Genomic DNA, 54,788 nt, shown 5'->3' on the forward strand with positions numbered 1-54,788 from the left:
CCACCGCCGTCAGCGTGCTGCACCGCGCCGTTGCCTGGTTCGCCGAGCGCAACGTCACCATCGAGCGGGTGCTCTCCGATAACGGCTCGGCCTACTGTTCCCACGCCTGGAAAAACGCCTGCACCGAGCTCGGTATCACCCACAAACGGACCCGCCCCTACCGGCCACAGACCAACGGCAAAATCGAACGGTTCCACCGCACACTGGCTGACGGCTGGGCCTACGCAAAGTTCTACATCTCAGAAAGCCAACGCCGCGACGCGCTGCCAGGCTGGATCCACTTCTACAATCACCACAGGCACCACTCCGCAATCGGAGCCCCACCCATCAGCAGACTCAACAACCTGCCTGAACATCACACCTAGCCGGGAATTCCCCTTAAGGTTCCACGAGGATCCCGTCGGGGTCGCAATAGATCATGTTCCCCGGCTCGATGTGCACGCCGTCGATCACCACGGGAACGTCCACCTCGCCGCGGCCCGTCTTGGTGCTTTTCTTCGGGTTGCTGCCCAGCGCCTTGATGCCGAACGGCAGTTTCGCCAGCGCCAGCCGGTCCCGGATGGCCCCGTTGATGACGACGCCGGCCCAGCCGTTCGCCACCGCGCTTTCGGCGATCATGTCCCCCATGAGCGCCGTGCGCAGCGAGCCGTTGCCGTCTACCACCAGCACCGCGCCGTCGCCCGGCGTACCGAGCACGGTCTTCACCAGGGCGTTGTCCTCGTAGCACTTCACCGTGCGGACAGGGCCGCTGAAACTGCTGTGGCCGCCCAGGTCCTGGAACTGCAATGCGATGGAAGCGAGCTCATCGCCGCGCTCGTCATAGAGGTCGGCGGTGCTCAGGATTTCGTTCATGCTGCAACACTAACCCCGTTGTCCGGGTGGATGGCCCGCGCCGCCGGGGTTCCCTGGCCGAGGGACGGGGTCCGGGTGGCGGTAGGGAGTTACGCTGAGTTCACACGTTCACAATCCAGGGGGAGCCGCCATGAGTCCGAGTGATCTGACCGGATTGCCCGGTTCGCTGCCCGAGCGTCCGGTACCGGATTCCGCCGCTCCGGCGGGAGGCACGACGACGGCGCTCGCCGAGCCGGTGGACCGCGTCCGGGCGCTGTGGATCACCGGTGTGGTGCTGGTCAACCTGGGCATCAATGCCGCGTTCTTCGGACCGATCCAAGTGCTGCTCGGCCAGCAGGCGATCCATTTCGACGAAGGCCAGAAGGAAGCCATCCTCGCGCTGGTCACCGGCTGCGGTGCCGCGGTTTCCCTCGTGGCGAACCCGCTGTTCGGTGCCTTCAGTGACCGCACGGCCTCCCGCTTCGGGCGCCGTGTTCCCTGGGTCTTGGTCGGTGCAGTGCTGGGTGCCGCAGCGCTGGTTGGCCTTGCGGGTGCCCCGAATGTGGCGGTCATGGCGATCCTCTGGTGCCTGGTCCAGGCCGGGTGCAACGGCGCCTACGCCGCCGTCACCGCGGCCATCCCGGACCGTGTCCCGGTGCCGCAGCGTGGCACGGTGGGCGGCCTCGCCGCGATGGGGCAGACGGTCGGCATCCTGCTCGGCGCGGTGATCGCCTCGGTGGTCGCGGGGAACTTTGCCGCCGGATACCTGGTGTGCGCCGCGGCGCTGCTCGCCGGCGTCGTGCTTTATCTGTTCAAGAGCGACGACACCCCGCTGGCCCCCGCCGCCCGCCCGCCGTTCAGCCTGGCCGCGTTCGCGAAGGGCTTCTGGGTGTCGCCGGTGAAGTATCCGGACTTCGCGTGGGCGTGGCTGACCCGGCTGCTGGTCAACATCGGCAACCACATGGTCACCCTCTACCTGCTGTTCTTCCTCAAGGACGCGGTGCACCTCGAGGAGACGCAGGGCATCGCGCCCGAGTTCGGCGTGCTGATCCTCACCGGCCTGTACGCGGTGATGGTGATCATCACCAGTGTGGTCGGCGGGGCCCTCAGCGACCGCATGGGCAAGCGGAAGCCGCTGGTGATCGTGTCCTCGGCGGTGATCGCGGTGGCCAGCCTGATCCTTGGCTTCGCTCCCACCTGGGCCGGGGCCATCACCGGAGCGGTGGTGCTGGGTATCGGCTTCGGCGCGTACCTGGCCGTGGACTTCGCGCTCATCACCCAGGTCCTGCCCACCGCGCTGGACCGCGGCCGGGACCTTGGTGTGATCAACGTGGCCAACTCCCTGCCGCAGGTGATCGCGCCGCTGATCGCCTTCCCGTTCGTCACCTACCTGGGCGGCTATGTGTCCCTGTATGTGGCGGCGGCGGTGATCGGGCTGCTCGGGGCCGTGTTCGTGGTGAAGATCAGGGGCGTGGCGTAGGTTTGTGGGGCGGATCGGGCGCGGGCCCGGTCAGAACACGGCGGTGAACTGGTTCCAATTGCCGCCGACGACTCTGTGGCCTTTGTACCAGGCGGAGCCGTTTCCGTAACAAATGACGAATTCCCCGCTGGGCTTGATGCCGAAGAAGTCCGGGATCCAGTCGCCGTTGAAGTCGCCGGCCGAGCCAATGCGGGAGTAGATGTTCCAGCCGGCTCCCAGGCTCCAGTAGCCGGAAGAAAAGAGGAATCCACCATGGCCGTTCCCCGGAAGTATTCTCAGGTTGCCCCAAATGTCACGAGCCATGAGGTTGTTCACGTTTGAACCCGTGGACTTTCCAGCTCCGACGATCAGGTTGATATCGTTCCAGTCGTCGTGCCTGATGAGGCTCCGGGTGAGCCACCCTCCCCGGCCGTTCCCCGGGTACAGCCAGACGTTGTTGGAGTAGTCGCGGGCCATGATGTCGTTGTTGCCATCGCCGTTCCAGTCCCCCGGCGCGATGATGGCACGGAACGTCTGCCATCCACCGCCGACCTGCACCTTGGTGGGAATGCCGCCGCGCCCGTTCCCCGGATAGAGGAACAGCCGGCCCTCGCGGTCCCGGGCCATGACGTCGTTCTTGCCGTCCCCATTCCAGTCCCCGGGGGAGAGCAGGGCGTTGTAGATGTTCCATCCGCCGCCGATTCGTTGCCTGGGCAGCCAGGAACCCCTGCCGTTCGTGGGGTAGAGATAGAGGTTGCCTGCCTTGTCGCGGGCGAAAACATCCATGGTCCCGTCAGCGTTCATCCCCCGGCCGGGCGCTTTCTTGGCAACCCGCGGGCGCAACCAAATAGGGAGCATGTCAGATGAATTGCCGTCGTTAGTGGCCGTAGCGGCGACGGCTATGGATGCTCCCTGATCTGCAGCAGTGAGGACGTAGTCGCAGCGCGTCACGCCCGGGATAACCGCACCATTGCGCCGCCATCCGCACGTGATCTTGGTAGTTCCGCCTTGGGGTGTTACCCAGTACTGAAATCCTTCAACCCGGATCCGGCCGCCAACTGATACATCGCCTTCGATGCGTCCGTTGAGAAGTTCGACGCTCCGAGGTATCGGGCCTACAGACGGGGATACTGCTGAACTCGGAAGGAATCCCGGCGTGAGTGCTGTGACCCGCACCGAGATCCTGGTGCCGCCATCGATTTCGCCGTAGGCGTTATACCACTGTCCGGTTTGGCCCGGGATGGGCACCCCGTTCCGAAGCCATTGGTACTTGTAGCCGGACGGTACGTTGGTCCAGGCGCCGTTTCCGGCCTGCAGGTCGGACCTGGGAGACTCAAATTTCCCAATGATTCCGGGGAGTGCCGTAGCGGATTGGGTACTCAGCTGAACCGCAGGGTTGTTGACCGAGAACGTGCCTTTGCTGAAATCGATGAGGGGAACGGGGGACGGAGGTAGGGCGGCGGAGCGATGGGTGACGCCGTCCCTGCCGTAGACGAGCCTCGCCCTGTCGCCAAAATAGGCGATGTCGATGCTTTCAAGAATGTATTTGCCGTTGGGGTCAGCCGCCGTGATTGGAACGCTGGCTACGGCCGAAAACGGTCCTTTGGGGACTGAGCCTTTCCAAGTGAAATCCACGGACCTTGCCAGAGACGGGTCGACAAAGCTGAAACGGACCTGGCTCGCTGCCTGGGAGAGGGAGAAGTTCAACCGAACAGTTTGGCCGGGCGTCGCCGCTGCCGTGGCCATGGATAAGGAAGTGACGGCTGGTTCCTCGAGTACCAGGTTTGGATTGTCGACCTGAAAGTCCAGACGGCTCATGTCGCCGAGCGACCTAAAGCTCGGTTGGCGCAAATATGTGGTGTACCTGTAGTCCGCTGTGCTCACGGTTACCCACTCGGCCACGACGCTGCCGCTTGGCCAACTGTCTGGCTCAATAGGCAACTGGATGGTGCCGTCGATACTCGCGTTTCTGCTTTCCCAGTACCCAGAGCGGGTTCCGGTCTTGTCCTCTACATAGATCTCGACGCTCGTCACCGGCTCCGAAGCCTTGAACGCGAATGTCGCGTTGGTTCCCGCGGTGATGACCGCCGGCGAAGTCCGTTCCAAGGAAAGCAGTTGAGGCTTGGCCTCTACCGCCGCAACCGGCCCCGCCGGCACCAGGATCACGGCCGCAAGAACCGCCGAAACGAAGACGACCAGAACGCGGAAAAGCCGTCGAAAAAGTGCAGCGCTAAACGCCATGATTCCCCCAATAAGCGTGGGCCGGACGCGGCCCGATTCCCCGAGGATACTGCCGGGTACGGCCGCTGCCAACATCCGGGTCCGGAGCAGGCGCCAACCGGGGAATCCCGGCCTCCTCCCAGACAACTCCCACTTTCCTGCCGTAACATCTACTAGTCACGTAGGACGCCGCCCGGCCCGCCACACAGATCACCGGATATGCCCGAAGAAAACTACCTGGAACCGTATTCGCTGGACCTTGCAGCGGGGTTGCCGCGGATGGCCGCCGCCCCCACCACGCCAAGGCAGCAGCTGCGCTATACCCGGATCCTGAAGGCCGCCGCGGGATTCGCGCAGCGGCAGTACGACACCGTGAGCCTCTCCGACGTCGCTTTGCGGGCCCACGTCCCGCTGGGCACCCTCTTCCGGTACTTCCCGTCGCCCGCACACTTGATGCTCGCCGTCTACCGCCAGCAGCTGCGTGAACTCGGCAGCGGGCATGCCAAGCCCGTGCGGCTCGGGCGCGAAAAGCGCATCGACCAGATCCCACGCGACAGCCAGCCTCCGCTCGGTGTCCGGAACGCACTGACCGGCGTGCTCATGGAGATCTTCCACTTGAGGGTGATGCAGCCCGCCGTCGAACACTGCCTGACCCGCAGCTCGCACAGCTGGGATGGTGACATCCCCGAACTCCTGCGCGAGATCGACGCGCTGACCGAGTCGGTGGTCGTGTCGGTGATCAACGACGCCGGGCGGGCACGGATCCTGCTGCATACGGTCAGTGGTCTGGTCCAGTTGGTCCGCTGCCGCCGGCTCTCGCTGTTCGACGCCGAAAAGGACCTCAAGAACGCCTGCGCCCTGCTCGCCGAAAGCCCAACATCGCTGTAACCGGTCTAGACCAGTAAGGCCAAAAAGCTGCCGTTTTGCGTGATCTGAATCACAACATTTGGCGGGTAAACGTTTTATCACGGCGCATAGTCTCGCTGTCGGTCATCAGCACCCCTGCGGCTTGCCTACCATTGCAGAACCGAAGCGGCCAGCGGCCCACCTGCAGGAGATGTGCAGCCCGGTCCAGCCACCCTTGGCCCGAACCAACGCTCCTCGAACGCCCATATTTGTGCCGGATCCGCGCCCAGCGGGTCCCCGGCTAGCCTGAGGAGACAACGACGTGTCTATCGAAACCATTGACGCCGGCAAAGAAGCGGCGCTCGTCCTGAGCGAAGAAGAGATTTTCACTGCGCACGAGGGCGGCAAGCTCTCGGTGTCCAGCACCGTTCCCCTGAACGACAAGCGCGATCTGTCCATCGCGTACACCCCGGGTGTCGCCCAGGTCAGCCGGGCCATCCACGCCAAGCCGGAACTCGCCCGCACCCACACCTGGGCCGAGCGCCTTGTGGTGGTCGTCAGCGACGGCACCGCCGTCCTGGGCCTTGGCAACATCGGCCCGAGCGCTTCCCTGCCCGTCATGGAGGGCAAGTCCGCCCTGTTCAAGTCCTTCGGCGACCTCGACTCCATCCCATTGGTCCTCAACACCACGGACGTGGACGAGATCATCGAAACGCTCGTCCGGCTCCGCCCGAGCTTCGGCGCCGTGAACCTCGAAGACATCTCGGCCCCGCGCTGCTTCGAACTCGAAGAGCGCCTTATCGAGGCACTCGACTGCCCGGTGATGCACGACGACCAGCACGGCACCGCCGTCGTCGTCCTCGCTGCCCTGACGAACGCCGCCAAGGTGACCAAGCGCGAACTCAGCGGCCTCAAGGTGGTCGTCTCCGGCGCCGGGGCCGCAGGCATCGCCGTCGCCGAAATCCTGCTGACCGCCGGCGTCGAGGACGTCATCCTGCTCGACTCCAAGGGCGCCATCAACACCGGCCGCGCGGACATCGCCGCGGACCCCGCCAGCAAGAAGGCCCAGATGGCCCAGCGGACCAACCCGCGCGGCATCAGCGGCGGACCGGGCGAGGCCCTGCAGGGCGCCGACGTGTTCGTCGGCGTTTCCTCCTCCAAGCTGGACGAGGAGCACCTCAAGCTCATGGCCGAGGACGCCATCGTCTTCGCGCTGTCCAACCCGGACCCGGAGGTCCTGCCGGAGGTCGCGCAGAAGTACGCCGCCGTCGTGGCCACGGGCCGCAGCGACTTCCCGAACCAGATCAACAACGTCCTGGCCTTCCCGGGCATTTTCCGTGGAGCCCTCGACGCCGGCGCCCGCCGCATCACGCCGGCCATGAAGCTGGCCGCGGCCCGCGCCATCGCCGAACTGGCCGAGGAAGAGCTCTCCGCCGACTACATCGTGCCGAGCCCGCTGGATGCCCGCGTGGCCCCGGCAGTGACGGCTGCGGTCGCCGCGGCTGCCGAGTAAGCCAACGACGGCGGCGCTCCCGTGCTGGGGAGCGCCGCCGTCGTTATCTCGCTTCCGCATGCGTCGCGGCCCGATGGGCTTCCTGCGCCCGCGTAGGCTCAAGGCATGACCCCTGAAACCATCGTGACGATCCTCTGCGGGCTCGCCATCGCCGTCGGTGTCGCCGGCACCGTCATTCCTGTCCTGCCCGGAAGTATCCTGATCGGCGCAAGCCTTCTGGCCTGGGCGCTGTGGGGCGGCGCAGGAGCCACGGGCTGGGTGGTCTTCGGCATCGGCTTGACCCTCGTGGCCGCGGGCATGGCCGCCAGCGCCGTCCTCGCGGGCAGGAAACTGAAACAGCACAGCATCCCCAACCGCTCCGTGCTCATCGGGATTGTCCTCGGCCTTGCCGGCATGTTCGTGATTCCCGTAGTGGGCCTCGTCGTCGGTTTCGCGGTCGGGCTCCTGCTGAGCGAGCTGCTGCGCACGCGCGAGTTCAGGACGGCGGTGGCCTCCAGCCTAGCTGCGTTGAAGGCCATCGGCCTGGGCATCCTGGTGGAGTTCGGCCTGGCCTGCCTCGCGGCCAGCACCTGGGCGGTCGGCGTGTGGGTGGCCGCGCTGAGCTAGCTTGCCGCTGCCCGCTCCGCGATGCATGCGGACGCTAGCTGTCCGCATGCCCGTGGCCGGTGCCGCATCGAGTGCGGCATAGTCGGGCGCATGATTGGAAAATTCCACGCACTTGTCATCGACTGTGAAGATATCGAGCCCATGGCGCTCTTCTATCAGGAACTGCTGGGAATGCAGAGGGTGGAAGGCGACGCCGACTGGATCACGATCGGCGACGCCCCCGACCGTCCCGCGGTGGCCTTCCAACGGGTCGACAAACTGACGCCGCCGCAATGGCCGTCCGCCGAACATCCGCAGCAAATGCACGTGGACGTCAAGGTCGGCAACCTGGATGAGGCCGAGGAGAGGGTCCTTGCCATCGGCGCCACCAAGCAGGGATACGGGACGGAGACGTTCCGCGTTTACCTCGACCCTGCGGGCCACCCGTTCTGCCTGGTGACTTCGTAGCCCTCGGAGCTGGGCCCTTGCCGGTCAGCGCGCAGGACCCATCGACAGCGTCAGCCGCCATACATCACCATGGTGCTGGGAAATGTCCAAAGCGGTCCGGAAACCTTCGACGACGCCCTCTGCGTGGCAGCCTATGTAGTTGCTGTTTGTGTACACGAACCGGCAGGTCTTCTCAGCAACCACCAGCTTGTCCCGCCAGCCGCTTTCGAGGATGACTCGATCGAAGTCGTTGCGCGTCATTGCCATTCCTTCGGGAGCGGACCATTGCCGGTGAACATATGGGCAGGGAGCCGTATATGCCACGCACGGCATGAACGCTGTAGCCCGGACGATTCTTCCTCCCCGATGGTTTTCAGCCTTTCCAGGTTCAAAGGAGTCCGGGACAGCGACTTGCTTTGCCGCGTCCAAGATCTCGTTGGTTCTGGCGGTCTCGATCATTCCGTTGGCGAGCACCCAGGCCGTGATCAAGAGAGTTGAGGAGATCCCCGTGGCCAGGGCAGCGGTGCGGCTCCGATTACGCGCGAGGACCACGGTGACAACACCAAGGATTACACCCAAGGCGACCGCGGAAAGGACGGCAAGGGGGCTGACTGAAAAGCCCGAATAGTCCATGAGGCGTTCCTTCCTTCGCTCCGGGACGTGCGGGTTCACTAAGAATGACAGCCCTGCCGCGTAGCCCAAAGGATGAATCCGCTGCCTTTTGGGTGGAGATCGGCGCCGCTTGCCCCGGATCGGCGGGTTCGGGCCGATCCGCGTGGATATCGTGGCTGGCATGGAACAGACACTGAAAGTTGTGCGGCATTGGGGCGCCCCCGCGGCGGCCGTCATCTTCTTCACGCTGTGGAGTGGGCGGCATTGGGGGCTCTACGGGGAGTTTTTGGCCGAACAGGGGAGGTTGCCGATCATTTCTCTGATTTCGGTGGCCATCGCTCTTTCCGCGCGGTGGGGCCCGGCATCGCTTGCGACTACGGCATTGTTGCTGGCTTTGCAGTTCTTGCATGTCTTGGAGCCGATGCGGGCAACGCCTTGGCAGGTGTACATCGGCGCATTCGTAGCGCTGGCCTTTATAGCGTGGACCGCACCGAACCGGACAAGGCTTATGGCGGCTGGCCTCTATACAGCGTTTGCGGGTGTCATGGCGTTCATCGTGCTGTCGCGTTCATACGGCATGGGTGGAGTGTGGATGTGGGTCTTCGGGATGCCGCAGGAGACGATGATCAACTACTGGTGGCAATGTTTTGCCGTCCTGCTCCTTATCGCCGCCGGCTGCGCCGCCGTCGGGATTGCGCTGCGGCTGTACCAGGAACGCGGCACCCTCTTTCTGGCCCGCAACGAGGCACAGGCGAGCCTGAAGGAGGCCGAAATTGAACTGGTGATCGAGCAGGAGCGCACCCGTATCGCCCGGGACCTGCACGACGTCCTGGCCCATTCCCTTGCCGTCATCGCGGCCCAGGCCGACGGCACCCGCTACCTCAGCAAGGACCAGCCGAAGCCCGTCCTCGACGCCTTGGAGAACATCGCGGTCTCCGCACGGCACGCGCTGGTGGACGCCCAGCGCGTCATCGAAGGAGTCCGCGACGACGGCATGGTCACCCCGCAGCCCCGGCTCAGTGACCTCGCGCCCTTGGTGGAGAGGATGCGCCAGGGCAGCCTCCGGGTACAGCAAAGCGAAACGGGGCATCCCTTGGAACTCGGTGCGGGTCAGCAGCTCGCGGTCTTCCGCATCGTTCAGGAATGCCTCACCAACGCCCTCAAGCACGGCGGCCGCGGCACGGCGGCGCGCCTGCACTTGGACTGGAGCGGGCCCGGGCTCACCATCCACGCCGCTTCGAACCTGCCGTCGTCCGCTGTGAATGGGGGAGCGGACACTCCGGCCCGCGCAGGGCGCGGCATCCCGGGGATGCGGGAGCGCGCCCACCTTGCCGGCGGCTGGCTCACCGCCGGACCGGACGGGGAGCAGTTCCGGGTCACAGTCTTCATCCCCTATGGACCGCGTGCGCTGGCCGCGGCGCCGACGCCGGAACCCTCCGGTGCCGATGCCGGCGCGGACAACGGAGCCCCGCGGGCGCTAGCCGCAGCGCCGGAAAAGGAAAGCGCCGTCCATGGTTGAGAGGCCCATCACCGTTGCGTTGGTGGATGACCAGCCGCTTTTCCGCGCGGGGATCAGCATGCTCGTCCAGAGCCAGGCGGACATGGCGCTTGCCTGGGAGGCCGACGACGGCGGGCCGGCGGTAGAGCGTGCCGCCGAACAGCGCCCTGACGTCATGCTCATGGACCTCAGGATGCCGGTGATGGGCGGGGTGGAAGCCACCCGGCGGATCACGGAGGCGTCCGCAGCCGCCGGCGTGGACAGGCCGAAGATCATTGCCCTGACCACCTTCAACCGCGACCAGGCCGTCGTCGAAGCGGTCCAGGCCGGGGCAAGCGGGTACCTGCTCAAGAGCGCCGAGCCCGAATTCCTGCTGGCGGCCATCCGCACTGTCTACTCCGGGTACTCCGTGATTGCCCCTGGTTCGGTGCACGAGCTGTTCCAGCACGCTGCCCGCACGGTTCCGGCATCCGGGCCGGACCTGGGCGTCCTGGATGGGTTGTCGGCGCGGGAGCGCGAGGTCTTCCTGCTTGCGGCAAAGGGCTTGTCCAACGCGGACATGGCGCAGGGCCTCTTCGTTTCGGAAGCCACAGTGAAGACCCATCTGCGCAGCCTGTTGGTCAAGCTGGGCCTGCGGACCCGGCTGCAGCTGGTCGCCTTCGCCTACGAACACCGCCTGCTCGGCTGAGGCCCGGCCAGCGGTCCAAAGGCAAAGCGGCGGCCGTCCCGCGTAGGGGACGGCCGCCGTCGTCGTATTCGGTTGTGGTTTTGAAACGGAAGGCGCGCTACATGGCGCGGCCCTTCATCTCCTCTCTGGCGTCACGGCCCAGCCACAGGCCCAAAGCAACCATCACGACACCGAGTGCCAAGTGCAGCCAGTTGTCCGCGGTGTTGAACGGCACGAAGTTGGCCGCCGACATCGAGTCCCCACCGATCACGAGACCGTAGATCCACAGGACCAAGTAGACAATGCCGCCGCCTACCAGGAACCCGCGTGCCATCCGGGAGGTCCTGGCCATGTACAGGCCAGCGGCGCCGAAGAGCAAGTGGACGATGTTGTGCAGAATGGAGACTTGGAAGATTCCAAGAAGCATGGCGCCCGACTCATGCCCAGCAAAGGTCATGGCGCCGTAGTTGCTCGTGATGCCCGGGATGAATCCGAGGACACCAACGACCAGGAAAACCCAGCCCAAACCCAGCGCCGTGTTGTGCAGCGAGAGCCCCATTACATGGTGGTGCTGTGCGGGATGTGAAGCGGTGGTCATAACTCCTCCCAACCACATGTTGTTCCGGCCGGCCAAATGGCCGGCCGTTTTGCGGCAAGGAGCTGTCGGAACCCTGCCGACGTGCTTAGTTTACTCCCGATAACCCGGAATATAGAGGGGGAGGCCAGCCGCGCGGGCAGGCGCGGCGGACCAACCCACACACCCGATCCCCGCGATGGATAGCATGGACAGATGACTTCCGGGCACCTTGTTCCCCCGGACGGAGGCGCGTACTTCGATACCCGGGACCTCACGCCGTTCCGCCGCGCGCGCGTCCGAAACCCCGCGAGCGGCCTGGCCGACGGCGTGGGCGGTGCTGTGTCCGGCGTACTGCGCAGGCGCAGCACGCAGCGCTTGTCCGTGGCGGGGGACGTGCCTCCGCTCAAGCGTTTCGCCGGCCGCACCGCGAAGGCCATGCACGCGGCGGTCTTCACCGGCACCGAGCCCGAACGCCTCCTCCTGCTGGCCCGCGCTAACCCCGGTTGGGCCGGGCTCTGCCAGGTCCTGGCGGGCCTGCTCGCCTACAAGCACGGCAGCTACCTGCGCGCGGCCGAGCTCCTGCGGTTGGGCATTTCCACCAGGATCGACGACGCCGCCAGCCAGTTCTCCGCTGCGTACCTGGGCCGGGTGGTCAGCACCGTCGAGGTCGCCGAACGCGTCGAGGTGCAGGTGCTGTTCAGCGAGGAATCGGTATTCCTGGCGCTCTCGCATTGCCTCCGGGAGGCTGGCCAAACTGCCGCCGCGCTGGACGCGCTGGCCGGACAGCCGCCGTCGTTGCCTACCGCCCTGGCCCGCTGCACGGCGGCGTCGGCGCTCGGCTGGCACCGCGACGTGGTCGGCTGGACCGCCGGCCTGCACAACACGGACGACCTCTCCGCGGCCCTGCTGCTGCTCCGGGCGCGGTCCCTGCGCGCCCTGGGTGAATCCGGTGCCGCGCAGTCGGCGCTGTCCGAGGTGCTGCGGCGGCGGAAGACCAGCCTCTCCCTGCGCAACGACGCCCTCACCGACCGTGCGCTGCTGGCGCTCGATGCCGGCCGGCGGGCCTTGCTGCCCGGCTCGCGGCGCGGCGGGAACGCCATCACCGGGGGGCCTGCCGGCAGCGGCGCCATCAACCGGGACGGCCTCATCCGCAAGGACGCCGAGATGCGCCGGCTCTGGGAGCAGGACTGGAAGGACCTGGGCGGGGACTGACCCGTCGCGCGGACCCCTTGTGCGCGGGAACGGCCAGGTCTATCCTTGTAATCAACTAGTTGGTTGATCAACTAGATGGTTGAGTAAGAGGTAGGAAGTGCCACACCAGGACCCGCTCGACGCGGCTCTGCTTGACAGGGCCTTCATGGCGCTCGCGGATCCGGTCCGGCGGAACATCGTGGCCAGGCTGTCGCACGGCGACGCCACGGTCAACGAGCTCGCCGAACCGTTCGCCATCACCAAGCAGGCAGTGTCCAAACACATCCAGGTCCTGGAACAGGCCGGCCTGGTCACCCGCTCGCGCGACGCCCAGCGGCGCCCCGTCCATCTGGACGCGGCAGCGCTGGAGCGGCTCACGGCGTGGATCGACCAGTACCGGCTCCAAGCGGAAGGGCGTTACCGGAGGCTGGACGCCCTGCTGGAAAGCCAGGCCTCCGAGCGGATTCCAAAGTCCGCGCCGACTCCTAGGAGTGGAGAACAATGAGCAATCCGACCAACATCACTGCCGATCCCGGCGTTCCGTTCGTTGACACGGTCCGGGAATTCGACGCCCCGGTGGAGGCTGTCTACCGCGCCCACGTGGATCCCGAACTGATGGTCCAGTGGCTGGGCCCCAGGGAGGACAAGGTGGAGAACATCCAGTACGACACCCGGGTGGGTGGGCGCTGGAGCTTCGATGGAGCCAGCAGCGACGGCTACGAATTCACCTTCAGCGGCATCTTCCACACCGTGGAGCCCGCCAAGTGCCTCATCATGACCTTCGAATTTTCCGGCGCCCCCGGGGAGGTCGGGATCGGCACCACCAGGTTCGAGGACCTGGGCGGCGGCCGCAGCCGGATCTCCATCCATGACGTCTACCCCACGGTCGAAGCCCGCGACATGGCCGTAGGCAGCGGCATGAACTACGGCGTGATCGAAGGCTACGAACGGCTCGATGAGCTCTTCGCGAGCCAGGCGGCCACGCCCGGCGCCTGAGCGGCCGGGCCTATAGAATCCGGGCCGCCAGCGGAACAAGCTGCTCGGCCAGCAGCGCGACGCCGAGGCCCACCATGATGACGCCGCTCGCCAGCGTCACCACCCGGGCCGCGGCGGGCCGCGAATGCAGCAGCTTGCGGGACGCCAGCGCGACGGCGGTGTACACGAGGCCCGCCAGCAGCACGAAGGTCAGGCCCAGCAGCCCCGACTGCACCGGAACCGGCAGTGCGGCGTCCGGGCTGACGAACTGCGGCACCAGCGCCAGGAAGAACAGCAGGCCCTTGGGGTTGATGCCGCTGGTGCCCATGCCCAGCAGGAAGCTGCGGAGTTGGTTGGCGGACTGCCCGACGGCGTCATCCGCGCTGAAGCGCGCACCCCGCCAGGAGCGGAGCGTGCTGATGCCCAGCCACAGCAGGTACGCCGCGCCGGCCACCGTCAACCAGCCGAGGAGCCCCGGAACGCCGGCCAGCAGGGCTGCCAGGCCGAGCGCCATCAGGAGGGTGTGGACCACATAGCCGCTGCACAGCCCGGCCACCGCGGGGATGAAGCTGCGTTGCCGCAGCCCCGCCGAAATCGAGTACGCCCAGTCCACGCCCGGAGTGCAGGCCAGGGTGACCGCGACGATCGTGAAGGCAAGGAAGAGCTGGGGGTTCATGGTGGCTCCTGGGTTGTTCCGCCGGATTGATCCGGTAGGAAAACCTTAGGGAAAAACGGCCCATAAGTGTTCGCGTTTTTATCCGGCTAACCTGCCATTTGAGTAAGATATTTGCGTGATCGACGGAATCGACAGAACAATTTTGCGCCACCTTAAAGATGACGGCCGGATGACTGCCACGGCTCTCGCCTCGAAGGTGGGATTGACGGTGGCTCCGTGCCACCGCAGGCTGCGCGAGCTGGAGACCTCCGGGGTCATCCGCGGTTACCGGGCGGACATCGATCCGGCCGCGATCGGCCTCGGCTTCGAGGCGATCGTGTTCGTCACCCTGGCGAAGGTGGAGCGCAGCATCATGTCCGATTTCGAGGAACGCGTGGCGGCCCTGCCCAACATCGTCGAAGCCCAGCGGCTGTTCGGCTCGCCGGACTATCTGCTCCGCGTGATCGCGGCGGACCTGCCGGCGTACCAGCGGTTCTACGACGAACAGCTCACGGTGCTTCCCGCCGTCGAGCGCTTGACCTCAACGCTGGTGATGAAGAACCTCAAGAGCAACGCGGGTCCGCCGGTCTAAGTTGACCGGCCCCGGCTATTCGACGGGCCGGACGTGCACGATGATGACCTGCACGTCCTTGCCGCCGTCATAGCGAAGGTCGTAGTTCACCTCGAGTCCCATGCTGGTGCCGCTGGCCAGGGAGAAATCGCTCTTCATTCCGGGGTCGGCGCTCGCCGAGCTGATCCAGCCTTCGGCGGAATCGGCGTCGATCCCGTACTTCCGGACGCCGTCGCGGATCAGGGCGAAGAGCTCCTCCGGGGAGTCCGCCGTGAGGAAGTAGGTGACCTCGCTGAAGTCGGGCTGGATATTGGTGGTGTTGAAACGGATCCGGTCCGTCTGCCCGCCGATTTCCCCGGACGGTCCCACGATGGTGAGGTCGATCTTGCCTTCGTCCCGGGTGTTGATTTCCGGCCCGTAGCTGCTGTCCGAGACGCCGACGGCGGACTTCAGCAGCTTGCCGCTGCTCAGGTCCAGCCGGGCGCGGAGTTCGCTGCGGATCCTTTCGACGCCGGCGGTGTCCAGGGTGGAGAAGTCGGAGGTGTTCACGGTGCTCCCTTGCGAGGTTTGTGGCGTCTGGGCAGGTGTGGCGGATCCGGGGAGTTGGCAGGCGGCGAGGGTGAGGCAGGCGGCTGCGGTCAGGGCTGCTGCGGCGAGGCGCACTGTTGTGTTCACTGGTGCACCTCCACGTCGAAGCCGGAAAGGAAGCGCCCTGTGATGTCCGGGATGTTGTTCAGGGGGCGGTGCTCCTCGACGCGGCCGTTGAAGTCCGAGGCGATGATGTCCCGCGCCCGCTCCGGGTCTGTGGCGAGCAGGTCCTGATAGGCCGGCAGGGTGTCCTGGCTGATGAGCGCCCAGCGGGAATCGGCGTCGGCGATGTTCCCGTCCGGGAAACCGGTGGTGAAATCGGTGCGGAACTGAAGCGGGTTGTCCCAGCCTGTGACCGGCACTTTCTCCGGGCCGGGGCTTTCCACGCTGTAGGTGTAGGGGAACACCTCCGGGAAGCTCCTGGCGCCGGGGATGGAGGGCTCACCGGCCAGGGTGACCATGTACGTGACCGCCTCGCCGCCGGGGTGGTTCTTCATGTTGACGTAGTCGTCGGCGATGATCTCGTTCTGTTCGCGGTACAGGAGGGTAGTGTTGCCCTTCTGGATTTCGGCGGGGTCGCCGGAATCGATCTGCGCCCAGGCCTGGGCGGTGCCCGAATCGATCGCACCCGAATCCCGCAGCCGGTTGATCTCCTCGATGCCGCCGTTCATGTAGGCCTCGTGCTGGCGGGCCTGGTCGAGGAAGATCTCCTTGTTCATGTCCAGCATGGAGGTTTCGTAGAACTTGATCTCCTGGTCCGTCATCCCGGCGAGCTGCTCAAGCTGGTCCAGGACGGGCAGGGGAACGTCGGACACCGGATTGTTGGTGATTTGCTGCGCGAGATCCCGCATCAACGCCATGTCCTTGAACCCGCCGGCGAAGGACGGCCCGATCATGTTGGCCATCCCGGCCCACTGCAGGTCCGGATTCTCGAGGTAGGCCCGGCCGTAGTAGTCGTAGACCTTCTTGATGGTCTCCCAGTTGTACTCGGTGCCTTTGGAGGTGTCCCAGGTGGCCGGGTCAATGCCCATTTCGCGCATGGCCTGCTGGTTCCAGTAGTCGCTCAGGAAGTCGGCGTACTCCGGGGAGCGTTTGTCGATCAGGCCCGAATCGGCGGCGGCATCCATGGCCGCCTTCGCAGCCTCGGGATTCTCCAGCGCCCACTGCTTGAATTCGTCGCTGGCGAGGTAGGCCTTCCGTTCGGCCGGCGTCATGCCCTCGAGCTTGTTCGTCAGCTCGTCGGCCTGGCCGCCCGGCCCTCCCGGCCCGCCGCCTTGGTTGCCTGAACCACTGCTGCCGGTGCTTGCCTTGTCCTGTTCGTCCGCGTTCTTCAGCAGCGCCTTGCTCGCCGCCTCCATCTGGCCCGCGGCCTTCTTGAGCGCGGGAAGATGCGCGGAACTCCAGTCGCTGCGGAAGCGCTCGCCGTCCGTCCCGTGCCAGCCGGTGCCGGACAAAGTGCCACTCAGTTGCTGGCCCAGCACCGAGAGCTTGTGCGCACTGCCGGCCATGGTCTTGGCCAGCTGGCGCAGCTGCGAAACATCGGCGCCGTAGAAAGTTCCGGACATGATCCCCCCGAGTTAATGCTGCAAATTCCGCCAGCCGTTCCGGCTCTGCCGATCCTACGTGGCCGTGCACGTCCCGGCGATGGGGAGGACTGCCCGCTGGGGAGGAATCTCGACGCCGGAGCGCAGCCGGGATCAGCCCCGGAGCAGCCCGGTGGTGCGGTAGGGAATCACTTCACGCAGGAACATGCTGGTGGAGGTGCGCACGATGCCCGGGCAGAGCCGGATTTCCTCGGACACACGATAGAGATCGTCCGGGCTGGTGGCCACTACGCGGATGATGAGGTCGGTGTCGCCGGCTGGGGCATGGCACTCCAGGACCTCGGGAATGTCCCGCAGCGCCGCGATGGCTTCGTTCAGCCGGTGCTGGTCCAGCTCCGCGCTCACCGCCGCCGCCACCCCGCGGCCAAGCGCGGCGGGCAGCACCCGGCTGCTGTTGGGCCGCAGCGCGCCGGACTCGGACATCCGCTCCAGCCGCGACTGCACGGTGCCCCGGGCCAGGCCCAGGCGCTGGGCGAGCACCATGACCGGAAGCCGGGGATCGTCGTCGAGCGCGGCAAGGATCCGCTTGTCCGTGGCGTCCAATTTCTGCAAAGTGACCATCACCTGTCTGAGCCCTGCTGCCCGATTGGTCAGATTGACCAGTCGGCATTCGATCCGTTGCGCCAACTGTAGTCTCTCTGCTCGAATAGTGGCAGCAAAGGGAAGCGGCCACCGCCGCGGACCCACCCGGCAACGGCAACCCCGGCACACCACCCGGAACCCGCACCACCGTCCCGCAAGGACGCCGCCGCTGATTGACTCTTGTTCACACCAACGTCAGTCTCCACAAAGCCGGTCCGCCGGCACCACCATAAGAGCCCCTGAGCCACCGACCCTGCCGGTAGCTGAGGGGCTCTTGTGCTGCCGTGGCGAGTCCCGACGTCGAGCTTCTGTCGGTGCTGCAGATTACGCTGGGTCCATGACAGCAGCCGGCCGCTTCGCTCCCAGTCCTTCCGGTGAACTGCACGTCGGCAACCTCCGCACCGCTATCCTGGCGTGGCTGTTCGCGCGGTCCACCGGCCGGCGCTTCCTGCTGCGCGTCGAGGATTTGGACCGTGCCCGGGCGGGGGCCGAGGAAGTGCAATTGCGGGACCTCGAAGCCATCGGCATCGACTGGGACGGCGCAGTGGTGCGCCAGACGGAGCGCGCGCAGTTGTACGCGGAAGCCATCCGCCGCCTGGACGACGCCGGGCTCACCTATGAATGCTTCTGTACGCGCCGCGAAATCCAGGACGCCCCTTCTGCCCCGCACGCCCCGCAGGGTGCCTACCCTGGGACCTGCCGGCGGCTCACCCCCGAGGAGCGCGCGCTCCGGCGGGCCAGCCGTCCCGCCGCCACCCGGCTCCGCGCCGCCGTCAGTGAGTGGACGGTCGAGGACGAACTGCACGGCCGCTACTTGGGCACTGTGGACGATTTCGTCCTCCGACGCAACGACGGCGTCACCGCCTACAACCTGGCCGTGGTGGTGGACGACGCCGAACAGGGCATCGACCAAGTGGTCCGCGGTGACGACCTCCTGTCCTCCGCGCCCCGGCAGGCGTACCTCGCCTCGCTGCTCGGACTGCAGGTGCCGCAATACGCCCATGTTCCCCTGGTGGTGAACCACGACGGCGCCCGGCTGGCCAAGCGGGACGGTGCAGTCACGCTGGCGGACCTCGGCGCCGTCGGGATTTCCGCGGAAGAGGTGCGGGGGCTGATCATGGCCTCCCTCGGCCTGCCCGGTGACCTCAAGGAGGCGCTCGCAGTATTCGACCCCGCCGCGCTGCCACGGGAACCATGGGTCTGGGACACCGCGCTCGCCATGCCCGGCGTAGCGGGCGGGAATAGGCTGAACTGATGCAAGCACTGACAGTCGCCCCGGGATTCGAAGCCGTCGCGGAGGTTTTTGGCCGCTACCTCGACGAGGACGCGGAGTATTCAGCCCAGCTGGCCGCCTACCACCGCGGCGTGAAAGTCTTGGACCTCAGCGGCGGTCCGCACATCCGGCCCGGCTCCATGACCGGCGTGTTCTCCTGCTCCAAGGGCATGGCGGGCCTGGTCATCGCCTTGCTGGTGCAGGACGGTGTCCTCGATCTCGATGCCGAGGTGGTCAAGTACTGGCCCGAATTCGGTGCCCAGGGGAAATCCGGCATCACCGTGGTGCAGTTGCTTTCGCACCAGGCCGGGCTGCTGGGCGCCGAAGGCGGGCTCTCCCTCGAGGAATGCAACCACTCCGAACGGGCGGCGGCCAGGCTCGCCGCCCTCCCGCCGATCTGGAAACCGGGAGCGGCCTTCGGCTACCACGCCCTGACGATCGGCGTGTTCATGGAGGAACTCTGCCGCAGGATCACCGGGAGTACGCTGCAGGAAATCTTCGAGCAGCGGATCCGCGCGGTGGCGGACGCGGATTTCTTCCTCGGACTGCCTGACGCCGAGGAGCCGCGCTACGCCACGCTCCGCTGGATGGCCGATCCCCGCAGGCCGTGGATGGACCCGGCCAGCCACGCCGGCCTCGCCGCCAACGCCGGGACCGCGGAGATCCTGGACCTGCCCAATATCCGGGAGGTCCGCGCCGCCGGACTGAGCTCCGTGGCCGGCGTGGCCAGCGCGGAAGGCATGGCCCGGGTCTATGCAGCCGCTCTGACCGGGTTGGAAGCGGATGCCGGACTGGTGCCGGTCGGCGCCGCCGGCGGCGCGGGACCTCCCGCCGTCGCGCCCCTGCTCAGCGAGGAAACCATCCGGGCCGTCTCGGCCGAGCAGGTGTTCGGGATCGACCGGGTGTTCGGCGACACCGGCTGCTTCGCCACCGTCTTCATGAAGCCCCACGCCAGGATGCCGTTCGGCAGCTACCGGGCCTTCGGGCACGACGGCGCCGGCGGAGCCCTCGGGTACGCGGACCCGGTGTACGGGCTGGGCTTCGGCTACGTGCCGCAGCAGGCCGAGCCCGGCGGCATCGGCTGCAGGAACTTCGAGCTGAGCGCCGCGGTGCGGCAGGCGGTGTCGGAGCTGGGCTGACGCCCCTTGGCCACCGCCCGGTTCAGCCCTCCAGCAGGCGGCGCCGGTGCCGGAGTTCCTTGATCCAGTCCCTGGTCTGCATCGCGGCGAACGGCGAGGCGCCGCCGTCGAGGTCTTCAGCCAGCGGCCCGGAGGCTTTCAGCGCGAGGTCCAGCACCCTCAGTGCCGCGCGCTCCGGCAGGCCCAGGCGCTGGGCCCATGCCAGGAAATGCTTGCGCGAGATCCCACTCTTTTTGCCGCCGATGCCCAGGGCCAGAGTCTTGTCGCCGTAGACCACTGTGGAGGGGATGTCGTAGACGGGCGCGATGGTGTATTCACCGCGCACTGTCTGGACCATGGAGACGTTCTTGGCGTGCAGGTCGCCGTTGCCGGTGAGCCAGGCGAAAGCCAGCTGGAGGGCGAGGTTCCGCAGCGCGGGCAGCGGTGCGGCGCAGTGGGCGGCCAGTGCCGCGCACACCTCGCTATACGGAACGCTGTATTTGTCCGCCGGATACAGGCCGAGCACCTGGGCGCCGTCCTCGACGGCGAGCCGCACCGTTCCGCCGTCGCTCGTGGTGACCCGGTCGAAACGTTCCACGAGCAGCCCTGCCCGCCCCGCGACGTCGTGCACCAGCTGCACGCCGGCCGTCGGAATCCGCAGCCGCCGCGCGTAGCGGAACATCAGGAACTCGTTCTCCACCACGAAGGGGAACTCCGGGGCATTGAGCTTGAGGATGAACCGCTTGCCGGACTGGGCCACCGGAAGCGAAATCATGCCCGCCGACAACTTGTCCTGCACACCCGCCAGCGCCACCGGATCGATCAGTCCGGAGTCGCCCAGCAGGGCGTCGAAGTCCAGCGGCAGTTTCGGGTCCATCACGACGGCGGAGCCGCCTTCGGTGGGCGGCTCGCCGTGCGGGAGGGTCTGGACATCGCCCACGGCGTCGCCGCCGGCGGCCATGAGGAGCGCGAGTTCGTCGTCCGCGCTGGCTTTGACCGCGCGCCGGAGGGAGTTCAGGCGGCGGCCCTCGGGCAGCAGGCCGGTGAAGTAGGGCGGCACGGCGCCGCTGGGGGTGAAAACCGGCTCGGCGCTCAAAGGCAGGGTGGTCGCAACAGGCGGGCCGCCGGCGTCGAGATACTTCGGAAGGTAACTGAACAGCGTGCCGCCGGCATGCCGTTCGATGCGCCCGGCGAGGACGCCTTGCTTGTAGACGTCGGCGATCCGGTGGAAGGTCATTGCTGCCTGGCCTCTGGCGGCGGAGCGGTGGAAGTGGGGCCGGCGGTGGACACGTCCAGTTCCAGGCCAAGGGTACCCAGCACGGCCAGAAGCTGTTCAAGTTGAACGGTGGTCTTGCCCTGCTCGACGAAGCGGACGAAGCGTTCGGAGACTCCGGCGAGGTCGGCGACGTCGGCCTGGCTGAGGGACAGTGCGGCACGGCGGGAACGGACAGCGCTTCCCAGCGCCGTGCTGAAATCGCCGGGATCCATGGATGCTCCCTTCGCGGTTCCGGCACGTACGTGCCGATAGTGCCATCTTCGCCCCGGCATGCGGGGCGTGGCAAGGGGTTTTCCTGTGGAATCGGCACGTACGTGCCGGTGTCAGTCCTGCGCGGTGTCAATCCTCCGCGGAGGCCGTGGCCTCCGGCTTGGTCCGCTTGGGTTTGGCGCCTTGCTTCAGGAGGCCGCCGCTGGCCCAATGCCTCAGTTCCGCGACTTCCGACTCGTCGAACTCAAGGAGCGCCAGGCGGCAGACTTCCTCAACGTTCCGGGTCCACGCCTCCGCGAGGCTCATGGCAGTGGCTTCCTCCGTCAAAGCGTTTGCGTAGGTCAGGCCTTGGATGACGAAGTTCACCGCTGCCCGGGAGACGGCGTGGCCTGCGGCAACGCAGTGGTCACGGACCGCTCTGGTGAGTTCATTCCTGTTGGGCGGGTGCTGGCGCAGGACCGTCTCCATGGAGACGAACACCTGCCTGAACTGCGCCCTGGAAAGGGCGGGTACGTCGGTCACCCTAGTGACGTGCTCTTCGACGGCGGAACGTGCTTCTGCCTCCTGGGGAAGGTCCGCCTCGGAGAACCGCCGGGCGTCCCAGACCCAGCCGGGCGGCGGCGTCGGCGAATACTCGATCCCGTTCCCGAGCTGGGCGATCCACGCCCCGAACTTGCCGTGGCCGCCCCAGTCGGTCTTCAGCGAGGGTTCCGCCGTCAGGGCCCGGTGCGCTGCGACGGCTCCGGTGATTGGCCCCGCCGAGGAACGGACTAGGCTGGTGACCTCCTTGGCGGCGGCGCCCTTCCTCGGGGCCGGTGCGGGAACGCGGCCCTCGGCGCGGGGCAGGACACCGGCGCCGGCGTCAGCAGTTGATCCGGTGAGGATGGCGGCGAAATCGTTGGCCTCCACCACGTGGTCTGCCATTTCCCGGTAGGCAAAGGCCACAGGTCCGGCGGCGATCACGGTGGTGATGCGGTCGGCCGCACGGAACCGCGCGATCAATGACGTGAAGTCGGCATCGGCGGACGCGATCACGAACTCGTCGATGCCTACCGGCCCGGAAAGGACGTCCATGGCGTCCAGGACGAGGTTGATGTCGGTGCTGCTCTTGCCCCGTTGCGTCAGGGAAGGGCAGTCAATGACCCGGAAACCGGCCCTCGTCCAGTACACCCGGTACTTCGAGTAGATGACCGGATTCAGGTAGCAGTTGCGGATCAGGAACCGCCGGGAGGCATCGCGGCCGACTCCGTCCGCCAGGGCCGAGGTCCATTGTTTGGGGTCTTCGGCGAAGACCTTGGCGGCCGCCGGATCTACCGCTTGAAGGCCGGAATAGACGTTGTCGAAGTCAACGAACATCGCTGCGCGGATGCCCGGGCGCTGGATCTGGCTCGAAGGCACGATCATCCGCCCAGTTTTGCATTCCGGCGGTCAGGGGGCCAGAGGTTGGGAGGCAGGCGCCTGGGTCACCGGGTCGCCGGAGAGCTGCGGGGTCGCCGGAATTTTCCAGCGACCCGGCAGCGTTCCAGCGATTTCGCAGATGCGGGGTCAGCGCGCCGCTTCGGTGCCCAGCTTCTCGAGGGCCTTGGCCCGGCGCCGGTGGCCTGCCAGTTCGTCCTCGAGGATGGCCACGGCAGGGGCCAGCAGGATCACCAGCAGGCAGAAGGTCACCGGAACCCCGGCCGCGGCGAGGGCAACGGCGCCGGCAGCGGCAACCACCACCAGAGCCATGAGCAGGAGGTTGGTGCGGTTCAGGCCGAGCAGGCTGCCGTAGATCCAGGTGAGCGTGACTTTGAAGACCGCCACGGGGATGGCCACGCTCGCCACGGCGGCGGCCGCGCTGATGTGGGCTTCGTGGTCGATGTAGTAGGCCAGTACGTGCAGGCCGGCTCCGGTGGCGGCGATGGCAGCGAAGATGATCATGTGTCCGTAGCCGAAGGTGAAGGCCCGGTGGCGGCGGATGTGGAGGGCCCGGCCCGCCGGCAGGATGAAGTACACCCACCAGAGGGTGAAGGCGAGGCCGGTGCCGCCGAGGCCAACAAGGGCTGCATCCATGGTCCAGCCGTGGAGGGCGACAATCGAGCGAAGTGTCTCGATGGCACCGATCAGGCATTCGCCGAGGGCGATGATCGCCAGCAGCCCGTAGCGTTCGGCGATATGGTGCGCGTGCCACGGGGTCTTGGCTCTGCGCTCGGCGATCACCGGCACCAGCATCTCGGCCACGATCAGCGGCGCGTAAATCATCAATGTGGTGGGGAGGTCCGTCTTCACGAAGATCGCGGCCACCCAGCCCAGCTGGACCACGGCAAGGAGGCCGGCATACGTCAGGCAAATCTTGCGCCGCTGCGGATCCTGCCGGGCGGCCCGGAGCCACTGGACGATCAGGGCCACGCGCATCACCACGTAGCCGAGCACCAGGACCTCGTTGGTGACGTAGTCGCCCTCCAGCACCGAATGGAACATCGGCTCGATGCCCATGGCCAGGATGAGCACACCCACCATCTGCACCATGGTGACGATCCGGAAGATCCAGTCGTCGGTGTCGTAGGCGCTGGCGAACCAGGAGAAATTGATCCAGGCCCACAGCACGCCGAACATCGCGATGGCGAAGCCGATGATGCCCTCGACGGCGTGGTTCTCCGCCACGGCGTGCGCGAACTGGCCGCCGGCCACGCTGAAGGCGATGACGAAGGTCAGGTCAAAGAACAGTTCCAAAGGAGTGGCGGCGCGGTGTTGTTCATGCGGATCGCGGCCGCCCATCCGGGAGAGTGCATGGCGGAGGGGGTTGGACATGTCCAAAACAGTACCGACTGCAGCAACGCGGGGTCATTTACGGCCCATTCCGGGGCGGGACATGGGCCGTAACTGACCCCGCGTTGGGGCTTGGGCGTTGGGGTTAGACGCGGCCCAGTGCGTCGATGTCCTCAAGGAATTCCTCCTGGACTTCCTTGCTGACGGTGGTCTTGGTGTCCGCGATCGCGTCCAGGTAGTCCTGCGTGGTGGGTCCCTTCCGCCCGTTCGACGACGGCGCGTTCGACGACGGCCCGCTCGACGCCGGCCCGCTCGACGACGGCGCTGGGCTTGCCGACGACGCCGACCCGCCGCTGGCTGACCCGGCGCCGCTGGTGCCGCTCGCACCGGAGGCCGCGCCGCCGTCGTCGTACACTGCTTTCTCCAAGGCCCGCTGGGAGGCGCTGCGGGCAGCGAATTCGATGTCCGCGGGGGAGAAGCCCTCTGTGCGGTCCACCAGCAGGGCCACATCCACCGTGTCCACCACAGCGGCCGGGATGAAGCGCTGCCACATGGCCTCGCGGGCGTGGACATCCGGCAGGCCGATGGGGATGACGTAGTCGAAACGGCCGTGGCGCAGGAACGCCGAGTCCAGGGCCCGGATGAAGTTGGTCGCGCACACCAGTAGCCGGCCGGGCTGTTCCCGGAAGGCGGGGATGATCTTGAGGAGCTCGTTGGTGACGCCCTGCAGCGGCGACGGCGGGTCCCCGGCACGCTGGGCCGCGATCTCCTCCACCTCGTCGATGAACACCACGGCGTGCTCCAGCTCGGCGATCTCCAGGAACGTTTCGCGCAGGGCACCGGCCAGACCCTTGGGATCGGAAGCAAGGCGGGAGGGGAAGACCTCCACGAACGGCCATTCGAGCCGGGATGCGATGGCCTTGGCGAAGGTGGTCTTGCCGGTGCCGGGCGGGCCGAACAGCACCACCGCGCGCGGGGGCACCACGCCGAACTCATCGGCGAGGTCGGCCTCGGCCAGCGGCAGCACCAGGCGGCGCTCCAGCAATTCCTTCTCGCGGCGCATGCCTGCCACGTTTTCCCACAGGTCCCGGGCCAGGACCCGGCCGCCCAGCAGGCCCAGCGGCTCCAGTTCCTGTCGCTGCACCGGGATGGTCCGCTCGAAATAGCGCAGGTTCTTCTTCACCACGAAGCCGCGGCCCAGGAACGCCTCCACCCGGGTCTCGGATTCGGGCATCAGCGCGGAGAGCTTGTTGAGGCCGTGCGGTGCCATGCGGTTCTCGACGGCGGCCAGCAGCGAGGTGCCGATCCCGCGGCCGCGGAATTCGGGCAGGGTGGAGAGGAAGACGATCCAGCCCTGGTCATGTGCGGCGCGCCCGACGGCGGCTCCCACCAGCTGATCGCCCTGCACCGCCACCACGGCGTGGTCCTTCTGGCAGGAGGCGAGGACCTCGGAGAGCGCGTAGACGGGTTCGACACCGTCGGCCTTGAGTGATTCCCACAGGTGCAGGATGCCGTCGAGGTCGGACGAATGGAAGTCCCTGATGCGCCAGGTGGTCATGTGCTGCTCCTTGGTGGATCTCCGTTGATTACCTGGAACCGAGCATAGAGGGCGGCGGGGTTGCGGGGGCGTTGCGTTACGTCGGGCGCGCACGCCCTGCGCTCGCGGGGTCCATCCAGCGCTCGGTGTGCAAACTGCAAGCCGGGCACGAATCCGCGAGTGCGGCCAGGGGCCTTAGCCCACCGGGCGGAGCCGCAGCCCCTGCATGCCGCCGTCGATCGCCAGGGAGGTGCCCGACGTCGAACCCGACAGCGGGCTGGCGAGGTACGCGACGGCGCCGGCCACCTCCGCCGGATCCACCATCCGCCCGTGCGGCTGGCGGGCGTTGAGGGCGGCGCGTTCGGCGGCGGGGTCCGCGGCCGAATCCAGCAGCCGGCCCACCCACGGGGTGTCCACCGTGCCCGGGTTCACGCAGTTCACCCGGATGCCTTCGCGGATGTGGTCGGCAGCCATGGCGAGCGTCAAGGACAGGACCGCGCCCTTCGACGCCGAATACAGGGCACGCTGCGGCAGCCCCGCCGTCGCGGCGATGGAGCAGGTGTTCACTATGGCAGCAGCCGGGGATTCACGCAGGTAGGGCAGGGCGGCGCGGCTGACCCGCGCGATGCCCACCACATTGATGTCCAGCACCCGCAGCCATTCCTCGTCGGAATTCGCGGCAATATCCCCCTGCGCGCCGATGCCGGCGTTGTTGATTACCACGTCCAGGCGCCCGAACTCGCGGACCACGGCGTCGACGGCGGCGCGCACCGAGGCGTCGTCCGCAACATTGCATTCGACGCCGAAGTGCGGCGAGCCGGCAGGGTTGAGGTCCAGCACCGCCACCTTCGCTCCGCCCGCGGCGAGCCGGTCCGCGATGGCCGCGCCGATGCCGGAGGCGCCCCCCGTCACGAGCGCGGCCAGGCCCTCGAACTCGGTGCTCATTGACTTGTTCACCGGACTGCCGCGGGATCCCCCGCGGAGGTTGCAGTGATGGCGCCTGCTGCCCTGTAGAACTCCTGGCGCTGGCGGCCGAGCCCTTCGACCTCGAGTTCCACCACGTCGCCTGGCTGGATGAACTGGAAGCGGCCGGAGAGGGCCACGCCTTCGGGGGTGCCGGTGAGGATCACGTCGCCCGGCTCCAGCACCATGTACTGGCTGAGGTGGTGCACCACGGTAGCCGGATCGAAGATCATGTCCGAGGTGTTTGAATCCTGGCGGATCTCGCCGTTAACCCAGGTGCGCAGGTGGAGCTTGCCGGCATCCACCTGCTCGGCGGGGACCAGCCACGGGCCCAGGGGGCTGGACGCGGGCAGGGACTTGCCCTTGGTCCACTGGCCCGCGGCGCCGGGCAGCTGGTAGTCGCGTTCGGAAAGGTCGTTGGCCACCACGTAGCCGGCGATGTGCCCGGCTGCTTCCTCCACCGAGGAAAGGTAGGACGCTTCCTTGCCGATCACCACGCCCAGTTCAACTTCCCAGTCGTACTTTTCCGACGTCGGCGGGATGGGGGCGGCGTCGAAAGGCCCGGCAACGGTGTTGGACGGCTTCAGGAAAACCACCGGAACCTCGGGCGGGGTGGCGCCGGATTCCGCTGCGTGCGCGGTGTAGTTCAGTCCAATGCAGACCACTGATCCCGGTCGGGCGATGGGGGAGCCGATGCGCAGACCATCGGCGGGAACCTCGGGAAGTTCCCCGGATTCAAGGGCCTTCCGTGTGCGGGCAATGCCGTCTGCCGCGAGGAACGCCCCGTCGATGTCCCGGGTCAGGCCGGTGAGGCTGAAGTACTTCGCGGCGCCGTTGCCGTCTTCGACGATGACAGCCGGCTGCTCGTTTCCGGCTGCTCCCAGCCGGGCGAATTTCACGTTCATGTCTTCCTCCATGCTCAGCGTCATTGCTCCGAGCTTCAAGTGTGGTGTGTCCCCCATTCTTGCGGAAATGTGACCCATTGACAATGAAAACATCTGATGTTTAGGCTCGTCGTGGGTGGGCGGCCCCGCCAGCCTTCCGGGCCGTACGCGCCGCCTAAGCTAGGAGCACGATGAGCGTCATCACCGCCATGGAAATCCTCGACATCCGGTTCCCCACGTCCCGGGAACTGGACGGTTCGGACGCCATGAACCCGGACCCGGACTATTCGGCCGCGTACCTGATCCTGCGCACCGATGCGGAGGACGGCCACGAGGGTCACGGCTTCGTGTTCACCATCGGTCGCGGCAATGAGGTGGAGACCGCCGCCATTGCCGCCTTGCGCGAACACCTCCTCGGCCGGGACGCCGAGGAACTGCTGGCGGACATGGGCGCCGCCTGGAAACTGCTCGCCCACGATTCCCAGCTGCGCTGGCTCGGCCCGGAGAAGGGCGTCATGCACATGGCGATCGGCGCCGTCGTGAACGCACTTTGGGACCTGAAAGCCAAGCGCGCAGGCCTGCCGCTCTGGGAACTGCTGGCCAGCATGAGCCCGGAGGAAATCGTGTCCCTCGTGGACTTTCGCTACCTCAGCGACGCCCTCACCCCGGAGGACGCCCTCGGCATCCTGCGTGCCGCGGAGCCGGGCCGCACTGCGCGGCGCACAGAGCTCCTTGCCGAAGGCTATCCGGGATACACCACGACGCCGGGCTGGCTGGGCTATAGCGACAGCAAGCTTTCGCGCCTGGCCAAGGAAGCCGTGGCCGAGGGATTCACCCAGATCAAGCTCAAGGTGGGGGCGTCCCTGGAGGACGACATCCGACGAATCCGCACGGCGCGCGAAGCCGTGGGCCCGGACGTACGGATCGCCGTGGACGCGAACCAGCGCTGGGACGTCCAGGAAGCCATCGAGTGGATGCGCCACCTGGCCCCCTATGACGTGGCCTGGATCGAGGAACCCACCAGCCCGGACGACATCCTGGGCCATGCAGCCATCGCCCGGGGCGTGGCACCCATCCCGGTGGCCACCGGGGAACATGTCCAGAACCGGGTGGTGTTCAAGCAGATGCTGCAGGCCGGTTCGCTGCAGGTGCTCCAGCTCGATGCCGCCCGGGTGGCCGGCGTCAACGAGAACATCGCCATCCTGCTGCTGGCCGCGAAATTCGGCGTCCGGGTCTGCCCGCACGCCGGCGGGGTGGGACTGTGCGAAGCGGTCCAGCACCTGTCCATGTTCGACTTCGTGGCGGTGTCCGGAACCATGGAGGACCGCATGATCGAATTCGTCGACCACCTGCACGAACACTTCGTCACTCCCGTCGACGTCCACAGCGGCGCCTACTGGCCGCCGTCGGCTCCCGGCGCCGGAAACGAAATGCTCGCCGCCAGCCTGGCCGACTACCGTTACCCCGACGGACCGGTGTGGGCCGCCGAGGCAAATACAGCTGCCGCAAGCACCGCCGCCGTCGAGAGCTGAAGGAGAAGCCGTGATCCAGCACGCCCCGTGGTTCGAAGAGTCCCGCCTGGGCATGTTCGTGCACTGGGGGCTGTACTCCCTGGCGGCCCGGCACGAATGGGTGATGAACCGCGAAGAGATCACCGTGGAGGAGTACTCGAAGTACTTCCGCCGCTTCGACCCCGACCTCTACGATCCCCGCGAATGGGCCCTGGCCGCCCGGAACGCCGGGATGAAGTACGTCGTGCTGACCACCAAGCACCACGAAGGCTTCTGCCTCTGGGACTCGGCCCTCACCGACTACAAGGCCAGCAACACGCCGGCCGGCCGGGACCTCATTGCACCGTACGTGGACGCGCTGCGGGCCGAGGGCCTGAAGGTGGGCTTCTACTATTCGCTGATCGACTGGCACCACCCCGACTTCACCGTGGACTCCGTGCACCCGCAGCGGAACGCCGACGTCGGGACGCTGAACGAGGGCCGGGACATGGCCCGATACCGGGAATACCTGCACGGGCAGGTCCGCGAACTGCTGAGCAACTACGGCACCATCGACTACCTGTTCTTTGACTTCTCCTACCCTGACGGCATGGACGGCCACCCCGCCGGCGGCAAGGGCCGGGCCGACTGGGGCTCGGAAGAACTGCTGGCCATGGTTCGGGAACTGCAGCCCGGGATCGTGGTCAATGACCGCCTCGAGCTGCCGGGAGACTTCGTCACCCCGGAGCAGTACCAGCCGGCCGGTCCCATGATGTCCGACGGCGTCCCGCTCGCCTGGGAGGCGTGCCAGACACTCAACGGCAGCTGGGGCTACGACCGGGACAACCTCGACTACAAGAGCCCGGACCTCCTGGTCCGGATGCTGGTGGACGGGGTGTCCAAGGGCGGTAACCTGCTGCTGAACGTCGGCCCCACCGCCCGCGGCAGCTTGGACCCGCGGGCCGCCGAGTCCCTGGCGGGCATCGGCGAGTGGGTGCGGCTGCACGGCCGCTCCATCTACGGCGCCGGGCCGTCGTCCTGCGTTCCTCCCGCCGACGCCCGCTACACCCAGCGCGGCGACAGGCTGTACGTCCACCTGTTCGCCTGGCCGTTCGGCTTCGTGCACCTGCCCGGGCTGGCCGGCAAAGTGGAGTACGCCCAGCTGCTTAACGACGCCTCCGAACTCCGCCTCCAGGAGCCGGATCCGGAGCAGGAGGCCTATGCCACCACCCCCGGTGCCCAGCCCGCGGGGACACTGAGCGTCAAGCTGCCCGTCCAGCGGCCGCCGGTGGCCGTGCCCGTACTGGAACTGTTCCTCAAGGAGGACACTGATGCCTGAGACAATCGCCCTCCACACCCGGCTCAAGCCGGGCGCCGAGGACGCCTACGCCGACGCGCACGCCAACATCCCGCCGGAGTTGGTGACCGCCCTGAAGGACGCCGGTGTGCGGAACTGGCGGATCTGGCGCAGCTGCCTGGAACTGTTCCACCTCGTGGAGGTGGACGATTACCAGGCGATGCGCCGCGCGCTCGCCGACCATCCGGCCAATGTGCCGTGGCAGGCCCGGATGGCCAAGCTGCTCGCTGTGGAGGACGACTACTCCGGCACCGACTCCGGCATCCCGAAGGTCTGGGAACTGCCGTGAGCGCCGCCGTCACCGGAAAGCTCGGCAGGCTCGGCTTCGGCGGAGCCGGGATCGGCAACCTCTACAGCGCAATCCCCGACGGCGAAGCCCTCGCCACGGTCCTGGCCGCCTGGGACGCCGGCGTCCGCTATTTCGACACCGCTCCGCATTACGGCCTGGGCCTGTCCGAGCAGCGGCTGGGCGCCGTACTCCGGGATAAGCCACGGCAGGACTTTGTCATCTCCACCAAGGTGGGGCGGCGGCTCGAGCGGCAGGACGCCGCGGGGCACAAGGATCCCGAGGGCTTCGCCGTCCCTGCGGATGCCGTTCGCCGCTGGGACTTCAGTGAAAGAGGCATCCGGCAGAGCCTCGAGGATTCCCTCGAACGGCTGGGCCTCGACCGGGTGGACATTACCTACCTGCACGACCCCGATGCCTTCGACCTCGACGCCGGGATCCGGCAGGCCCTGCCAGTCCTGGAAAAGCTCCGCGGCGAGGGCCTCGTGGACGCGATCGGCGTCGGCACCAACTCTGCGGAGGCCGCGCTCGCCTGCGTCGAAGCGACGGACCTGGATCTCGTGATGCTGGCCGGCCGCTACACCCTGCTCGAGCAGCCCGGCGTTCCGCTGCTGGAGCGTTGCGTGGCGCGCGGCACCGGCGTCGTGGCCGTCGGCGCCTTCAACTCCGGACTCCTGGCCCGCCCCGAGGTCCCGGACGACGCGCACTACAACTACGGCCAGGCGCCGCGGGAAGTGTTGGACCGCGCCCGGGCGCTCGCGGCACTGTGCCGGGACTTCGGCGTCGAACTCCCGACGGCGGCCCTGCATTTTCCGCTGCGTCACCCCGCCGTGGTGAACGTGACGGTGGGGGCGCGCAGTGCCGGGCAGGTAGCCGCCAATGCGGAGCGGATGGACACCTCTGTGCCGGAGGAACTGTGGGCCGCCGTGGAGCGCTGGACGCCGGAGTCACCTTGACCGGCGGGGACACCGCGTGATCGATGCGCACCTCCATCTGTGGGAGCTCGACGGCGGCGGGTACGGCTGGCTCGGGCCGCAGCACGGTGCCCTCTTCCGCAGCTTCACGGCGGAGGAGGCCGGCCGGGAGTTGGCCGCCTCCGCCGTGCGCGGGGCCATCCTGGTGCAGGCCGACGACACCCTCGCGGACACGGAGGCGATGCTCGCGGCCGCTGACAGCCACGCCTGGGTGCTCGGCGTCGTCGGCTGGATCCCGCTGGACCGGCCAGCCGACGCCGCCACGCAACTGGTGCGTTTCGCCGCGCACCCGAAATTCCGCGGCGTGCGGCACCTGGTCCACAACGATCCCCGGGACGATTTCCTGGACCTCGCCCCGGTGCGCGATTCGTTGGGCCTGCTCGCCGCGCAAGGGCTCACCTTCGACGTCCCCGACGCCTTTCCGCGCCACCTCGGCGCCACCGTGCGGCTCGCCCGCGAGCTCCCGCAACTGACCGTGGTCCTGGATCACCTGGGCAAACCGCCGCTGGGTGCCGGCCCGGATTCGGAGCCGATGGCGCAATGGCGGGCGGACTTCCGGGCCCTGGCTGCCTTGCCGAACACGGTAGCGAAGCTTTCCGGGCTGCACCTGCCCACCGTTCCCTACATGGCCGCGGCCCTGCGACCGCTGTGGGAGGAGGCCCTGGACGCCTTCGGCCCGGAGCGGCTGATGATCGGCGGCGATTGGCCTGTCAGCACCCTCGGTGCGCCCTACGCGGAGACCATCGGCGTGCTGCTGGAACTCGTTAGTGAACTGTCCGACGTCGAACAGCAGCAGATCCTGGAAGACACCGCGGTGTGGATGTACGGCTGCAGCTAAAGCGCCTGCCGCAGCCAGTTCTCCACGCCGCTGATGTGCACGGTGACCAGTGCCCGCACCAGTTCTGCGTCGCCGCGCTCCAGCGCATCCGCGATGGCCTTGTGCTCGGCGAGGGTGTGGGCAACTGCCTTTTCCTGGGTGATGCCGCGCCAGATGCGTGCCCGGACAGTGTCCCCGGAGAGGGCCTCGAGGAGCCCGCTGAGGTAATCGTTTCCGGCGGCCGCGGCGATGATGCTGTGGAATTCGAGGTCGTGGGCCACGAGCTCCTCGATGTTCGTATCCTCGTCAATTCCGTCCATGGTGGCGCGCAGGGCGGCCACTTCCTCCGGCGTGATGCGGCCGGCTGCCATGTGGGCGGTCGCCGGCTCCAAGATCCGGCGCACTTCGAAGAGTTCCAGGATGGAGCGGTTTTGGTGCAGCTCCACCACGAAGCCCACGGCCTCGTTGAGCAGCTTCGCGTCCAGGCTGGTGACGTAGGTGCCGTCTCCGCGGCGCACATCCAGCACCCGGATGAGCTCCAATGCCTTCACCGCTTCCCGCAGTGAGCTGCGGGAGAGGCCCAGGCTCTCGCTGAGCTCCTTCTCCGGTGGAAGCCGGTCACCCGCCTTGAGTTCGCCGCGGATCAGCATGTCCTTGATCTTGCCGATCGCCTCGTCTGTCACAGCCATGGCTCCATCGTAGCGGCGAGTGGTCCGATGTCTGGTGAGGCGTTTCACCCGGTGGCGCAGTTGAAACTGTACCGTCTGGACGGTATAGTTTTTGGGGTCAGACTTCCACCCTTTTAAGAAAGCGAGCAACCATGACCACGTCCGTCACCAAGCGCGTACGCTTCGCCGAGAGCGAGGCGGTTTTCCGTCCCGATCCCGTCCGCGGCAAGCAGCAGGGTGCCGGACGGCGTTGGCTCGCCCTCGGCGCGCTGATGTTCCCGGTGCTGCTGATCGCCGTCGACAACACTGTGCTCAGCTTCGCGGTCCCGTCCCTGTCCTTGGCACTGAAGCCCAGCGGCAACGAACTGCTGTGGATCATCGACGTCTACGCCCTGGTGCTGGCCGGCCTGCTGGTCCCCATGGGCAGCATCGGCGACCGGATCGGCCGCCGCAAGCTCCTGCTGATCGGTGCCACCGGCTTCGCGCTCGTCTCGGTGCTGGCGTCCTTCGCCACCAACGCGGGCCAGCTCATCGGTGCCCGCGCCCTGCTGGGTGTCTTCGGCGCCATGCTGATGCCTGCAACGCTCTCCCTGATCCGGAACATCTTCACGGACGCCACCGAACGGCGCACCGCGATCGCCGTGTGGGCCGCGGGCTTCTCCGGCGGCGCTGCGCTCGGCCCGCTGGCCGGCGGCCTGCTCCTGGAGCACTTCGAATGGGGCGCCGTGTTCCTGCTGGCCGTGCCCATGCTGCTGCCGCTGCTGATCCTGGCGCCGATCGTGGTGCCCGAGTCCAAGGACCCGAAGCCCGGGCCGGTGGACCATGCCAGCATCCTGCTGGTCATGGGCGCGATGGTTCCGTTCGTGTACGGCATCAAGGAATTCGCGCACGACGGCGGCCTGGCCGCGCTGCTGCCGCTCGCCGTCGGACTGGTATCCGGTGCGCTGTTCGTCCGCAGGCAGCTGCGGCGCCAGCGCTCGGGCACGGCGCCGATGTTGGACATGTCCCTGTTCCGGCACAAGGCGTTCAGCGTCTCGCTGGCCGCGAACCTGCTGAGCATCTTCTCGCTGGTGGGCTTCATCTACTTCATGTCCCAGCACCTGCAGCTCGTGGCGGGCCGCACCCCGCTCGAGGCCGGGATGCTGATGCTCCCGGGCATGGCGCTGACCATTGTCGCGGGCCTGCTGACCGTTCCGGTGGTGCGCAGGATCAGCCCGGCGCACGTGGTTACCGCGGGGTTGCTGCTGAACATGAGCGGCTACGCCGTGGTGCTCCTGTTCGGCCAGGGCGGGGAACTTTGGGCGCTGCTGCTCGGCTTCGCGATAGTGGGTTCGGGCGTGGGTGCCGCGGAGACCATCTCCAACGACCTCATCCTCGCCAGTGTCCCGGCCCCGCAGGCCGGCGCGGCCTCGGCGATTTCCGAGACCGCCTATGAGGTGGGCTCCGTGCTGGGTACCGCTGTGCTGGGCAGCATCCTGACCGCCGCCTACCGCGGCCACGTCGAGGTGCCGGAAACATTGGCCGGGGACGCCGCCCGGCAGGCCTCCGAAACCCTCGGCGGGGCGATCGACGCCGCCCGGCTGCTCCCGGCGGAACAGGCCGAGGCGCTGCTGGAGTCCGCCCGCCACGCCTTCGACTCCGGCGTCGGAATGACTGCGGCGATCGGCATGGTGCTGATGCTGGCCGCCGCGGTGATGGTCGCCGTCGTGCTGCGCAAGCCGAAGGCGGCTTAAAAGCAGGAAGGGCAGCGAGCAAGATGCTCGCTGCCCTTCCCTTTTTAAGGCTCGCTTAGATGGAGTCTTCCGAGCCCGGTGCCGGGCGGTTGGCTACCACCGGGGACAGGCCGGTGAAGCCGTCGCGGGCCTCGGCGATCTCGTGGATCTGCTTGCGGCAGGCGTACCAGCCACCGATCATCAGGGCGATTGCCACCAGGGTGACCAGGAGGGTGAGCGGCGAATCGATGAACACCATCACCAGGACCGCCACGAGGAAGAGCAGTGTCAGGTAGCCGGTGAACGGGGCGCCCGGCATCCGGAACGCGGGCCGCTTGAGCCAGCCCTTGTCCGCCCAGCGCTTGAGCTGGATCTGGCACAGCACGATCGTGGCCCACGTGGAAATGATGCCCACGGAGGCGACGTTCAGCACGATCTCGAAGGCCTCGGACGGGACCAGGTAGTTCAGCGGAACACCCAGCAGGGACACGCCCGCGGTGATGGCGATGCCGCCGTAGGGCACACCGGCCTTGTTCATGCGCTGGGCGAACTTCGGAGCCGAACCGGCCACGGACATGGAGCGCAGGATGCGGCCGGTGGAGTACAGGCCGGCGTTCAGCGATGACAGCGAGGCCGTGAGGACCACCAGGTTCATGATGGTATCCACGCCCTGGACGCCGATCGAGCCGAAGAAGGTCACGAACGGGCTGACGCCCTTCTGGTACGAGGTGAACGGCAGCAGCAGCGAGAGCAGGATGACCGAGCCGACGTAGAACACGGCGATACGGAAGACCACGGAGTTGATGGCCTTGGGCATGATCTTTTCCGGGTTCTCGGTTTCGCCAGCAGCCGTACCGACCAGTTCAACGGAAGCGTAGGCGAACACGACGCCCTGCATGAGCAGGATCATCGGCATGATGCCGTTCGGGAAGACTCCGCCGTTGTCGGTGATCAGCGAGAACCCGGTGGGCGCACCGGTGGGGGTGCCAAAGATGACGAACCAGATGCCCAGGATGAGGAAGGCCACCAGGGCCGCGACCTTGATCAGCGCGAACCAGAATTCCATCTCGCCGAACACCTTCACCGAGACCAGGTTCAGCGCCAGCACCACCACCAGTGCGATGAGCGCCCAGGCCCACTGCGGCACGGCGCCGATCCAAGGGACGTAGCGGCCGAAGAAGTTCATGTAGATTGCCGCGGCGGTGATGTCCACGATGGTGGTCATGGCCCAGTTGATCCAGTAGAACCAGCCGGAGGCGAAGGCGGCCTTCTCACCGAAGAACTCACGGGCGTAGGACACGAAGGAACCCGATGACGGGCGGTGCAGGACGAGTTCGCCCAGGGCCCGCAGGATCAGGAACACGAACGCGCCGCAGATCGCGTAAGACAGGACCAGCGACGGGCCCGCGGCGTTGAGGCGGCCGCCAGCGCCGAGGAACAGGCCGGTGCCGATCGCGCCGCCGATCGCGATCATCTGGATCTGACGCGGCTTGAGGTTCTTGTGGTAGCCCTTGTCCTCGGCGTGCAGCAGCTTCTCAGTCGCGTGCGCCTGCGGCGGGACCGTGTGGTCGGTGATGGGTTGATTGCTCATGGGGATCCTTAGGGGTGTCCTGTGGGGAGGTTCCGGTTAGGGTACGACGGCGGAAAGCCGGCCGCCGTCGTCATGCTCGCTGCCGCTCCGGTTACGGACGCTTCCGGTAGGGACCCGGCGCGGCAGCGGAGTGTCAGCTGCTCAGGTTGGCGAGCCGTTCGGGGCGCAGCAGCTCGTTGAGCTGCTCGGCGGTCAGCATTCCGTGCTCCAGGACCAGCTCGGCCACACCGCGCCCGCTGGCCAGCGCCTCCTGGGCGATGGCCGTCGCGGAGGCGTAACCGATGTGCGGGTTCAGCGCCGTGACCAGGCCGATCGACTGCTCCACGGTGAGGCGCAGGCGTTCGGCGTTGGCGGTGATGCCACGCACGCACCGTTCGGTGAGGGTGTGGCAGGCTGCTTCCAGGTGGGAAATGCTTTTGTGGATGCTGTGGACGATGATGGGCTCGAAGGCGTTCAGCTGCAGCTGGCCCGCCTCGGCCGCCATGGTGACAGTGACGTCGTTGCCGATGACCTCGTAGGCCACCTGGCTGACCACTTCCGGGATCACCGGGTTGATCTTGCCTGGCATGATGGACGATCCCGACTGGACTGCCGGGAGGTTGATTTCGCCCAGTCCCGCGCGCGGTCCGGAGGACAGCAGGCGGAGGTCGTTGCAAATCTTGGAGAGCTTCACGGCCACGCGCTTGAGCACGCCGGACAGGTGCACGAAGGCGCCGACGTCCTGGGTGGCCTCGATCAGGTCGACGGCGGTGACCAGCGGCAGGCCGGTGATCTCGGCCAGGTGCCGGCAGGCAGCCTCGGCGTAGCCCTTGGGGGCGTTCAGGCCGGTGCCGATCGCGGTGGCGCCCAGGTTGATCTCGTGGATCAGCAGCTGGGACTCCGCCAGGCGGGCGCGGTCCTCGCCGATGGTCACGGCGTAGCCGCCGAACTCCTGGCCCAGGGTCATGGGCACGGCGTCCTGCAGCTGGGTGCGGCCCATCTTGACGACCGTACGGAATTCCCGGCCCTTCTCCGCGAAGGCTTCCTCGAGGATGGCGAGGGCCTTGAGGAGGCCCTGGACCGAGAAGATCGTGGCCAGGTTGACGGCCGTGGGGTACACGTCGTTGGTGGACTGGCTCAGGTTGACGTGGTCGTTGGGGTGCAGGCGGGCGTAGTCGCCCTTGGGGTGGCCGAGGATTTCGAGGGCGCGGTTGGCGATTACCTCGTTGGCGTTCATGTTGGAGCTGGTGCCGGCACCGCCCTGGATCACGTCCACCATGAACTGCTCGTGGAGCTTGCCGTCCAGGATGTCCTGGCAGGCCTGCTCGATGGCCGTGGCGCGCTCTTCGTCCAGGAGGCCGAGTTCACGGTTGGTGCGGGCGGCGGCCAGCTTCACGGCGGCCAGGCCGCGGACCAGGTCCGGGTTGCTTGAGAGCCGCTGGCCCGTGATGGGGAAGTTCTCGATCGCGCGGAGGGTGTGCACGCCCCAGTACGCGTCGGCGGGGACGTCGCGGTCGCCCAGGAGGTCGTGTTCCGATCGGAAGCGGTGATCGTCGTTGCTCATTGCTGTCCTTGTCAGTGGGTCTTGATGCGTCGGTGGTCCGCGGTTGCGTCTGTGGTCCGCGTCAGCGGGAGGCCTGCAGGCCGGCGTTTGCGGGCAGGAAACCGGCGGCGCGGAGGACGCCGACGGGCTTTCCGCCGCCCAGCACCGGTGGGATCTGGAGCTCCGCCAGGGTATCGGCGTCGACCCCCAGCTCGGCGAGGACCCGGAGGGTGACGGGCAGCCGGGCGCGGTCGCCGCCGTCGGAAATCTTGATCGCGACGCCGGTCCCGTCCGCCAGGCCGATCAGCTGCAGGCCCTCGAAACCGTCCTTGGCCAACAGGCCCGGCACAGCACGCATCATGGCAGTGACGTCGCGGCCCTCGCCGGCCACCATCTCCGGGAAGGCGCGCATGGCGTGGGCAACCTGGCCCTCGTGGCTTTCCGGGCTGGCGGAGGCGAGCCGGCCGTAGGCGCGGGCCATGCCGCGCAGGCTGTGCGCGAAGAGCGGGGTGCCGCAGCCGTCGGTGCTGACCGCGGCGGCGTCCTCGCCGGTGAGCTCGGTGATGGTGTCGCGGACGAGGCGCTGGAGCGGGTGTTCCGGGTTCAGGTAGCCCTCCACCGGCCAGCCGTTGATGGTGCAGACCGCGGCCATGGAGGCGTGCTTTCCCGAGCAGTTCTGGGCCAGCTGCGTGGGGCCGTGGCCGGCGCGGAGCCAGGCCTCGCGCTCGCTTACGCCGTAGGGAAGATCGGTGCTGTTGGCCAGGGCGCCTTCGTCCAGGCCGTGCAGTTCGAGGATCCGGCGGGCGCCGTCCTGGTGCATGGCCGCGCCCGAGTGGCTGGCGGCCGTGAGGGCGAGGAGGTCCTGCTCCAGTTTGAGGCCGGCACGGAGGAGCGCCACGGCCTGCAGCGGCTTGAGGGAGGAACGGGGGTAGATGGGCGCGTCGGGGTCGCCGGCGGCCAGCTTGGGTTCGCCGTTGGTACCGGCGTCTGTGCCGGTGCCGCCGGGGCCGAGGGCGATGAGCGAGCCGTAGTGGATGCTCTCGACAAGGCCGTCGCGGGTCTGCTCGGCCAGCGGGACGTGGTGCGGGGTTGGCATGGCGTCCTTAGGTAGGTGTTGCGTGGTGGTCAGTAGGGTTCGGGCGCATGGGCCCGTGCAGGGCGGGTCAGCCCTGTGAGGAGTTGAGGATGCTGTCCAAGGCTGCGCTGACCGCGGCGAGGTGGGCGGCCATGGCGGCCTCCGCGGCCTCGGCCTCCCCGGCGTCGATCGCTTCGATGATGTGGAGGTGTTCGTCGTCCGAGGCGTGGCGGCGGTCGGCAACCATGTTCAGGGTTTCGGACTGGTGCGCCAGGGCCTCGCGGATGTCGGCCACGACGCTTTCGAAGACCTTGTTGCCGCTGGCCCGGGCAATGATGGAATGGAACGCGGCGTCGAGGGCCACCCAGGCTTCGGGGTCGTTTTCGCCGAGCATCTCTTCCACGAGTCCGCGGAGTTGTTTGAGGTCCTCGTCGCTGCGGCGCTGTGCGGCCAGGCCCGCCGCGGGAACTTCGATGTGGGGCCGGGCCTCGTTGAGGTCCCGGGCGGAGTACTGGCCCAGCGTGAGGTCGTTGGCCACTTTGTCGGCGACCACGAAGGTTCCCTTGCCGGTTTTCGTGACTGTCAGGCCGAGGGCGTTGCAGGAGCGGAGAGCCTCGCGGATCACCGAGCGGCTCACGCCGTACTGGCCGGCGAGGGTGGCTTCGGAGCTGAGCTTCGCACCGAGCTCCACTGCGCCGGATTCGATGTCCTGCCGGATGGCGCTGAAAACCGCCTCGGCCGCGCTGAGGCGGGCGAGGGGAGCGGGGCGCGGAGCCGGGGCAGCGGCTGCTCGCATGGGGAGCTGGCCGCCGTCGGCCTGTCCGGCTGTCCGGCTGTCTGACAGGTTCACGGTTAAGAATATGGCACGGGTCACAAGGTGCTGTCAATTGGAGCTTTTTTGGTGTGGGCGGGGGCTCTCGCGCGCGCTGGTGGGCGGCACTCCCACGGGCGGCCAGCCGGACATTCTGCTGGATCACCTCTGCCGCTCCAGGGTTATGCCGCCGGAACGTCAGCTCTTCGGTTCGCGGCGCATAATCGAGATGGAATTGCCGGTGAAAGGCTGGCCCGCGGTCAAGGAGGTCCGGATGCTGCCACCGCCACGCGTCACCATCGAGGTCCCGCTGCTCAGCCTGGGCGACGGGCCGGCCGCCTTTGAGGCGCTGGGCAGCTACGTCGATGCGCTGCGCAGGCCGCGCGGGCTGCACATGACCTTGCTGCATGTGGGCATCCTGGAAGACTTTGCAGCCGATGTGGCCGCCTGGACCAAGGGGTTCACCAGCAAGGACTCCGCGCTCGAACGCACTGCCTCCTGGCTCCGTGGCCTGCCCGTCCTGGAGGGATTCACGGCCAGCGCGCAGCGCCTGCTCGTCCTGGGAGGCGGCAGGGTCTCGGGGTTGGAAGTCGAGGCCCCGCAGGCTGTGAGGGACTTCCAGCTTTCCCTCGTGGTGGCGCTCCACGGCCTTCTCGACGACCTTGCGGTGGACAACATCGACGACTTCATCCTCAGCTCGCCGGCCCTCGGCTACAGGTCCCCGCACTGGGTGCCGCATGTCGCCGTCGGCAGGCCGAAGACCAGACGCGATAGAACCATCGAGATCGAACCGCTGGCGCTGGAGTTCGGGGCATCGCGGATCAGGAATGAGTGGGCGCTGGACGGTGTTGAGCTGACCCCCTAGCATCCTTCGTCGCTTTCAGGGCAACCCCAGCCAGTCGGATTTTCGAGGCAGTTCTTGGCAACGAGGGACGTTTCGGTCCTCCTGACATGGATGGTCCTCGCCGGGCTGACGATGTTCAGGGTTCCGTTGATGGGCAATGCCGGCCCGCCATTGACGGAGTAGGTACCAGCGAAACTGGTGGTGACTGAAGCGGAGTAGACGCCTGTCGCCTGGTAGACGTGGCTGGTACGGGTCGGTTCGCCGAGCCATTCCTGCTCCGGGATGGAACCCCCGGTGAGCGTGGTGGGGCCAAAGTGTGATCCGTCGCCCCGTTTCACGAGGAGTCTGTGGAAATCGCTGAGGATCCTGGCGGCGATATCGGTGAGGACCTTTCGTGGTTCCTTTAGCCCGAAACAATTCCGTGGGCATTAATCCGCCACTGGCCGTCGACGAACGTGGTCAGAAGGACTTCCGTCTGCTTCGTTGCGGGTATTGATGCTTGCCAGGTTTTGGACGGAGCCGCGTAGTAACTGATCGCCTCCTCGTTGACTCTCACGAATACCTGCTGCGGCTCGACGGGCTGCTTGACCCACTTCACGTCAACGGCCTGAACCAAGGCACGGCCGCCGACCGTCCAGCGTCCCTTGGCGAAGTTTCGATCCATGGCCTTCTGGTAGTCGATGGCTTGATCCTTCGGGAGGTCCTGGCTTTCTAGCCAGAGCTTCAAATCGCCGGTCTGAACGGCGTAGGTATAGGTGGAGTACCAGTACTTGGTGAAGGCTTCGAGCCCCTGTTTCGAATTCTGTTTTGCGATGGGCGGCATCACCGGAACGGGAACGTTCAGTGCTTTGCCGTTGGCGCTTGCCTGCTTGTAGCTCGGACCGGTCGCCGCGGTTGGCGTCGGAGCGCTCACAGCCGTGACCGTTTGGACGGGCGTTGGCGCTTCGCCTCCTTGGCAGCCGCTCGCGAGCAGCGCGGTAAGCGCAGCGGAGGAGAAGAGCACGCTCCGTGCCCCGCGGCGGGACAGGTTGTGGCGGGTCGGCGACATCGAGCAGAAGCGGCTTGGTTTCATGTCTGGAGTGTAGGAGCTACACGAATGGCCCCGCCTGCCGAATTAGCCGGCCTGTGGATAACCCGCTAACCAACCAGCGGGATCCTCAGTGGACCCGAGGATCCCGAACGCTGAATACCCTTCACGTCACTCCAAGTAGACCCGGTTCTTTTCCCTGCACCTGCCTTGCCCGTGCACATTCTGCTGGATCACCCAAATGGGCCAGGCCGCGGCGCGCAGGATGGTGGGCCGCGCCCAGGCCAAGCAAGCTGGTGATCCAGCAGAATGGCATCGAATAGGCTCAGCGCGGCGGATTACGCGGCCCCATTCGGCGATTTCTCGGCCACCAGGCCCGGAATGACGGTCCCGGAACAGCTGGCCCGAACAGCCAGGCGCTGGGAATGATCGCGCGAAATTCGCCGCGCCGGGGCGTTGAGCCAAGGAGCTACCCTGAACGGTGATGGACACCGAGACCAACGCCCGCGAGGCGAGCGGAACAAGCCAGCACGAAGCCTTCGCCCACCCCGCGATCGCCGCCGCCCTCAAGGACCTCGAACACCAACTCGAGCAAAACAACAGGCTCATCCTCGGCATCACCGGTCCGCCCGGCGTCGGGAAATCCACCTTTGCTGCCTGCCTCGCCGCGCACTTCGGGCCGGACCGCAGCATCGTGGTCCCGATGGACGGCTTCCACCTGGGCGAAGCGGTCATCGCCGGCACCGAACTAAGACAGCGCAAGGGCGCCATCGACACCTTCGACGTCGGCGGCTACCTCTCGCTGCTCCAGCGGCTCAGGAGCCGGGACGAGGACGTCGTCTACGCCCCGCTGTACACACGGGAGATCGAGGAACCCATTGCCGCGTCGATCGCGGTGCCGGCCGGCATCCCGCTAGTCATCACCGAAGGCAACTACCTCCTGAGCCCGGAACCCGCCTGGCGGAAGGTCCGCGGACAGCTCGACGCCGTCTGGTACCTCGAGCTCGAACAGCACCTCCGGCTCGAACGGCTCATCCGCCGGCACGTCGAGTTTGGGAAGGAACCCGCCGCGGCCGAGGCCTGGGCGAAGGGCAGCGACGAAGCCAACGCCCGGCTGATCCAGGCCGACAGCCACCGCGCGGACCGCATCCTGCCCTGGAGCTAGGACTGGAGCTAGGGCTGGAACGAGCAGCTGGCACCCGGAATCAGCCGGTACGGTGGAGGTGACCCCGACGCCGACCCGAGGACCTCCATGTCTCCGCGCACCCTCTTCCGCACCCTGGCCTTCGCCGAGGCCGTCACCTGGACGTTGCTGCTGATCGGGCTGGTCCTGAAGTACGTCACCGGCACCACCGAACTGGGCGTGCGGATCGGCGGCGGCATCCACGGCTTTGTCTTCCTCTGCTACGCGTCCGTCGCCGCCTTCACGTGGACCAACCAGAAATGGCGCACCGGTACGGGCCTGTTGGCTATCGCCTCCGCGGTGATCCCCTACGCAACCGTCCCCGTCGAAAAGTCCCTCGACCGCCGCGGACTGCTCGACGGCGGCTGGCGGCTTGCCGAGGGCGGCGAGGCACCGAAGGGCGCCCTGGAGCGGGTGCAGGCCTGGGTGCTGCGCAAGCCGTGGCTTGCGCTCGGCCTCGCCCTCGCCGGCGTTGCCGCCGTCTTCAGCTTCCTGCTCTTCATGGGCCCGCCGGACACCTGGTTCGCCTGAGCCTCGGCAGCGCCGCGGCCCGCCCAGCGAAGAACCGCTAAAGGTGCTGGATCCCCGCCCGCTGCATCGCGTCGCGGTACGTCTCGATGGTCTTTTCCAACAGTTCCTGCTGCTTCGCCTCGGACAGGGCAAACGCCCGCCCGCCCAGGGCGCTCGCCTTGTAGACCTTGATGCCGTGCTCCTTGAGCGACGAGTGGTAGGTCTTTTCAAAAAGGGTCAGGAAGGACGCGGCTTCCGCTCCGTGCGCGACCACGGCGGAGACCCTGCTGTTGATCTTCAGGAACTGCCGGAAGGGCTTGAGCCCGTCCTGCTTTTCCTGGGCGCTCAGCGACGGCGGCAGGCCGGCCTCGCGGACCCAGGGGTAGCTGTGCCACGGCATCACGTAGCGCGGGTCCAGTTCCGCACCGGTGTAGATTTCCTGCGCGCGGCGGGCGGCGTCGTCGTCATTGAAGAACGACACGAAGCCGGACGCCGACCCGCGGCCCGGGCTCACCTGGAGGCTGACGATCCGGCACTCGTCCTCGTCGTGCACGGGGTCTATATAGGGGACCAATGAGCCCGGTTTCCGGGCCATCAGTTCTTCGCAGAGCCGTGTTACAGCGGCAATATTCGGTTCGCGGAGCAGGGCACGTTTGCCGTCCCAGTCAATGTCCACGTTCTCTCCTTCGGCAGCCCAGCCCCCAGAAATCGTCCGTCTCCTGACACTTTACGCGCCGCACCCGCGTGTCGTCGCCGGTAATTTTTCCGGGGACCGCAACAGGGCCGGTGCACTCTGGTGGGCGTCCTTCGTGGTCCCTAAACTGTCAGTACCATCGTGCGGAGTTCCCGCGGCGGGGGCAGGCTCCCACGGAATATCAGTCCCAGGGAGCATCCCCATGCGTGAAAACACCCACCAGTCTGCAAGACCGTTCCGCCGCGCGGCCCTCGCCTTCGCGGCCGCGCTCGCCCTCCTTCTCCCCGTGCCCGCAGCAGCGGCGCCCGCCCCGGAGAAGGCCCCGGCCGCCGCCAAGTCCATCGTCCTTCCCGGCGCCGGCGGGGCCGAAGGAATCGCCGCGGGCAAGGGCACCGTGTTCTACGCGGGCGACCTCGCCACCGGAGACATCTTCCGCGGCGACATCCGCAAAGGCAGCGCCGAACTCTTCATCGACGCCCCGGACGGCCGGATGGCTGTGGGCATGAAGTTTGACCGGCGGCATGAACTGCTCTTCGTCGCGGGCGGACCCGCCGGCACTGCTTACGTCTACGACACCAAAGCCGCCACCGCCAAGGCCACCATCCAGCTGACTGCCACCCGGCCGGCCTTCATCAACGACGTCGCCCTCACCCGTGAAGGTGCCTGGTTCACCAACTCCAACGCGGCGGAACTCTACTTCGTCCCGGTCGGCACGGACGGCACCCTTGGAACCGTCCGGACGCTCAAGCTCACCGGCCCGGCGTCGGACACGGACTCCCAGTTCAACCTCAACGGCATCGCGGCAGCGAACGGCGGCCGGACACTGATCGTGGCGCACTCGGGCAACGCGGCCCTTTACACGGTCAACCCGCAGACCGGCGCCAGCGCGGCGATCGCCGGCGTCAACGTGCCGAATGTGGACGGCATCCTCGTCCGCGGGCGCACGCTCTGGGCCGTGCAGAACTTCAGCAACCAGATCAGCCGCATCAAGTTGTCCGGTGACCTGTCGTCCGGCGTCGTGAAGGACGTCATCACCAGCCCGCTGTTCCAGATCCCGACGACGGCCGCCAACTTCGGCGGGAAGCTCGCCGTGGTGAACGCGAAGTTCGGGGTCCAGGATCCGGAGAACTTCGACGTCGTGGTGCTGCGGGGGAAGTCGCGTTAGCGGCCGCTGCGCAGCTTTTCCATGTCGCGGCGGTCCTTCTTGGTGGGACGGCCGGCGCCGCGGTCGCGTTGGGGCAGGCCGAGCGCCGCGGGCGCCGGCCGCTCCGGCGTGTGGTCGGTGAAGCAGTGCGAGGCGGCCTCGGCGCCGACGCGCTTGGCGATCAGCTGCCGCACTTCCAGGATCCGTTCGAAACCGGGCTGCCGGACCCGCACGGTGTCGCCGATAATCACCGTCTGCGAGGCCTTGACCGGGTTCCCGTTGATCCGCACGTGCCCGGCGCGGCAGGCAGCCGTGGCCGCGGAGCGGGTCTTGTAGGCGCGGATCGCCCATAGCCACGCGTCGATGCGGGTGGAGGAGGAAGTCGGCTGGCTGTTCATGACTGCGAACGAGTCTAGCGTTTGCTCCGGAGGCACCGCCTAGCGGCGGCGCAGTTCCGCGAACTCCAGGTGCGGAACCACGGTGCCGGCGTCGCGTTCCAGAAAGTTGGTGCCGGGCGCCACGATGTCGTCGATCGCATCCAGCAGGGCGTCGCTGAGGGTGGTGTCCGCTGCCTTGATGTAGTCGGTTAGGTGCTCCTCGGTGCGCGGGCCGATGATCACGCTGCTCACCGAGGGATGGTTCAGGGCAAAGGCCACGGCGAGCTGGATCAGGCTGAGCCCGTGCCGTTCGGCCAGGCGGGCCAGCGCATCCGCCGCGTGGAGCTTGTGCTGGTTGAACGGGGCCGCGACGTCGAAACGGCCGGGCAGGGCGTCGGCCCGCGAACTGGCCGGCTGGCGGGAGCCGAGCCGGTAGCGCCCGGACAGCCAGCCGCCGTCGAGCGGTCCATAACTGAGCACGCCGAGGTTGTACTGCTGCGTGATCGCGAAGACGTCGCGCTCGTTGGCGCGCACCAGCAGGGAGTAGGGCACCTGGTCCACCACCGGCGGGACGAGGTGGTTGGTGTTGGCGATCCACTGCGCCTCCACCAGTTGGGCCGGCGTGAACACGGACGTGCCGTAGTAGAGGATCTTGCCCTGCCGGATGAGGTCGTTCAGGGCCGTGATGGTTTCCAGGACATCGGTGTTGTAGTCCGGCCGGTGTGCCTGGTAGAGGTCAATCCGGTCCGTCTGCAGCCGGTTGAGGCTGGCCTCCACGGCCCGCATGATCCAGCGCCGCGAATTTCCCGAATGCGCCGGGTTGGACCCCATTTGGCCGTGGAATTTCGTGGACAGGAAAACGTCGTCCCGGCGGCCCTGCAGCGCACGGCCCACGACGGCCTCCGCCTCGCCCTGGGAGTAGATGTCCGCGGTGTCCACGCTGGTGATTCCGGCGTCGAGGGCAGTACGGATGATCCGGATGCTGTCCTCCGGGCCGGTGGGCGCGGAGCCGGTGCCAAAGTTGAGGGTGCCCAGGGTCAGGGGGCTGATCGGGACGCCCGTGCGCCCCAGGGTGCGAAGCTCGCTGAGGCTCACCTGCGGCTCCCTTCGTGGAGAAAATCGCTGCAAAGCAGGAGTGGACAATCGCTTGACACGACGCTACACATTTGCGCGAAACATCGCCCGAAAAGCGTAGGAGTTCTTAGCTTTTCGTATTCCGGGGTAATGAAAACAGCATCGTGACGAAGCGTGAACAGGGCCCAGGGACACGCAATTACACAAATATTGCCCTCTGCCGGATCCAGTGAATTAGTTGAAAAGGAAGGCGCAGAAACACGGAGAGAGGACCAACGGCATGACCCAGGCGACAGTGGACGGAACAGCTTCGATCAAGCAGGCGTTTGCGCAATTCCCCTCCGGGGTGGCCGCGTTCAGTGCCATGGTCGGTTTCGTTCCCGAGGTACTGGTGGCCTCCAGCTTCACGGTGGGTGTTTCCCTGGAGCCGCCGCTGGTGATGTTCGCCGTGCAGAACTCCTCCACCACCTGGCCGAAGCTCCGCCGGGCGCCGCGGCTGGGTGTCTCCGTGCTCGCCGCTGGGCAGGAGGCGGTGTGCCTGCAGCTTTCCTCCCGCAAGGCCGAACGGTTCGCCGGGGTCGCCACCTCAACCAGCGACGGCGGAGCGGTCACCATTGACGGTGCGGTGCTGTCCCTCGAGTGCGAAATTGTGTCCGAAACCCCTGCGGGCGACCACGCGATCGTGGTGCTCGAGGTGAAGTCCACCGAGATCAACCACGACGCCCAGCCCCTGATCTACCACGGCGCGTCCTTCCGCCGGCTCACCGAAGCCGCCTGACGGCCTACAACCTCCAACGTTGGGTTCTTAGCGGGACCCGGCGGACGACTTTTCGCGGGCCTCTTCCTGGGATTCCGCCCGGGCCTCTTCGCGGGCGTCGGCCTCGGCGACGGCGGCGGCCCACTCGGCGTTGAGCACCGGTGGTTCGGGCGTGGCGGCGAGCAACAGGGGGTGGTGCTTCTTTTGGTTCTCGACGGCGGCCGAGGTCCCCTCCGCGATCTTCGTCCGGAGCTGGCCAGGGGAAGGCCATTCCTTCGGCGAGAGCAGTTTCTTCCACGGAACGCTGCGCAGCGCGGTCCCCGCACCGGCGGCGAGTTGCCGCGCCGATTCGAAGAACCCGGGACGCCGGTCCGCCGTAGCGCCGGGCACCAAAGGAGCCGCCGCCGTCGCCGTTTCCGCAGGGGCCGCGTCGGGCACGGTCTCTCCGGGCACGGGCTCTTCGGGCGGGTTCTGTTCCTGCAGCGGATGGCTGTGCGGCAGGTGGACCACGGGGTCGGCGTCGTTCTTCGGGAAGATCCCCACCATCGCCAGCACAATGACCGACAGCAGGCGCGCAACTCCCGCCAGCACCAGCGTGACCATCATGCACACGGCCAGGCCGAGGAACATCAGGAACGCCAGGCCAAGTGTGCCGAAGAACGTCAGGTTGAGGGCCAGTGTTGTCGGATCTTCCACGTAACCTCCCCGCGTCGTGTCGAGCGTGCCGGTGCCTGGCAGCCTAAGGCCGGGCACCTTCACTAGCCTACGATTGAATTCGGCCGGAATCACCCGGCCGCCCGCGCTGCGCAGGGTTGTAGCAAAGCTGTTATCTCATCCGGGAGGACCCATGCCGATCGACCTGTCCGTCCTCCGCAACGGTGCCTGCCCCTGCCTGTCCGGCGAGCAGTATGCCCAGTGCTGCGGAGTGTTCCACCGCGGCGAGGCCGAGGCGCCCACGGCGGAACAGCTCATGCGCTCCCGCTACAGCGCCTTCGTGGTCCTGGACCCCGCTTACCTGCTGTGCACCTGGCACCCGGACACCCGCCCGGCCGGCCTGGACCTCGATCCGGACCTGTGGTGGCGCCGCCTGGACATCCTCGGAACCTCCCGCGGCGGGCCGCTGGACTCGGAGGGGACGGTCGAGTTCGCCGCCCATTACACGCACGACGGCGAACGCGGCGTCCAGCGCGAGAAGAGCCGCTTCCTGCGGGTGGACCGCCGCTGGTACTACGTGGACGGGACAGTCGGATAACGCACGCCTAAGCGTCGTCCCGAGGGCCCCGACGCGAGCTTGCGAGCGTTGGGAAGGGACCTACGCGCGGTACTTCCGGTGCAGGTTCTCCCGGACCGACGGTCCGGGCGTCGCCTCCGCGATCCAAGGGCCGGTGCCTTCCGAGGAATCCAGGATCCCGGCCTCCAGCCAGGCGTAATCCCCGGCGAGGACCTTCCGGGACACCGCGTGGTCGGCGTCGTCGGTGTTCTTCCAGAGCTGCTCGAAGGATGCGTCCACCCGCAGCCGGGCCTGATCGCAAAACGCGTCGGCGAGCTCGAATGCCCCGGCGCCGTGCCCCGGGTCACTGCGCAGCAGCGCCTCCGCCCGTGAACAACTGGCGGCCATGGCGAACAGTTCGGCGCCGATGTCCACGATCCTGCCCAGGAACGCCTGCTTGTGCTCCAGTCCGGCCTGCCAGCGGCCCATGCCGTAGAAGGTCTGGCGGGCCAGCTTCCGGGAGGCCCGTTCCACGTAGCGCAGGTGCCGGGCGAGCCGGCCGAACTCCCCGTACGAGCGCGGGTCCAGGCCCGCCCCGGCCACCAGCTTGGGCAGCCACCGTGCGTAGAAGCCGGTGGCGCCGACGGCGGCCCGCGCCTTGTCCTGCAGGCTCGCGTCCGCTGAGGCGAGGTCGCCCGCTGCCGCGAGGTGCGCGTCCACCGCTTCCCGGGCGATCAACAGGCGCATGATCTCCGAGGATCCTTCGAAGATCCGGTTGATGCGCAGGTCCCGGAAGAGCTGTTCGGCGGCGACGGCCCGTTCCCCGCGGGCCTCCAGGGAGTCGGCGGTTTCAAAGCCGCGGCCGCCGCGGATCTGCACCAGTTCATCGGCGATCTGGCAGCTCAGTTCCGTGGACCAGAGCTTGGCCAGCGCGGCTTCGATCCGGATGTCCTTCTGCCCGGCGTCGGCCATTTCCGCGCACAGCTCGAAGACCGCCTCCAGCGCGAAGGTGGTGGCGGCGATGAAAGCGATCTTCTTGCCCACGGCCTCGTGCTTGCCCACGGGGCGTCCCCACTGGGTGCGCGCGTTCGACCATTCGCGGGCGATCTTCAGCGACCATTTTCCGGCGGCCACGCACAGGCCGGGAATGGACAGCCGGCCGGTGTTGAGGGTGGTCAGCGCGATCTTGAGGCCCTGGCCCTCCTTGCCGAGCCGGTTTTCCGCCGGGACCCGGACCTGGTGGAAGCGGGTGACGCCGTTCTCGATCCCGTGCAGGCCCATGAAGGCGTTGCGGTTCTCCACCGTGATGCCGGGGGTATCCATGTCCACCACGAAGGCCGTGATGCCGCCCCGGTGTTCCGTGCCGTCAGCGCCGGTGTACGGCGGAACCTTGGCCATGACCACCACGAGTTCGGCGATCACCCCGTTGGTGGTCCAGAGTTTCACGCCGTCCAAAACGTAAGAACCGCCGTCGTCCGCCGGGACCGCGGTGCAGCCCATCCGGGCGGGGTCGCTGCCGACGTCGGGCTCGGTCAGCAGGAACGCCGTGATGGCTCCCGCGGCGCAGCGCGCCAGGTACTGCTGCTTTTGTTCCGCGGTGCCGAAGACCTTGACCGGCTCCGGCACCCCGATGGACTGGTGCGCCGAGATCAGGGCGCCCAGGCTGGGGTGGACCGAGCCAAGCAGGGCCAGTGCGCGTCCGTAGTACACGAGGGACAGGCCCAGGCCGCCGTACTCCCGCGGAATCTTCATCCCGAACACGCCCAGCTCCGCGAGCCCGGCCAAGTAGTGGTCGGGGATGCGGGAGTGGCGTTCGATGGTCCGCCCGTCCATGGTCTGGCAGTACTGGCGGAGGGACGCCATGAACGCTTCGCCGCGTTCGACGTCGTCCGCCCGGGCCTGCGGCCAGGGATGGATCAGTCCGAGGTCGAAGTCACCGAGGTAGAGGCCTTTTGCGAAGCTGGGCCGGGACCATTCTTGCTCCCTGGCAGCTTCCGCGACGGCGCGCGCTTCGGCTTCGGTGACGGTGGAACTGTGGGCGGTGGAGCTTCCGGCCGTGGGGTTTTCGGTGGCGGACGTCATGGGAGGACTCCTCTGGCCGCGTCTGCGGCGTAGGGCCCAGGGTTCGCCTCGGGTGGTGAACCCTTCAGCTGTCCCTCAATGCTACCCGTGGGTAGCTTCCGGTACCAGTGCCGGGAACGGCCTGGAAGTCGGCCGGCAGCTCCACCTGTCCGGCGTGGTGGACCAGCCGTTCCCAAGCGAAGTTGATCCCATCGACCAGGGCGCCCAGGGTGCTCCGGACCAGGAACCAGAGCAGCTGCCCGGTCCCCGCCAGCACCAGGGTGGCCAGCGCGGCCACGGCAATCACGGCCGCGAGGGCCAGGCCGAAGAGCAGCGTGCCGATGAAAACGTAAATGGACGTGTCCAGGGCCGTGAAATCCATGTTCATTGGTCCCCCTTCCGCATTGAAGCCGTGACCGGGCCGGGAACCGGCGCCGGTTGTACGAGAGTAGGATCGGCGCCCGGCATCGGGCGAGCATGCGGCACGCCCGACACGGAGTTGTTGCGGGATCGACACCATACCCGCAGGTAGGTCACGGACGGGTCGCGGAAGGCCCCTTTTGGGCGGCCGGCGGGCCGGCTACCGGGCCGGCTGCAGGGCTGACTGGTGGTAGACGATCCGGGCGCCCGCGGAGCTGTACACGATGCGCCCGCCCTGGAAGTTCTGGCTGACTGTTCCGCCCCCGGAGGCGTACTCATTCGAGGTGGGGTAGCCGAGCCTGCCGTTCTGGGCGCCGGCCTTCAGCCAGGCACTCCGGATGGCCCCGATCGACGCGAATGCGCCGGCCTGCGGGGAGTAGACAATCGCTCCGCGTTCGAACAGTTGCTGCACCCCGCCCCCGGCCAGTCCGCGGATCTCATCGCTGACCGGATAGCCGAAGTAGCCGGCCTGGGCGCCCCGGGCCAGGTAGAGGCTGCGGATGGCGCCGTTGCTGGCATGGGCCCCGGTGCCGGGGCTCCAGAAAATGGTCCCGCGTTCGAAATCCTGCCGGACCCCGCCGTTGCGCAGGCCGCGGATCTCGTCCGTCACCGGGTAGCCGAACGCGCCGTTCTCGTAGCCGAGCCTGGCCCACAGGCTCCGGACGGCGCCGAGCGTTACCCGGGCACCCGTCGTCGGGCTCCAATGAATGGAACCGCGCTGGAAGGTCTGGGCGGCTCCGCCGTTGCGCAGTCCCCGGATCTCGTCCGTGACGGGGTACCCGAGGGTGCCGTCCTGGCTTCCGTACCGGACCCAGCTCCCGCGGATGGCGCCGCCGGTGACGCGGATGCCGCTGGCCGGGCTCCACACCACGGTGCCGCGTTCGAAAGTCCGCTTCGCGCCGAAATCGCGCAGGCCGGTCTCCAGCGCCGCTTTGGGGGCCCCGAGTTTGGCCGCCGCGGCCTTCGCGTCGATGGCGTCCGCCGGCGGGATCAGTTCGGGCGGCGCGCTGACCGTGACGGTTGCCGAATCGGTGGTGACGGCGTCGATCCGCACCCGGCTCCCGGAATGGGTGGTGAAGGTGCTGCCGGCCTGCCACGCGTGGTTGGTGGCGTACCACCCCGGGAACGCCTTGGTGCTTGGCGGGAGGAGGAGGGACTCCGATTCGTTCAGGTCCGCTTTGAGGATCTGCACCCCGCGGTTTCCGTCCACGGCGGTGGCGGCGTCATACCCCACGCTGCTGCGGTACTGGAGGTAGTACACCTCCTTGCTGACCGGGTCCCGGAACTTGGCCGCGCGGCCTGCGGCCGTGCCGGCCCAGGGCTTCAGGGTCACGGTCTTCGCCGTGCCCGGTGTGCCGAGGTCCAGGATTTCGTTGCCGCGGCCGAAGCCGCCGTACTCGAAGAGGCGGGCGTTGATCTGGGGCATGGCGAACTGCGAGACACCCATGAGGTCGGTGCTGTCCCCGTAGCTCCGGGATACGCATTTCGGGTCCTTGAACACGCCGTTGCCGCGCGGCACATCGGCCCTGCCGTTGCTGCACTGCAGGCTGTTGGCATGTCCCAGGCCGAAGATATGGCCGAACTCGTGGGCCATGACCGGTCCCGTGAACCCGGAGGTGTAGGGCATGAGGATGCGGCCGCTGGTGGGGCCGGCCGACCAGCCCGCCCCCAGGTTGCCGGACGCGCCGTAGACGATGACGTCCTTGCGGGGGATGAAAATGACCAGCACGGTGTTGCTGCCGGCGGTCCAGCCGATCTCCTTGGCCACCGTGTCCATGATCACCGGGAAATTGTTGGAGGAGGACGCAGCGGTCTTGCGGTTTGCGATCGTCCTGGTGATCGTGAGGCTGAGCCGGCCGGCGGACATGCGGTTCCAGTACGTGCCGGCCTCGGATACCGCCGCGGCTGCTGCCTTCAGGTCCACCTTGGGCGCGTTCTTCGCCATGTCCTTGGTGAGCACACTGACCAGGGTGACCTTGACGTTCGCGGTGCGGGGGGTAAGTGCGGTGACGCTTCCGCCGGCGGCACTCCCGACGGCGGCGACGCTCCCGGCCGCGCTGGCGGCGGTGGCCGCGGGCAGCGTGACTGTCGCCGACATCAGCACGGCAAGTGCCAGCGCTGCGATGCCCCGGCGCACCGGCGGGCGGCGTGACGGAAGTAGGACCATGAGTATCCCCCTGCTCGATGCTCCGCGGGTGCTGCCCGGAACGGTGCTGTGGACCAGACAGCACGGGCGGCACCTGCGGGTGGCCTTCCGCCACTCAGTTGAGGTTACCGGCCGGCGACCCCCGTGGGGACGGTCCTGAGCAGGTCCTGCGGAAACCCTGCGTTAACCTTGTACGGGGCAGTTTCCGAAAAATCCCGCTGCCACGACGTACCGCGGCAGCTGAAGGAGAGTGTGTGTCCCGCTCAGCGATGTCCTCGGCTGACGCCATCGGTGCCCGGCTCCGGGACCTGGAACTCCTCACCAAAGGGCCGGCGTGGGCTTTGACCCGTTCGGCACCCTGGGTAATCGCGGTGCTCCAGGCGTCCTTTACCCGCACCCGTCCGCAGCTTCCGCTCGAAGAGTTCCACGCCGACGTCGACGCTTTCCTTGAGCAGCTCCGCCGCCAGGAGCCGGGGCTGGGAGGCTCGGCCAACGGCAAGGCATTCGGGGACGAGTGGACCCGCAAGCAGTTCCTCACGCGGCGGAACCAGTCCGGGCAGATCGTCTACGAAGTCACCGAGGCCGCGGCCCGCGTCCTGGCTTTCCTCGACAGCCTCTCCAGCGAACGCTCCACCTTGAACGGTTCCCGCCTCGGGACGCTGCTGGGCGACGTCGAGAAGCTCGCCAACGAAACGAACCCGGACCAGAGCGCCCGGCTGGAGGCCCTGGAAGAGGAAATCCAGGACCGCAAGCAGCTGATCGAGGACATCAGTTCCGGCGATTTCGACGGCCTGCTGGACGACGAGGAAGCCGTCGAGGCCGCCGGGAACATCCTGGACCTGGCCGCGGGCCTGCCCGCCGACTACAAGAAGATGCGCGACCGCATCGAGGAACTGGTGGGCGAGCTGCGCAACCAGATCATCGAAGAGTCGCTCAGCAAAGGCGCCACCATGGCCCAGGTCCTGGAAGCGGACAAGCGGCTGCGGCAGAGCCCTGAAGGCAGGACCTTCCGCTCCTTCACGGCATTCCTTGAGGATCCGCTGCAGCAGCTGCGTTTCCGTTCGGCGATCGGCGAGGTGCTGGGCCGGCAGTTCGCGGACGAGCTCAGCCACGAGGACCGCGAGACCCTCCGGAACCTCGTGGCCGAACTCCGCACCCAGCACAGCCAGATCCAGCGGATCTACGGCAAGCTCTCCGAAAGCCTCAACGCCTACATCCAGAGCGACGACATCCGCCAGTCCGTGCGGCTGCGGCACGTCCTGCGGGAGGCCGAGCAGGCCATCCGCTCCATGCCGTACGAACGCGACCGGCCCGGACTGGTCCGCGCCCCCGTGCTGTACAACGCGGCCTTCGAATCGCTCGCAATGGTCAAGCTCTTCGACCCGGACGAATTCGCCGCGCCGCCCAAACTCGCGGAACCGATCGCCTTCAGCGATGCGGACCGCGTGCGGTCCCTGCGGTCCGCGAAGGCGAGGCCCGACGTCGTCCGCGCGGCTACCGTGGGAGCCGCCACCTTGGCGGAGGCGTGGGAAAACCTGCCCGGGGACGAGCGGCACATCAACACCGTCCGCGCCCTGCTCTCCCACGCCCTGCACAGCGGCGCCGCCT

The 54,788-nt window shown here is 67.4% G+C and carries 56 protein-coding genes (1 of these 56 running past the window's edge); 27 read left to right on the top strand and 29 right to left on the bottom strand.

Annotation, left to right across the window (positions count from 1 at the left end; all coding sequences use genetic code 11):
* A partial coding sequence (locus tag BLP88_RS16720; RefSeq protein WP_139163437.1) for an integrase core domain-containing protein occupies positions 1–365 on the top strand: 365 nt, incomplete at its 5' end.
* 13 nt (positions 366–378) lie between these two features.
* Here BLP88_RS16720 and rraA read toward each other — a convergent pair.
* Positions 379–852 carry a ribonuclease E activity regulator RraA gene (rraA, locus tag BLP88_RS16725; protein ID WP_074591077.1) on the bottom strand — a complete coding sequence of 158 codons (474 nt, stop codon included), beginning with the start codon at positions 850–852 and terminating at the stop codon, positions 379–381.
* Positions 853–982: 130 nt separating this feature from the next.
* Between rraA and BLP88_RS16730 the strand changes: the two genes are divergently transcribed.
* Complete coding sequence (locus BLP88_RS16730; protein ID WP_074591079.1) at positions 983–2,311, top strand: MFS transporter; 1,329 nt, start codon at positions 983–985, stop codon at positions 2,309–2,311.
* A 30-nt stretch (positions 2,312–2,341) separates the two neighbouring features.
* Here the strand turns inward: BLP88_RS16730 and BLP88_RS19185 are convergent, their stop codons facing one another.
* The gene (locus tag BLP88_RS19185; RefSeq protein WP_245679906.1) at positions 2,342–4,531 is read right to left on the bottom strand and encodes an FG-GAP repeat domain-containing protein; all 2,190 of its coding nucleotides are present in this window, start codon (positions 4,529–4,531) and stop codon (positions 2,342–2,344) included.
* 198 nt (positions 4,532–4,729) lie between these two features.
* Between BLP88_RS19185 and BLP88_RS16740 the strand changes: the two genes are divergently transcribed.
* The 4 genes from BLP88_RS16740 (at position 4,730) to BLP88_RS16755 (ending at position 7,922) form a co-directional block, all read left to right on the top strand.
* Positions 4,730–5,398, top strand: coding sequence for a TetR/AcrR family transcriptional regulator (locus tag BLP88_RS16740; protein ID WP_074591082.1), 669 nt, complete (start codon positions 4,730–4,732; stop codon positions 5,396–5,398).
* A gap of 280 nt (positions 5,399–5,678) precedes the next feature.
* Positions 5,679–6,869, top strand: coding sequence for an NAD(P)-dependent malic enzyme (locus tag BLP88_RS16745; protein ID WP_074591084.1), 1,191 nt, complete (start codon positions 5,679–5,681; stop codon positions 6,867–6,869).
* A 105-nt stretch (positions 6,870–6,974) separates the two neighbouring features.
* Complete coding sequence (locus tag BLP88_RS16750) at positions 6,975–7,475, top strand: DUF456 domain-containing protein (protein ID WP_074591086.1); 501 nt, start codon at positions 6,975–6,977, stop codon at positions 7,473–7,475.
* A 90-nt stretch (positions 7,476–7,565) separates the two neighbouring features.
* Positions 7,566–7,922: a VOC family protein gene (locus tag BLP88_RS16755; RefSeq protein ID WP_074591087.1), complete on the top strand. Its 357-nt coding sequence runs from the start codon at positions 7,566–7,568 to the stop codon at positions 7,920–7,922.
* Between the two features lie 24 nt (positions 7,923–7,946).
* Here the strand turns inward: BLP88_RS16755 and BLP88_RS16760 are convergent, their stop codons facing one another.
* Complete coding sequence (locus BLP88_RS16760; protein ID WP_074591089.1) at positions 7,947–8,534, bottom strand: hypothetical protein; 588 nt, start codon at positions 8,532–8,534, stop codon at positions 7,947–7,949.
* 535 nt (positions 8,535–9,069) lie between these two features.
* On the opposite strand from BLP88_RS16760, the gene BLP88_RS16765 reads away from it, so the two are divergent.
* Together BLP88_RS16765 and BLP88_RS16770 are read left to right on the top strand one after the other, a co-directional pair.
* A complete protein-coding gene (locus tag BLP88_RS16765) occupies positions 9,070–10,032 on the top strand; it encodes a sensor histidine kinase (RefSeq protein ID WP_245679907.1) in 963 nt (320 codons plus the stop codon).
* On the top strand, positions 10,025–10,699 hold the full coding sequence (locus BLP88_RS16770) for a response regulator (RefSeq protein WP_074591093.1): 675 nt from the start codon (positions 10,025–10,027) through the stop codon (positions 10,697–10,699). The genes BLP88_RS16765 and BLP88_RS16770 overlap by 8 nt, the downstream gene beginning before the upstream one ends.
* Before the next feature lie 97 nt (positions 10,700–10,796).
* Here BLP88_RS16770 and BLP88_RS16775 read toward each other — a convergent pair whose 3' ends face one another.
* Entirely contained in the window at positions 10,797–11,276 is a 480-nt protein-coding gene (locus BLP88_RS16775; protein WP_074591095.1) for a DUF4383 domain-containing protein, read from the bottom strand.
* Positions 11,277–11,468: 192 nt separating this feature from the next.
* Here BLP88_RS16775 and BLP88_RS16780 point away from each other — a divergent pair, with 192 nt between their 5' ends.
* The 3 genes from BLP88_RS16780 (at position 11,469) to BLP88_RS16790 (ending at position 13,442) form a co-directional block, all read left to right on the top strand.
* Positions 11,469–12,467 carry a hypothetical protein gene (locus tag BLP88_RS16780; protein WP_074591097.1) on the top strand — a complete coding sequence of 333 codons (999 nt, stop codon included), beginning with the start codon at positions 11,469–11,471 and terminating at the stop codon, positions 12,465–12,467.
* Positions 12,468–12,612: 145 nt separating this feature from the next.
* On the top strand, positions 12,613–12,951 hold the full coding sequence (locus BLP88_RS16785; RefSeq protein ID WP_074591190.1) for an ArsR/SmtB family transcription factor: 339 nt from the start codon (positions 12,613–12,615) through the stop codon (positions 12,949–12,951).
* Positions 12,948–13,442: an SRPBCC family protein gene (locus tag BLP88_RS16790; RefSeq protein WP_074591098.1), complete on the top strand. Its 495-nt coding sequence runs from the start codon at positions 12,948–12,950 to the stop codon at positions 13,440–13,442. Before BLP88_RS16785 ends, BLP88_RS16790 begins: the two co-directional genes overlap by 4 nt.
* Before the next feature lie 10 nt (positions 13,443–13,452).
* Here the strand turns inward: BLP88_RS16790 and BLP88_RS16795 are convergent, their stop codons facing one another.
* Complete coding sequence (locus BLP88_RS16795; protein WP_074591100.1) at positions 13,453–14,097, bottom strand: LysE family translocator; 645 nt, start codon at positions 14,095–14,097, stop codon at positions 13,453–13,455.
* A 115-nt stretch (positions 14,098–14,212) separates the two neighbouring features.
* Here BLP88_RS16795 and BLP88_RS16800 point away from each other — a divergent pair, with 115 nt between their 5' ends.
* On the top strand, positions 14,213–14,668 hold the full coding sequence (locus BLP88_RS16800) for an Lrp/AsnC family transcriptional regulator (RefSeq protein WP_074591101.1): 456 nt from the start codon (positions 14,213–14,215) through the stop codon (positions 14,666–14,668).
* A 15-nt stretch (positions 14,669–14,683) separates the two neighbouring features.
* Here the strand turns inward: BLP88_RS16800 and BLP88_RS16805 are convergent, their stop codons facing one another.
* From BLP88_RS16805 to BLP88_RS16815, 3 genes are all read right to left on the bottom strand, one after another.
* Positions 14,684–15,322 (bottom strand): hypothetical protein, encoded by a 639-nt coding sequence (locus BLP88_RS16805; protein ID WP_074591103.1) that lies wholly within the window; start codon positions 15,320–15,322, stop codon positions 14,684–14,686.
* Complete coding sequence (locus BLP88_RS16810; protein WP_074591105.1) at positions 15,319–16,800, bottom strand: WXG100 family type VII secretion target; 1,482 nt, start codon at positions 16,798–16,800, stop codon at positions 15,319–15,321. The genes BLP88_RS16805 and BLP88_RS16810 overlap by 4 nt, the downstream gene beginning before the upstream one ends.
* A gap of 132 nt (positions 16,801–16,932) precedes the next feature.
* Positions 16,933–17,400: an Lrp/AsnC family transcriptional regulator gene (locus BLP88_RS16815; protein ID WP_074591107.1), complete on the bottom strand. Its 468-nt coding sequence runs from the start codon at positions 17,398–17,400 to the stop codon at positions 16,933–16,935.
* 358 nt (positions 17,401–17,758) lie between these two features.
* Here BLP88_RS16815 and gluQRS point away from each other — a divergent pair, with 358 nt between their 5' ends.
* A complete protein-coding gene (gluQRS, locus tag BLP88_RS16820; RefSeq protein WP_074591108.1) occupies positions 17,759–18,676 on the top strand; it encodes a tRNA glutamyl-Q(34) synthetase GluQRS in 918 nt (305 codons plus the stop codon).
* The gene (locus tag BLP88_RS16825; protein WP_074591110.1) at positions 18,676–19,833 is read left to right on the top strand and encodes a serine hydrolase domain-containing protein; all 1,158 of its coding nucleotides are present in this window, start codon (positions 18,676–18,678) and stop codon (positions 19,831–19,833) included. Before gluQRS ends, BLP88_RS16825 begins: the two co-directional genes overlap by 1 nt.
* A 22-nt stretch (positions 19,834–19,855) precedes the next feature.
* On the opposite strand, the gene BLP88_RS16830 is transcribed toward BLP88_RS16825, so the two are convergent.
* The 7 genes from BLP88_RS16830 to BLP88_RS16860 all read right to left on the bottom strand — a co-directional run bounded on the left by BLP88_RS16830 (position 19,856) and on the right by BLP88_RS16860 (position 27,451).
* Complete coding sequence (locus BLP88_RS16830; RefSeq protein WP_074591111.1) at positions 19,856–21,049, bottom strand: type II toxin-antitoxin system HipA family toxin; 1,194 nt, start codon at positions 21,047–21,049, stop codon at positions 19,856–19,858.
* A complete protein-coding gene (locus tag BLP88_RS16835; RefSeq protein WP_074591113.1) occupies positions 21,046–21,300 on the bottom strand; it encodes a helix-turn-helix transcriptional regulator in 255 nt (84 codons plus the stop codon). The genes BLP88_RS16830 and BLP88_RS16835 overlap by 4 nt, the downstream gene beginning before the upstream one ends.
* 127 nt (positions 21,301–21,427) lie before the next feature.
* Positions 21,428–22,702 (bottom strand): NYN domain-containing protein, encoded by a 1,275-nt coding sequence (locus BLP88_RS16840; RefSeq protein ID WP_074591115.1) that lies wholly within the window; start codon positions 22,700–22,702, stop codon positions 21,428–21,430.
* A 141-nt stretch (positions 22,703–22,843) separates the two neighbouring features.
* Positions 22,844–24,088 (bottom strand): low temperature requirement protein A, encoded by a 1,245-nt coding sequence (locus BLP88_RS16845; protein ID WP_074591117.1) that lies wholly within the window; start codon positions 24,086–24,088, stop codon positions 22,844–22,846.
* Between the two features lie 103 nt (positions 24,089–24,191).
* Positions 24,192–25,604 (bottom strand): ATP-binding protein, encoded by a 1,413-nt coding sequence (locus tag BLP88_RS16850; RefSeq protein ID WP_074591118.1) that lies wholly within the window; start codon positions 25,602–25,604, stop codon positions 24,192–24,194.
* Positions 25,605–25,778: 174 nt separating this feature from the next.
* The gene (locus BLP88_RS16855; protein ID WP_074591120.1) at positions 25,779–26,528 is read right to left on the bottom strand and encodes an SDR family NAD(P)-dependent oxidoreductase; all 750 of its coding nucleotides are present in this window, start codon (positions 26,526–26,528) and stop codon (positions 25,779–25,781) included.
* Between the two features lie 8 nt (positions 26,529–26,536).
* The gene (locus BLP88_RS16860; RefSeq protein ID WP_074591192.1) at positions 26,537–27,451 is read right to left on the bottom strand and encodes a fumarylacetoacetate hydrolase family protein; all 915 of its coding nucleotides are present in this window, start codon (positions 27,449–27,451) and stop codon (positions 26,537–26,539) included.
* Between the two features lie 170 nt (positions 27,452–27,621).
* Here BLP88_RS16860 and BLP88_RS16865 point away from each other — a divergent pair, with 170 nt between their 5' ends.
* The 5 genes from BLP88_RS16865 to BLP88_RS16885 are packed head-to-tail and all read left to right on the top strand — an operon-like array spanning position 27,622 to position 32,375.
* Positions 27,622–28,962 (top strand): L-fuconate dehydratase, encoded by a 1,341-nt coding sequence (locus tag BLP88_RS16865; RefSeq protein ID WP_074591122.1) that lies wholly within the window; start codon positions 27,622–27,624, stop codon positions 28,960–28,962.
* Positions 28,963–28,972: 10 nt separating this feature from the next.
* Positions 28,973–30,259 carry an alpha-L-fucosidase gene (locus tag BLP88_RS16870; protein ID WP_074591123.1) on the top strand — a complete coding sequence of 429 codons (1,287 nt, stop codon included), beginning with the start codon at positions 28,973–28,975 and terminating at the stop codon, positions 30,257–30,259.
* Positions 30,252–30,566, top strand: coding sequence for an L-rhamnose mutarotase (locus BLP88_RS16875; protein ID WP_074591125.1), 315 nt, complete (start codon positions 30,252–30,254; stop codon positions 30,564–30,566). Before BLP88_RS16870 ends, BLP88_RS16875 begins: the two co-directional genes overlap by 8 nt.
* Positions 30,563–31,519: an aldo/keto reductase gene (locus BLP88_RS16880; protein ID WP_245679908.1), complete on the top strand. Its 957-nt coding sequence runs from the start codon at positions 30,563–30,565 to the stop codon at positions 31,517–31,519. Before BLP88_RS16875 ends, BLP88_RS16880 begins: the two co-directional genes overlap by 4 nt.
* Before the next feature lie 16 nt (positions 31,520–31,535).
* On the top strand, positions 31,536–32,375 hold the full coding sequence (locus BLP88_RS16885) for an amidohydrolase family protein (RefSeq protein WP_074591127.1): 840 nt from the start codon (positions 31,536–31,538) through the stop codon (positions 32,373–32,375).
* Here BLP88_RS16885 and BLP88_RS16890 read toward each other — a convergent pair.
* Positions 32,372–33,043 (bottom strand): FadR/GntR family transcriptional regulator, encoded by a 672-nt coding sequence (locus BLP88_RS16890; RefSeq protein WP_074591129.1) that lies wholly within the window; start codon positions 33,041–33,043, stop codon positions 32,372–32,374. The two genes, BLP88_RS16885 and BLP88_RS16890, sit on opposite strands and share 4 nt — an antisense overlap.
* Before the next feature lie 131 nt (positions 33,044–33,174).
* Between BLP88_RS16890 and BLP88_RS16895 the strand changes: the two genes are divergently transcribed.
* The gene (locus BLP88_RS16895) at positions 33,175–34,755 is read left to right on the top strand and encodes an MFS transporter (protein ID WP_084111322.1); all 1,581 of its coding nucleotides are present in this window, start codon (positions 33,175–33,177) and stop codon (positions 34,753–34,755) included.
* 55 nt (positions 34,756–34,810) lie between these two features.
* Here the strand turns inward: BLP88_RS16895 and BLP88_RS16900 are convergent, their stop codons facing one another.
* The 4 genes from BLP88_RS16900 to BLP88_RS16915 all read right to left on the bottom strand — a co-directional run bounded on the left by BLP88_RS16900 (position 34,811) and on the right by BLP88_RS16915 (position 39,772).
* Positions 34,811–36,325, bottom strand: coding sequence for an amino acid permease (locus BLP88_RS16900; protein ID WP_074591130.1), 1,515 nt, complete (start codon positions 36,323–36,325; stop codon positions 34,811–34,813).
* 133 nt (positions 36,326–36,458) lie between these two features.
* Positions 36,459–37,868, bottom strand: coding sequence for an aspartate ammonia-lyase (gene aspA / locus BLP88_RS16905; protein WP_074591132.1), 1,410 nt, complete (start codon positions 37,866–37,868; stop codon positions 36,459–36,461).
* Between the two features lie 61 nt (positions 37,869–37,929).
* Positions 37,930–38,943, bottom strand: a complete 1,014-nt coding sequence (locus tag BLP88_RS16910; protein WP_074591134.1) for an asparaginase — start codon at positions 38,941–38,943, stop codon at positions 37,930–37,932.
* Positions 38,944–39,010: 67 nt separating this feature from the next.
* Positions 39,011–39,772, bottom strand: coding sequence for a FadR/GntR family transcriptional regulator (locus BLP88_RS16915; RefSeq protein ID WP_074591136.1), 762 nt, complete (start codon positions 39,770–39,772; stop codon positions 39,011–39,013).
* 235 nt (positions 39,773–40,007) lie between these two features.
* On the opposite strand from BLP88_RS16915, the gene BLP88_RS16920 reads away from it, so the two are divergent.
* Positions 40,008–40,598, top strand: coding sequence for a hypothetical protein (locus tag BLP88_RS16920; protein ID WP_074591196.1), 591 nt, complete (start codon positions 40,008–40,010; stop codon positions 40,596–40,598).
* Here the strand turns inward: BLP88_RS16920 and BLP88_RS16925 are convergent.
* Both BLP88_RS16925 and BLP88_RS16930 read right to left on the bottom strand, forming a co-directional pair.
* On the bottom strand, positions 40,595–40,915 hold the full coding sequence (locus tag BLP88_RS16925; protein WP_074591138.1) for a hypothetical protein: 321 nt from the start codon (positions 40,913–40,915) through the stop codon (positions 40,595–40,597). The genes BLP88_RS16920 and BLP88_RS16925 overlap by 4 nt on opposite strands.
* A gap of 65 nt (positions 40,916–40,980) precedes the next feature.
* Complete coding sequence (locus BLP88_RS16930) at positions 40,981–41,649, bottom strand: DUF6318 family protein (RefSeq protein WP_139163438.1); 669 nt, start codon at positions 41,647–41,649, stop codon at positions 40,981–40,983.
* 439 nt (positions 41,650–42,088) lie between these two features.
* On the opposite strand from BLP88_RS16930, the gene BLP88_RS16935 reads away from it, so the two are divergent.
* Positions 42,089–42,769, top strand: coding sequence for a nucleoside/nucleotide kinase family protein (locus tag BLP88_RS16935; RefSeq protein ID WP_074591142.1), 681 nt, complete (start codon positions 42,089–42,091; stop codon positions 42,767–42,769).
* Positions 42,770–42,856: 87 nt separating this feature from the next.
* On the top strand, positions 42,857–43,318 hold the full coding sequence (locus BLP88_RS16940) for a DUF3817 domain-containing protein (RefSeq protein ID WP_074591143.1): 462 nt from the start codon (positions 42,857–42,859) through the stop codon (positions 43,316–43,318).
* Positions 43,319–43,355: 37 nt separating this feature from the next.
* Here the strand turns inward: BLP88_RS16940 and BLP88_RS16945 are convergent, their stop codons facing one another.
* Complete coding sequence (locus tag BLP88_RS16945) at positions 43,356–43,973, bottom strand: uracil-DNA glycosylase family protein (RefSeq protein ID WP_074591145.1); 618 nt, start codon at positions 43,971–43,973, stop codon at positions 43,356–43,358.
* Between the two features lie 220 nt (positions 43,974–44,193).
* Between BLP88_RS16945 and BLP88_RS16950 the strand changes: the two genes are divergently transcribed.
* On the top strand, positions 44,194–45,156 hold the full coding sequence (locus BLP88_RS16950; protein ID WP_074591147.1) for an SMP-30/gluconolactonase/LRE family protein: 963 nt from the start codon (positions 44,194–44,196) through the stop codon (positions 45,154–45,156).
* Here BLP88_RS16950 and BLP88_RS16955 read toward each other — a convergent pair.
* Positions 45,153–45,533, bottom strand: coding sequence for an RNA-binding S4 domain-containing protein (locus BLP88_RS16955; protein WP_074591149.1), 381 nt, complete (start codon positions 45,531–45,533; stop codon positions 45,153–45,155). The genes BLP88_RS16950 and BLP88_RS16955 overlap by 4 nt on opposite strands.
* A gap of 39 nt (positions 45,534–45,572) precedes the next feature.
* Entirely contained in the window at positions 45,573–46,607 is a 1,035-nt protein-coding gene (locus BLP88_RS16960; protein ID WP_074591151.1) for an aldo/keto reductase, read from the bottom strand.
* Between the two features lie 259 nt (positions 46,608–46,866).
* Between BLP88_RS16960 and BLP88_RS16965 the strand changes: the two genes are divergently transcribed.
* Entirely contained in the window at positions 46,867–47,364 is a 498-nt protein-coding gene (locus BLP88_RS16965) for a flavin reductase family protein (protein WP_074591153.1), read from the top strand.
* Positions 47,365–47,391: 27 nt separating this feature from the next.
* On the opposite strand, the gene BLP88_RS16970 is transcribed toward BLP88_RS16965, so the two are convergent.
* The gene (locus tag BLP88_RS16970; RefSeq protein WP_074591155.1) at positions 47,392–48,039 is read right to left on the bottom strand and encodes a hypothetical protein; all 648 of its coding nucleotides are present in this window, start codon (positions 48,037–48,039) and stop codon (positions 47,392–47,394) included.
* Between the two features lie 151 nt (positions 48,040–48,190).
* Here BLP88_RS16970 and BLP88_RS16975 point away from each other — a divergent pair, with 151 nt between their 5' ends.
* Positions 48,191–48,595 carry a YchJ family protein gene (locus tag BLP88_RS16975; RefSeq protein ID WP_074591157.1) on the top strand — a complete coding sequence of 135 codons (405 nt, stop codon included), beginning with the start codon at positions 48,191–48,193 and terminating at the stop codon, positions 48,593–48,595.
* A 60-nt stretch (positions 48,596–48,655) separates the two neighbouring features.
* Here the strand turns inward: BLP88_RS16975 and BLP88_RS16980 are convergent, their stop codons facing one another.
* From BLP88_RS16980 to BLP88_RS16990, 3 genes are all read right to left on the bottom strand, one after another.
* On the bottom strand, positions 48,656–50,635 hold the full coding sequence (locus BLP88_RS16980) for an acyl-CoA dehydrogenase family protein (RefSeq protein ID WP_074591159.1): 1,980 nt from the start codon (positions 50,633–50,635) through the stop codon (positions 48,656–48,658).
* A 64-nt stretch (positions 50,636–50,699) separates the two neighbouring features.
* Positions 50,700–51,002, bottom strand: coding sequence for a hypothetical protein (locus tag BLP88_RS16985; RefSeq protein WP_074591161.1), 303 nt, complete (start codon positions 51,000–51,002; stop codon positions 50,700–50,702).
* 192 nt (positions 51,003–51,194) lie between these two features.
* Positions 51,195–53,201 (bottom strand): LGFP repeat-containing protein, encoded by a 2,007-nt coding sequence (locus BLP88_RS16990; RefSeq protein WP_074591163.1) that lies wholly within the window; start codon positions 53,199–53,201, stop codon positions 51,195–51,197.
* Between the two features lie 233 nt (positions 53,202–53,434).
* On the opposite strand from BLP88_RS16990, the gene BLP88_RS16995 reads away from it, so the two are divergent.
* Positions 53,435–54,788 carry the 5' portion of a DUF3375 family protein gene (locus BLP88_RS16995; RefSeq protein WP_074591164.1) on the top strand. 110 nt of this gene lie beyond the right edge of the window, so only the first 1,354 of its 1,464 coding nucleotides appear in the window; the start codon lies at positions 53,435–53,437; its stop codon lies beyond the right edge, outside the window.

Origin of the sequence: Arthrobacter cupressi (assembly GCF_900099975.1) — a bacterium.
Classification (GTDB): domain Bacteria; phylum Actinomycetota; class Actinomycetes; order Actinomycetales; family Micrococcaceae; genus Arthrobacter; species Arthrobacter cupressi.

What these genes read in the sequence shown, in the direction of transcription:
- rraA (WP_074591077.1), bottom strand. Translation starts at nt 852, where the DNA reads ATGAACGAAATCCTGAGCACCGCCGACCTCTATGACGAGCGCGGCGAT.
- BLP88_RS16730 (WP_074591079.1), top strand. Translation starts at nt 983, where the DNA reads ATGAGTCCGAGTGATCTGACCGGATTGCCCGGTTCGCTGCCCGAGCGT.
- BLP88_RS19185 (WP_245679906.1), bottom strand. Translation starts at nt 4,531, where the DNA reads ATGGCGTTTAGCGCTGCACTTTTTCGACGGCTTTTCCGCGTTCTGGTC.
- BLP88_RS16740 (WP_074591082.1), top strand. Translation starts at nt 4,730, where the DNA reads ATGCCCGAAGAAAACTACCTGGAACCGTATTCGCTGGACCTTGCAGCG.
- BLP88_RS16750 (WP_074591086.1), top strand. Translation starts at nt 6,975, where the DNA reads ATGACCCCTGAAACCATCGTGACGATCCTCTGCGGGCTCGCCATCGCC.
- BLP88_RS16755 (WP_074591087.1), top strand. Translation starts at nt 7,566, where the DNA reads ATGATTGGAAAATTCCACGCACTTGTCATCGACTGTGAAGATATCGAG.
- BLP88_RS16760 (WP_074591089.1), bottom strand. Translation starts at nt 8,534, where the DNA reads ATGGACTATTCGGGCTTTTCAGTCAGCCCCCTTGCCGTCCTTTCCGCG.
- BLP88_RS16770 (WP_074591093.1), top strand. Translation starts at nt 10,025, where the DNA reads ATGGTTGAGAGGCCCATCACCGTTGCGTTGGTGGATGACCAGCCGCTT.
- BLP88_RS16775 (WP_074591095.1), bottom strand. Translation starts at nt 11,276, where the DNA reads ATGACCACCGCTTCACATCCCGCACAGCACCACCATGTAATGGGGCTC.
- BLP88_RS16780 (WP_074591097.1), top strand. Translation starts at nt 11,469, where the DNA reads ATGACTTCCGGGCACCTTGTTCCCCCGGACGGAGGCGCGTACTTCGAT.
- BLP88_RS16785 (WP_074591190.1), top strand. Translation starts at nt 12,613, where the DNA reads ATGGCGCTCGCGGATCCGGTCCGGCGGAACATCGTGGCCAGGCTGTCG.
- BLP88_RS16790 (WP_074591098.1), top strand. Translation starts at nt 12,948, where the DNA reads ATGAGCAATCCGACCAACATCACTGCCGATCCCGGCGTTCCGTTCGTT.
- BLP88_RS16795 (WP_074591100.1), bottom strand. Translation starts at nt 14,097, where the DNA reads ATGAACCCCCAGCTCTTCCTTGCCTTCACGATCGTCGCGGTCACCCTG.
- BLP88_RS16810 (WP_074591105.1), bottom strand. Translation starts at nt 16,800, where the DNA reads ATGTCCGGAACTTTCTACGGCGCCGATGTTTCGCAGCTGCGCCAGCTG.
- BLP88_RS16815 (WP_074591107.1), bottom strand. Translation starts at nt 17,400, where the DNA reads ATGGTCACTTTGCAGAAATTGGACGCCACGGACAAGCGGATCCTTGCC.
- gluQRS (WP_074591108.1), top strand. Translation starts at nt 17,759, where the DNA reads ATGACAGCAGCCGGCCGCTTCGCTCCCAGTCCTTCCGGTGAACTGCAC.
- BLP88_RS16825 (WP_074591110.1), top strand. Translation starts at nt 18,676, where the DNA reads ATGCAAGCACTGACAGTCGCCCCGGGATTCGAAGCCGTCGCGGAGGTT.
- BLP88_RS16830 (WP_074591111.1), bottom strand. Translation starts at nt 21,049, where the DNA reads ATGACCTTCCACCGGATCGCCGACGTCTACAAGCAAGGCGTCCTCGCC.
- BLP88_RS16835 (WP_074591113.1), bottom strand. Translation starts at nt 21,300, where the DNA reads ATGGATCCCGGCGATTTCAGCACGGCGCTGGGAAGCGCTGTCCGTTCC.
- BLP88_RS16840 (WP_074591115.1), bottom strand. Translation starts at nt 22,702, where the DNA reads ATGATCGTGCCTTCGAGCCAGATCCAGCGCCCGGGCATCCGCGCAGCG.
- BLP88_RS16845 (WP_074591117.1), bottom strand. Translation starts at nt 24,088, where the DNA reads ATGTCCAACCCCCTCCGCCATGCACTCTCCCGGATGGGCGGCCGCGAT.
- BLP88_RS16850 (WP_074591118.1), bottom strand. Translation starts at nt 25,604, where the DNA reads ATGACCACCTGGCGCATCAGGGACTTCCATTCGTCCGACCTCGACGGC.
- BLP88_RS16855 (WP_074591120.1), bottom strand. Translation starts at nt 26,528, where the DNA reads ATGAGCACCGAGTTCGAGGGCCTGGCCGCGCTCGTGACGGGGGGCGCC.
- BLP88_RS16860 (WP_074591192.1), bottom strand. Translation starts at nt 27,451, where the DNA reads ATGAACGTGAAATTCGCCCGGCTGGGAGCAGCCGGAAACGAGCAGCCG.
- BLP88_RS16865 (WP_074591122.1), top strand. Translation starts at nt 27,622, where the DNA reads ATGAGCGTCATCACCGCCATGGAAATCCTCGACATCCGGTTCCCCACG.
- BLP88_RS16875 (WP_074591125.1), top strand. Translation starts at nt 30,252, where the DNA reads ATGCCTGAGACAATCGCCCTCCACACCCGGCTCAAGCCGGGCGCCGAG.
- BLP88_RS16890 (WP_074591129.1), bottom strand. Translation starts at nt 33,043, where the DNA reads ATGGCTGTGACAGACGAGGCGATCGGCAAGATCAAGGACATGCTGATC.
- BLP88_RS16895 (WP_084111322.1), top strand. Translation starts at nt 33,175, where the DNA reads ATGACCACGTCCGTCACCAAGCGCGTACGCTTCGCCGAGAGCGAGGCG.
- BLP88_RS16900 (WP_074591130.1), bottom strand. Translation starts at nt 36,325, where the DNA reads ATGAGCAATCAACCCATCACCGACCACACGGTCCCGCCGCAGGCGCAC.
- aspA (WP_074591132.1), bottom strand. Translation starts at nt 37,868, where the DNA reads ATGAGCAACGACGATCACCGCTTCCGATCGGAACACGACCTCCTGGGC.
- BLP88_RS16910 (WP_074591134.1), bottom strand. Translation starts at nt 38,943, where the DNA reads ATGCCAACCCCGCACCACGTCCCGCTGGCCGAGCAGACCCGCGACGGC.
- BLP88_RS16920 (WP_074591196.1), top strand. Translation starts at nt 40,008, where the DNA reads ATGCTGCCACCGCCACGCGTCACCATCGAGGTCCCGCTGCTCAGCCTG.
- BLP88_RS16930 (WP_139163438.1), bottom strand. Translation starts at nt 41,649, where the DNA reads ATGAAACCAAGCCGCTTCTGCTCGATGTCGCCGACCCGCCACAACCTG.
- BLP88_RS16935 (WP_074591142.1), top strand. Translation starts at nt 42,089, where the DNA reads ATGGACACCGAGACCAACGCCCGCGAGGCGAGCGGAACAAGCCAGCAC.
- BLP88_RS16940 (WP_074591143.1), top strand. Translation starts at nt 42,857, where the DNA reads ATGTCTCCGCGCACCCTCTTCCGCACCCTGGCCTTCGCCGAGGCCGTC.
- BLP88_RS16950 (WP_074591147.1), top strand. Translation starts at nt 44,194, where the DNA reads ATGCGTGAAAACACCCACCAGTCTGCAAGACCGTTCCGCCGCGCGGCC.
- BLP88_RS16955 (WP_074591149.1), bottom strand. Translation starts at nt 45,533, where the DNA reads ATGAACAGCCAGCCGACTTCCTCCTCCACCCGCATCGACGCGTGGCTA.
- BLP88_RS16965 (WP_074591153.1), top strand. Translation starts at nt 46,867, where the DNA reads ATGACCCAGGCGACAGTGGACGGAACAGCTTCGATCAAGCAGGCGTTT.
- BLP88_RS16975 (WP_074591157.1), top strand. Translation starts at nt 48,191, where the DNA reads ATGCCGATCGACCTGTCCGTCCTCCGCAACGGTGCCTGCCCCTGCCTG.
- BLP88_RS16980 (WP_074591159.1), bottom strand. Translation starts at nt 50,635, where the DNA reads ATGACGTCCGCCACCGAAAACCCCACGGCCGGAAGCTCCACCGCCCAC.
- BLP88_RS16985 (WP_074591161.1), bottom strand. Translation starts at nt 51,002, where the DNA reads ATGAACATGGATTTCACGGCCCTGGACACGTCCATTTACGTTTTCATC.
- BLP88_RS16990 (WP_074591163.1), bottom strand. Translation starts at nt 53,201, where the DNA reads ATGGTCCTACTTCCGTCACGCCGCCCGCCGGTGCGCCGGGGCATCGCA.